Origin of the sequence: Flavobacterium rhamnosi, assembly GCF_048286515.1 — a bacterium.
GTDB lineage: Bacteria > Bacteroidota > Bacteroidia > Flavobacteriales > Flavobacteriaceae > Flavobacterium.
The window spans coordinates 115,344-156,720 of sequence record NZ_JBLVPS010000009.1 but is presented as its reverse complement, the minus strand read 5'-3'; the positions used below and the strand labels follow the sequence as shown (position 1 = coordinate 156,720).

Below are 41,377 nucleotides of genomic sequence, written 5' to 3'. Positions count from 1 at the left end.
AAAAACCAATATTCAAAGAGCATCCAAAGTTAGATCTACAAAAGGCTTGTTAGTACATCTGTTTGGAAAGATAGCAGCTGCATTTATAAACTTAATTTTTTAACCCTTGATTCGCATTATTTATTTAAATATAGAAAATGCTAACAAAATTATTTTTGGGATAAGTAGTTTAACGATAGTGTATTTAATAAAATAATCTTAAATTAAGTAAACAAAAATCAAGAATTTAAAGTTACAAATAATTTTGAATCAACCTCTTTAAGCAGTATTTAAATAATTATTTAAAAGATGTGTTGTCTCATAAAGAAATCTCTGAGCAAATTGAGAATGTAGTACTTATTAATAATGATTAACTACCAATAAACCTGATAAAATCTACTACAAAAAAATGTGTTCTTTCAAATGCTTTTTAGATTAAAAAAATACTAAGATCCAACCATAAATTCTAATTGATGTTTTTTTAACGCATTTTGTGTTTTTTTACACGTGTACCTTAATCTATCTGAAAATCTCCGAACCACTATTAATACCTTCGTTTTAATTTTTGTGTTTTTTGTATTAGAAAGTTTTAAGAAACCCAATCCCTAATTGTTTACCATCGTAAAATGGTGTAATTACTGATATACTCTTGTTCTCTTTTGGTGTAAAAATTTTATTTTGAATAAATGGACTGATCCAATACGCAATTTTGGTGCTTAGAATTCCAATGCCTGTATCTACAGCTACATCTGTCAACCAATGTCTATTATTCACAATTCTAAATATTCCCGTTCCAGTAGCAACAGCATACCCTGTAATTCCATACCAAATGGATTTGTCTTTGTATTCCTGCCATAAAAATTCAGCTCCGGCAAAAGCAGTAGCAGTATATCCTGAAGGAAAAGAATTATTAGAACTTGAGTCTGGTCGCTCAATCTTTGTTAACGATTTTAATCCTAAGACTGACGTTGTCATGATAACATAGGAAGTTGCGAGTAGTATGGTACGTTGTTTTAAATTCTTTTTACCTGTAATTCCCACAGTATTTAGCGCATAAGCCAAAATTGCTGGTGCATATTGAGATAAATCATCGATTGTAATTTTTTTATCGATATGTTCCGAAACTTCTACCTTAATATCAGTGTTAACTCTTTTCAATTGATCATTTTCAATACCTATAAATCCATAACCTATTAATACCACTGGAATTATTAATTGTTTGTATTTGAAATTACTGTTAGGAAGGGAAACTGATTTCGAAATTGTGTCCATTTGTATTTCCTGTGCAGCACTTGTTATAATACTAAAAAATGAAAGCAATATTATTTTAAACATAGAATATGGTTTTAATAAGTATTTAAACTTTTGTTTTAAAAACAATAAGCATTCTAATTAGAGTTTATATTTGTCAAAATTGCTATTTCAGTAATTTTTTAGTAAACAAATAATCGGCAGTCTGGTACCAGGATATTGTTTCGCTTAGAAATTTTTTGTTCATCGATATCGGCTTCAAACTATTGTCGTCCTTGTTCCAAGTATAAAAGGTCTGCTTCTTCTGGTCGGACAAAATCATTACTTTATCTTTTTTCATGAGCACTAATTTTCTATACGTTCCTACTAAAGCACGTTCTTCAAAAGTAGCGTTGAATACATTTTTACCAAAGAAATTACTTTCATACTTCCAGTTTTGTAAAGCAAAGAAAGTCGGGAAAATATCAATTTGCGAGCACTGTTTGCCAATTTTTTGATTTAATGCCTCGGGAAGATTTACTATAAGAGCAGGAATATGATAGGCAACATCAATTTCATCTTTCCCGGCACTACTGGCACAATGGTCAGCTATGATAATGAAAACAGTATTCTTGAACCAAGGTTTGTTTCTATCTTTTTCAAACATTTTTTTTATAGCATAATCGGTGTATTTTACCGCACCATCACGACCCGACCCAGAAGAATATCAATTGCATTATCCGGATAAGTATATGGTCTATGGTTAGAAGTTGTCATTACAAAATTGAAAAACAATTCATTTTTTTTGTAATGTTCATCGGCTACTTTTAGCATTTTGTTATAAATGTCATCATCACAAATTCCCCATGCATTTTCAAAAGTTACTTCATTGTCGTTGATATTATTCCTTGTCGTTTTTATTTTATCACTCAAAACACTGCCACGTCCCCGATCATAAATTGTAAAACCATTTCCATTGGTGGGAGAACCCGTTTTTTGTCTTTCAGACATGATCCAAGAATTCCCGTCAATACCATCTTTGATATCTTTTTTTTTTAATTGATATGCGTCGATATAAGCCAATCCCGTGTAACATTGGAATACAAATACATCTCTGACGACATTAAGTCTTTCTGTGGTAAAATAATGCCTTTCCAATTCATATAGTTCTTGTGTGGAAAGAGGTTTCTTAAGTATTTTGGTTTTTCGGCTTTTAAAGTTTTTAAAAGGGTCTTTTAGGATGACTTCCTTATCGATTGCACGAATGACAATTTTTTTGAAATTAGCAATGTATTTAAGCGTGGTATTGTTGCTGCAATTTCGAACTGTTCTCAGGTAAAACTCAAAGTCCTTAATAAATTCAAGATTTAGATCTGTAAATTCAATATCATCAGCATTAAATTTAAATCGAATAAATGACCTTAAATGATTTATCGTAATGGTAAAACGATCAAGAGTTCCTTTAGCATATCCTTTTCCCAGTAAGGCAGTCATTTCATCATTGTGCTTTTGAAATTCTTCCAGTACTTTAACCCTTGGAGTAACGTTTCCTAATATGTAATCCATGACCTTTTGGGAAGTTATCGGTTTTCCGCTGTACATAATCTCGGTCTTGTATTCATTGATCTTTAAAATCAGTGCAGAAAAAAGTTAAGGGATCTCGCATCTTCTTTAGTGCCGATAGCCCTTTCGGTTTTCTGGTCCCAGCGGGCGCTGTCCCATTTTCGTTTGGTGGATGTTTCCTTTGGGATTCCGTCTACAGTTATTCTAAGATAAACTGTTCTAATTTTACTTTCATTGCGGGGGATTTTCAAAAAGAAAACCATCCCAAAGCTGCTCTCTAACATAATTCAACTTTTTAGATTAATAAATGTAGAATTATAGCATCAAAAAAACAAGTCGTCAATGTTGTTAACCTCTGTATTTACAAGTGTTTAAGCGGTATTCTGTGGCACATTTTGCGAACACGGAAATGTGCCGCAATTACTAGCTAGGAGCCGTAATTTTCTTTATAAGAACAAATCTAAAGGGACACAAAATCAAACAAGCCGTGCTGATTTATTGTTTCAATTATATCCCGATATCCAAAAAGCGTACGATTTAGCTCAAGATTTGAGAAATATCTTCGAGAATGTAACGGATAAAATTATAGGGCTCTCAAGGTTAGCTAAATGGCATGAGAAAGTAAATCAATCCGGTTTCAAGTCCCTTAATACAGTCTCACGATCTATAGAGAATTATTATCAAACCATATTAAACTATTTTGACAACAGAAGTACCAATGCTTCAGCAGAATCTTTCAATGTTAAAATAAAAGCATTCAGATCAAAATTCAGAGGTGTTAGAAACCTTTCATTTTTCCTTTTTAGGCTAACTAATATTTATGCTTAATTTTTGCTTCCCCACAGGTTTTAGGACTGATCCACGATTTTGCCATAGAAACTTTGAGCGTTTTTATAAATATTGAAAAGTGCTTTAAAACAAAAAAAACTGCGAATCCTTGGATTTGCAGGTTTTACCACGTTTTTTGCGGGTTTTTGAAAAGATTGAAAAAGTTGGCTTTTTGCTTCTTTTACCCTTTTGGTGGGGAGAGCAGGATTCGAACCAATAAGCTGGAACCCGTGCCTATACTGCATTTTCAGCTACTTATAAACTAATGTGCCACGATTTTGCAACAAAACTCAACATGACAATTATAAGCCATTTTTTAAGTAAATTATTGAATTAACTTGTTTAAATTGAATGATGTAATCCATGTTTTGAAAATCAAAATTAAGTAATTTTATGATAATCCAAAAAGTTTATTTAATATTTTTCCAGTTTAACGCTAATTTAATATTTTTTACTAGTAGTGTCCTCAAAATTAACCCCATAACTTTTTTCAAGTTTATTGAGGTCACTGTTTATAGGCATCACATTTTGATACCGAATACGTTCGCTTTCCTCTGTAAAAATGTTTGGTGTTTTATAACCCAGTCCGCCACTATTCTTTATGTTAGCTTGGAATTCATTTTAAATGGAGTCGGAATTCTTGGTATGAGAGAAAATCCGGAATCAACAACATAATCACCTCTATGACCCGTTTCGATATCCGGCCATTCTTTAGCTTTTACAATATTTTTGAACAAAAGCTCCATAAGTATATTTAAAACTTTCTAATTAATAGAATAAAACAGATTTAAATCCATAAAAAAAGCGCAAAGTTTGTGACCTTGCGCAGCTTTTAGAGAAATATGTTTTTTGGAAAGTACACCTTTGCAGAGCGCAGGTCAGATTCTCCAGCTAATAAAATTAAAAAGGTAATTCCTTAAATTAAGGACGAATTAAAAATCGTACTGTTGTTTTATCATTAGCTTGATTATAAATATCAACTATTAGATAGGTGTTAGTAGTAACACCTGTAATCAAATACGCAAAATCATAATCGGTTTTATTTTTTGCTGTCGTATCATCCGTTAAAAATGGAGTACTTGATCCCTCTTTTGTAATTATAACCTTAGAAAGCGCAATCTCAGATTGTATATGGCCACTCACTGTATATTCGCCTTGTGAATTAGCTTTACCCTCGGTTTGATTAAAAGTTATTGTTGGAAGTGCAGCATCATCCTTTGAGCATGAATTCAAAAATAATCCGCTCGCTAAAACGAATATTATAGTAATAAAAAAATATCTCATTCTCATAATTATTTGTATTTAAATTGTTGTAAATTAAGTGGCAAGGTAACTTTCTTTTCTTAAACAATGTGTTAAAGTTATAAAGACAATTGCATAAAACGAAAATGGTTTGAAAATATACAGACGAATTTACTACCAATTGCCTAGGACTCGCCTTAAAAAAAGACTACCTTTTTTAAAGATAGCCTCTTTTTTAATAAATCCATTTTAATTTAATTAGTCCATGTCATCTAAGTCTGTTTCATTTTCAAGCAAGTTTCTTATTTGCTCTCCAATATCATGATGTCCATCATCGTTATCAGTACTAATTTCGATAACTCCATCCCCATCTGTATCCACCAATAAATTTTGATTGGCTAATGTTATTAGTCTTGCCATTATGGCATCAAGATGTATTTTTATGTTAAGTGTTATATCGGTACCATTAACTGTAAAATCTTTAGTTGGATCTGCAAAATCCATTTCAAGTTCAGCATCGTGTCCACTCCAGATGATAAAGTTTTTACCGTTTATTGTCCCTTTAATTAAAAAAGTTTTACCTTCCATTTCGCCAGGCAAAATACTTTTTTCAAATTTAAATTTAATTTCCTCATACTGGGCATTCGGAATATTAACAGAAGTAATAAATTGAGTCAAAGTTTTGTTAGGATCTAAAATATCTACTAAAAAAGGACCTACAAGTTTTACATCATCATCATAAAAAGGATTTGAAAGATATTTATCATCTTCCTCATCTAATTCAAATTTTATCTTTCCAATATTTATTTTAAATTCCGTGAACACCACTGTTGATGCAGCAGTACGAGCAGTTGTAGACGTTTTTCCTGTTGCAGAAAAGGATGAAGCTTTTAAGGTAACATTACCGCTTGTAGATGGATCATTCGTGCAAGAACTCATCATAATGACAAGTAGTGCTAAAATCGATGTTTTTTTCATTTTTTTCATTTTTTTTAAGGTTAAATAATATGTAATTAGGGGTTAATAATTAATAGTTGTGCTATACAATTTTAATAATTGTATTAATAAAAAAAAGTTTCTTTAAAATTTGCAGTAAGTAGGTTTGTGTTACGTTTTAATTAATTCTTGGTGAAATAAAGATAATCAGTTGCTGCATCGCTGGTGCTTATATTTTTCAGTCTAACGTTTGTGGTTGTAAATTCTGTAATTTTCCAATCGTCTTCTAATTCCTCTAATTTACTGTCTTCAAATTTTAACAGAAATATATCTTGACCATTGTTTACAGAAGTGGACCAATTTCCGGCGATAGTATTTTTTTCTTTTACAACCATAACAGTTCCATTAGAATTGAAAGTAAAATTATATCCCTTGTAATTTAAAGTTTCATCACTATCATCAAAATAATAAGATACATGCCAAGTTCCATTTGTCAAAATCGAAACAAAATTCTGGTTCCCTCCAGAACCTGAATTAGTATTACAATCTTTAATCCCATCTTCTATACTGCTTTCAAAATTAGAGTTATTTGTAATTGCGACATTTTGACCCTTAAAATTTGTAATAGAAACTGGATAATTGATGGATATAAACACATTACTTTCTAAATCTTTCAAAAAGTTATATAAATCTTTATCGTTTTGAATAGTAGTAGTGTTTGCAATTTGATTATCTGCATTATAAATATTAATCTTTATTGGATAATTTATATGTAGGCAGTCAATCTCATCAAACCCGTCATCATCCTCACAATTATCAATAACATCCTCTAATTTATCCGGATTTGTAATCAGTTCTATCTTGAAATTTTGATATTGAATTGTTATTGGATATACAAAGTTTACTACATCATCATCATTTGAAAATGCATCTAAAGCGTTTTGAACCACCATATAATCATTTTGGCTAGATACAGTAATATGCTTTCCATTTACAATAACATTAACCGGCAGCCGAACATTAAAACAACTTGATTTATCCAAAATATTATCCCTAGACGTAGGGTTTTGTGATACCCTGGAAATCAAACTCGCAAGAGGAGATTTAGCTGTTAAGTTTTGTGTAATGTCTTGAACAACCAATATTTCCTCATCCTGACACGAAATAAATACCACTACAGTTACGCACATTAATAAATATTTAATTGATTTCATATGTAGCTAATATTTAATATATAGAATAACGAACGGATACTTTTTTATATTGTTTTTGTGGCATAGAACTCCATTTTGCGTATTCGCTTCGAGGTTCATAGACCGTTTTCATTTCGCCTATTTCACACAAAAAAAATAGCGGTTCAATAGTAAAACAGTTTACATCTTTATTACCCTACCAAAATTTAAAAATAAATATATCTTTGTAGAGCAAAAAATTACTAAATAAATGACAATATTTTCATTATCAAACACTTGTGATAAAATTATTTTTTCAATGTTTTTCAAAAGTCATGCGAAAGCGCTTCGCAATTTTCTTTTTTATAAATACGGGAACAAAGACCAAGCCGATGATATAACCCAAGAAGCTTTCATTAAACTCTGGCAAAACTGTGCTGCAGTCCCCATTGAAAAAGCGAAATCTTACATATATACCATCGCAAATAATAGCTCTCTTAACGAAATTGCGCACCAAAAAGTAGTTTTGCAATATGAAAAAAATTTTATTGGTCATGATAATACTAATGAAACACCGGAATTTATACTCGAAGAAAAACAATTCAAAAATAAGCTCTTAAAATCAATTGAAAATTTGAAAGAAACACAGCGAGTTGCTTTTTTGATGCATCGAATAGACGGTAAGAAATACAGCGAAATAGCAGCTGAATTAAACATAAGTGTAAAAGCAGTTGAAAAGCGTATACACTTGGCTTTAGTTGAACTACGAAAAGAAATTGATACGATAAAGTAGGGTAAATTTGTTTTTACTTGTTTTAAATATAATACGATTAACGCAATGGAAAAGAATCACATTTTAGCAAAATGGCTAAACAACGAATTAACAGAAGATCAATTAGCTGAATTCAAAGCTAATCCTGATAACGAAAAATACGAACAAATTAAAAATTATACTGCACATTTAGAAGCACCCCCATTTAATGAAGAAAAAGTTTTAGAGAATGTTATTAATCACAAAAAAACAAGAGCTAAAGTTATTCCTTCATACAAAAAATGGTTATTCAAAGTGGCTGCCGTTTTTGTTATTGGATTAGGAATTTTATTTATGATGCAAAATTTTGCGTTACAAACACAATATGCTCTTAATGGTGAAAAAACCACTTTCTTATTACCGGATAATTCTAAAGTAGTTCTGAATGCCGGCTCTGAAATTAAATATAAAAAATGGAATTGGGACAATAATAGAAACCTTGAGTTAGATGGCGAAGCCTATTTTAAAGTAGCAAAAGGTAAAAAATTTGAGGTTACAACTGTTCTTGGAAAAGTGGCTGTTCTTGGAACTCAATTTAATGTAAAAGTACGGAAAGATCGTTTTGATGTAACTTGTTTTGAAGGAAGGGTACTGGTAAAGTACCAAGAAAAAAAAATGATTTTAACTCCCGGACAAAGTGTTTATTTTGAAGGTGGAAAACAAGTAAACACAACCGTTGCTTCTGCTAAACCAGAATGGATGGAAAATACCATTGCTTTTAATAAAGAAAATTTACGCAACATCTTAGATGAAATTCAAAGGCAATACAATGTTTCTATTGAAGTGAAAACAAAATGTTCTAGTGCATTATTTACTGGAAAAATCCCAATTGACAATCTTGATGTTGCCCTTCAAATTATTGCCACAACCTATCATTTAGAACCAAATAAAATTACTGCAAACAAAATACTTTTTGAAGGAAAATAAATATTTTAATGAAATACACTTCTGTTTTATTTTTTTACCTTGTTTTTGTCTTGAGTACGACAGCTCAAAACAGAAGTAAAGCAATTGCATTAAAAGATATCCTACAATCTATTGAAAAACAACATCTTATTTATTTTAGTTATATTGATAATGAGATAGTTGACCTTAAAATTATACCGCCTAAAAAATCGTTGTCTTTGAACAAGAAGATGATTTATCTTGAAAAAAAAACGAATCTGTTCTTTGAAAATATCGATAATAAATTCATTACCATTTATAGCAATAATAGGGTAGACATGAAGAATATTTGTGGATATGTATTTTCTAAAGAAGATAATCTTCCACTGGAAAATGTGAATATTAAGTTTGAAGATGGTTTTAGCACTTCAACCAATAAAAAAGGATATTTTGAACTGAAAAAAGAAAAGTCAACTGATTTAATAATTAGTAACATTGGGTATACTACTGAAAAAATTTCTGGCTATGATTTACAAAATAAAAATTGTTTGAAAATTTACATTGAAGTGGAAGTTTCTGAATTAAATAATATAATAGCGAACCATCTTTTAACATCTGGAATCTCAAAAAAAATTAATGGAACATTTGAAATTAAACCAAAAAAACTTGGAATATTACCAGGCTTAATTGAACCGGATGTTTTACAAACTATGTTGCAAATTCCCGGTATTTATAGTGCCGACGAAAGCATTTCGAGTATTAATGTCAGGGGAGGCACGCATGATCAAAATTTGTTTTTATGGAATGGGATCAAAATGTATCAAACAGGACATTTTTTTGGATTAATTTCGGCGTTCAATCCTAATTTAGCCCATACCGTTTCTATAACTAAAAATGGGACTTCTGCTTTTTATGGAGAAGGCGTCTCAAGCGTTGTAGATATTTCCTCAAACACCAATAAATTTAAAAAAAATAGTCTTAGTGCAGGAATAAACATGATTAATGCCGATGTATATTCAAAGTTCAAAATCTCCGAAAAAAGTTTCATAGAAATTTCAGGAAGAAAATCCATAACCGATTTAGTAAAAACACCTACCTACAAAGAATATTATAATAAAGCCTTCCAAAATACAAGTATTACAAATTTTTCCAGTAATCAAAATATAGATTATTTAGGTGACGAAAAATTTAATTTTTACGATATTACGGCTAAATATTCTCAGCAAATTGGAGAAAAAGACCATTTTATTTTAGATTTTATTACAATTAGCGATCAACTTAAAATTTTTCAAACAACCAACGTCAGTTCTCAAATCCAGTCTGAAAATAATATTTTATATCAAAAAAATTACGGAAGTAATCTTTCATGGATACGAAACTGGAATACTAAAAACAGCTCTCATTTAAATGTGTATACTTCGTCCTATGTGCTTAATGCTGAAAAAAACCAAATACAAGATAATCAAATTGTAAAACAAAAAAATGAAGTGTTAGACAATGGCTTCAAGCTTGAAAATAGTCATGCAATTCATTCGAAATTTACTCTTAAAAATGGATATCAATTCAACGAAATTGGTACCATAAATTCAGATGAAGTAAACAGCCCTATATTTTACAGAAGAATTAAAGAAGTTTTACGAATTCATGCACTCATAGTTGAAGCAAAATATAATGATACTTTATCCAAAATATATTTTAATGCAGGTTTGCGATTAAACTATATCGAACAATTCAAAAAAAAACTTTTAGAGCCACGATTACAGTTTAATTATGCAATTACAAAATATCTTAATTTAGAAGTATTAGGAGAATTTAAAAGTCAAAATTCTTATCAGGTTATTGATCTGCAAAACGATTATTTTGGTATTGAAAAAAGAAGGTGGATATTGGCAAACAACACAACGATCCCTATTCAAAGAAGTAAACAAGCATCAATTAGTTTATTTTACAACAAAAATAATTGGTTATTCACTTTAAATAATTTTTATAAAAAAGTAACCGGAATTAATAGCTCGAGTCAAGAATTTCAAAACCAATTAGAATTTGTAAAAACTAATGGCGATTATGAAGTTTTAGGAATGGAAATGCTGGTTCAAAAAAAGATAAATCATTTTATTACCTGGTTTAGTTATACTTACAATACTAATAATTATCACTTTCCAAATTTCGAACAACCTGTATTTCCAAATAACTTTAAATTAGACCATATTATTTCCTGGGCCGGAATCTATGATAGAAAAAATCTAAAAATAGCACTGGGTTCAAAGTGGTATTCTGGAAAACCCGAGACCACTCCTATGAGTTCAACTATAAATTACAGTAATTTCTCTAATCCAAAGATTGATTACAATACCCCAAACAATAAAATACTCAATGACTTTTTTCAAGTTAATTTTTCGACAACATACAAATGGGAAAGCTTAGATCAAATTCAATATAAATTGGGGTTCTCGCTATTGAATGTATTGAATCGAAAAAATGAAATCAATGAATATTATAGAATAAATACGGTTACTAATTCTATTGAAGATGTAAAAACTTTTTCACTTCGACGCACTCCAAATTTAAGCTTTAGAATAACGTATTAAACTTGACGGTTGTTGTTATTTGATCTTATATACGTATCACAAATGAAATTGATCCATTTCTTCCATTAGATGCCCATATCCCTGGACCCGGATAAAATAAAGGTCGTTTAGTGAAATATTGCTTATTAAAAACAATATTCAAACTTGCTTTAATTTCAAATTTGGAATTTATTCTTATCGTTGAATTGAGATCAAATATTCCATATGAAGGAACTAAACCAACTGCACCGGTTGCTGTTGGTACAGATCAAAGGGATTTTTTTGCCGAAAAAGAAAGCATCTCCATAAAGCTCAACAAATATGCTAAATGTTTTAATAAATAGGCAAGGTTCTAATTGTTACTGTATTTTTATTATATTTAAATTATATATGATTTAATATTTTGAATATGAAAAGAGCAAAGCTGACCTATAACGATTTACTCGACAAAGTAAAAGATCAAGAACTAGAAAATGAACAATCAATAAATAATTTTGATTTCTATCAAATAGAGTCACAAGATTTTGTTTGTATTGTGGGAACAGATGGCTTTTTAAAAAAAATGAATCCTTCATTTATAAAGGTATTAGGTTATACTGAAGAAGAATTATTTGACAATTCTATAATAGCATTTATTCATCCTGATGATATAGAGAAAAGTAATAAGGAAACAGAACAATTATCATCTGAACAAACTTCAAGAACTTTCGAAAATAGATACGTTAAAAAAAATAAAGAAATTGTTGCGATCCAATGGACTTTTACTGTATCAGCTTCCGGAGAATTTATTTATGCGATAGGAAGAAATATTAATCAAATTAATGGAAAGAGTAAAACTGAAATCTACTTAAAGTAATGGAAGATGAAAGTGATGCTAAATTTAGAAATTATATAGAGAATGCCCTTTATGGAGTTTTTGTTGTTGATGAAAACAGGAATTATTAGAAGTAAATTGTGCTTTAACGATTTTTAACGGTTATTCTAAAGAAGAGCTACTTAGAATGAAATTTGGTGATATTTCCTCACCTTAATCAAAAGAAGAAATTATTGATAAATTTAAAATTCTTTTGGAAACAGGTAGTTTGAAATGTGAAATTAAGAATATCAATAATAATGGCGAAACAAAATGGCAAGCAGTTGATATAACAAAATTTTCTGAAAATCGTTTTTTAGGGTTTGCAAAAGATATTACTGAAAATCATTGTTGTGCGATAAAAAAGAAGCCATTAATTTGGCTTCTTTTTTATCGCACAACAATGAAAAAAATGAGGAACGGATCATAAATACTTGGAAATAATTATTTTGGATTGCTTATTTTTGGATGAAGTATAAATTTCAATGGCTCGGTAACATCAATACCATTGTTGCCAATAGTGAATTTTAAAGAATCGGTATCAGAAGTCATCTTCAAATAATCCAATTGCGTCTGGTCTAGTTCTGCCCTGTAATTTCCGGGACGTAACCCAAGAAAACTAAAATGACCATCGGATTTTGAAACTAATGAGGTAATAAAAATAGTGTCATCGTCATAAATATTTATTTTAATTCCTCCAAGTTCGTAAAAATCACCATTCATCTTCAGGGAAACCTCCCCGGTAGCTTCTTGCAAATTCATTCTCACCTCATTATAAAAAGGGACTATAAAAGCATTTTTAATTCCGCGATTCTGAAGATCTCTTTTTATTTTTCTTATTTCTTCGAGCGTATTGGCTTCTCCCCAAGTGTATTTGTACAAACCTTCATGTTGATACATTTCAATTCCTTTTAATGCTTTAAATAACGAATTGGAAAAAGATTGTTCATGTTTTGAAGCCATTATCTGGATTTTGAAAACCAGGCCTTTTTGAGAAATTATTTTATTGACGTTGGATTTTTCATTGGTTGTTTGGTTTTTATTGTCTTTTGCTTCTAGGATGAATTCCAATTTAGCCTCAACATTTCCAATACTATTGGCTATAGTGAATTTTTGTACTACTGCTGTTGGTATCATTTGTGCTTTATCCAATTGTTCACTGTCTAATTGGGCAGTGTAATCTCCCGGCTTTAAGCCCAGTAGGGTAAAGGTCCCGTCGGCCTCTGAAAGGGTGGATGTAATTTTAGTATTATTGGAGTCATGGATAAATACTCTTATGCCGGCAATTCCATCTAAATTTTCACTTTTATAGAACACTACTCCGCTGATTTTACCGGAGTTAATTCTCTCATCGTTATAAAAAGGTACTACAAAAGCATTAGGAAATCCCAGAAAACGCAGCTTGTTTCGTATGTCGTTCGCTTCCGCTATCGATTTACTGGTACCCGTTGTGTATTTATACATTCCTTTATGTCTATACTCTTTAATGCCTTTAAGACCTTTGAAAATCGGATCAGATAATGCCATTTTCTTTTTTGAAGCTAAAAGCTGATTCTTGAAAACCAATCCATCTTCAGGGCTGTTTCCATATTGGTCTTCTGTACTAGCATCAGTAACGGCAGTACTGGGGTTGACGTGGTCTAATTGTGATTTTTGAAAAGCGGCTTCTAACAGATCAGCAGCATTCTTTTTATTGATTGCTTCGGCTTCTTGTATAGTTGTCCTTTTATTGTGATAAAAAGGTACTACAAAAGTCCCGAAGAACCCCTGGGAACGCAGTTTGTTTTTAATTTTGTTCGCTTTCTTTAGCGATTTACTGATCCCCATAGTGTATTTATATAATTTTTTATGCAGGTACTCTTTAATGCCTTTCAAACCTTTAAAAATTGGATCAGTTAATGCTAATTTCTTTTTTGAAGCCAAAAGTTGGGTCTTGAAAATTAATCCTTCTTCTGAACCGCTTGCATACTGTTCTGGTACACTTCCAGTGATAATGGGCGCGTATGGGATGGAAATCTCAGGCTGTAATTCTTGAGGAACAGTTACTAACGGAACAACTATCTTCTTTTTAATAATTAATGTGACTTCTTGGGCATCAATCCTTTTATTGTCATTAAAAGGTACTACAAAAGCGCCAAAGAATCCATTGGAACGCAGCTTATTTTTAATCTTGTTCGCTTCGGCCATCGATTTATTTGTGCCAATAGTATATTTGTACAATCCTTTATGCAAGTATTCTTTAACGTCCTTCAAACCTTTGAAAAAAGAATCGGATAGTGCCACTTTCTTTTTTGAAGCTAAAAGCTGGGTCTTAAAAATTAACCCCTCTTCCAGACTACCTTCATATTGCTCTTCTTTATTTGCATCGATAAAAGAAGTAGGGGAGTTGGAGCTATCGGGTTGTGATTTTCGAGGAGTTGCTGCTAATTGAAAAGCTGCGTCTTTTTTGCCAATTGTTTCGACTTCATGGCCGGTAATCATTTTGCGGTCATAAATAGGTACTACAAAAGCATCGTGATAACCTTCCACACGTAATTTATTTTTAATTTTGCTGGCTTCACTGCGCGAGGCGCTTGAGCCCCATGTATATTTGTAAACACCAAGATTTTCATATTCAACTATTTCTTTCTTATTTTTGAACCAAGGGTGGTTGAGCGGGAGTTGCGTTTCAGATGATAGCAGCTGCACGCTATAAACAACTTGTTCGTCACACTCTATTTGATCAGTTGCTATTTCAGAAACTGCAATAACAGCTGTTTTACTTAGATTATTCAACGGAATAGTTTCAGAATCCGATTTTTCAATTTTTACTTTCTGCAATATAAATTCAATATTGTCCACAATGGCTCCATCTGTTCCGTTGTCAATTTCAAAAGATATGTTAGCTGGTTCTGCCTTCATTTGCAATTTTTGTAATTGCAGCGAATCTATTTTTGCAGAATACCTGCCTGATTTTAAACCCAGAAAGCTAAAATACCCATCGGGTTCCGAGAGAATGGTTGTGTTAAGAACAGTATCAATATCGTAAATATTGATTTTCAAACCACCGGTTCCAATTCGTTTTCCATTTTCATTTGTGTTAACTGTACCGCCTACTTCTCCCACTACAACAACAGGAATTTCAATTATTTTTAATTGATTGGGGTTTAGCGTAATGTTTAAGGTTTTGTTGATTACGCGCCATGCAATGGTGCTGATACTGTTGGTGTTGAGTTCTACATGGTTCCTTATATATGGTTCCAATTCAGTAATTACAGTGGTCCCGTCTTTGGAGATAATCTGTCTTCCTGCACCATTCAATATAATTTGCAGGCCAATTACGGGGGGTTCACCTGAGTCTCGTTTTCCATCGCCATTGGTATCCAAAAAAGGAATGAATTTCATGCTTGCCCTTCCTACACTAGTCTTATTGTTAAAATCGATAAAGTCTGCTTTGGGTTCATAAATGAGGCTGCCACTGGCAGACTGAGAAAACGAAGCCTGATTATTGGTAAAACTGCTTGAAAATCCAGTGCTTACAGTCTCGAAATCATACCTGAACCCCATTTGTAAGAAGCTGCTGCAGGTCTTGAAATTGCGATCAAAAGAAGCCTGAACGGAGCCTTTTTTGAATATTTGTCTTTTCAATTCGGCTCTTAATGAAGTGATACCGTCAGCGTTGTATTCGTACCTTACCTGAGGAATTAAAATAAAGCCTTTTGGAAGCCGGAGTGATGTAGACAGATTGCTGTAGATTAATGGGTTGTAGGTATCGGTACAAAACAGATTGGTAGTGAAATTAAAATTCAGGCCGTATGCCGTTCCCGATAATAAAGATTCAGCGGTAGTGTATTTACTGGTATTATACATATTTTGCTGTAAGGATAATCGGGAATTAGCCGAAAAATGAGCGGTATGTATGGGGAAGGATAGCGATGCCTTACGTATTTCTGAATAATTGAAACGGATGGCCTCTTGGTCTTTGTCATACTTTGTATAATCCAACTCTAATCGGAGGTTGTTGAAAGCGGTATAGTTCAGTATTCCGTTATACATAACCTTATGGTAGTAGCCTCCCGACATAAATAATTGAGACGATAGACGCACGGACGAATTGAAAAAAGGAATGAATTTATTGTTTTTTAGAGACGAAAGGTATTCCATCCCACCACCAATAGTAATATAATTTGAAAGCCCATAGTTTACTTTTGCATTTGCAAACGAACCGTTCTTCCCATCTTCTATGATTCCGGAACTTAGGACGTATTCTAATTTTTTTTCGGGGAGAAAATTAAAGGGTATCATAAATTGTTTTCCTGAAATTTGTTGCTCCCCCCAGGGACCATAGTACCTAAGTGAAATTTCGGTGCGGCCGTACATCAGTGGAATATTAAAAGAAAAAAAACCATTAGTATCCGCTTTTGTGTAGTCTGCCAAAACATTGTTTATGTAGAGTTCCACCATCCATTCCGGTTGGGTATGGTCGCTTAAGGCGTATGTACCGAAAGATTTTTTGATTTGAGTGGGTGCATTGGTGATTTGCACTCCGACAACCGGATATAAAATAGTGGATGTTGACGACGCACCTATTTTTCCCAGTGTGATTTGACTTACATATTTATCGTTGTCTTTTACATACCTCCAACGGTAATACTGATTTCTTATTGAAAAAGGCTGGTTGCTGCCATAGTTGATTGCACCTGTCAATTCGCCTCCGGCAAGCATGCCTCCCAAATTTAAAAGTAGTCTTTCAGAACGGGTTCCATTGGTATGCTGATTAGCATTCACGGCCCAGTTGGCTGTTCCGAAATGAAACAGGGGTTTGTCTCTGATAAGGGTGGTATCGGCATTAAATTCGTTTTTGATTTTGTTGATATTGGCCCGCATCTGTGCGATACGCGCTTCTTTTATGGCTGGCAGTTCCAGCTTCGAAGACATCGAAACCGCCAAACTCCTAAAGCTAAAGCTGTTATCGAGCTCAAAAACCGTGTTAAAATAGGAAGCTTTCAGGAAAAAATTGGTATTGGTTCGAATCAAATCGCCCTGTTTTAGCGGAATTATGTGGCCTTTATAGGTAATTCGGTTGGCGTTGTCATCAATTTTGAAAGAGTTGACCTGTTCGATAAAAAAACCTTCAATACTGTTGGAAGTAGCATCAGTAGTATTTTTAATCTGTAAAAAATCAAAAACATCGGCTACCGAAAGATATACCTCTTCGCCACAGATTATCGAAGGTAGTTCGGTACTTCCAATGTATTTCACCTGAAGGGACACCAATACTTCATCACAGTTAAGTTCTTGTGCGCGGGCAGAAGAATACAAACTTGTGAACAGAATAATAAATAGACATAAAAGGGTGCGGGACTTGTATTTAAACAATCCGAAAATGGAAGTCCACTTGTGAAGTGAAATATTTTTTTTTGGGATACACTTACCCATTATCTATTCTAACATGGCGCACGCGGTCTTCCTTAAGACAAGCAGCGGCAATTAATGAATCTATTCCAATAAAAGCTATCGTGGACAGTAAAATAAATAAACGTACCTTTAAGGAATACATGGGTTATGTATTTTAGGATTTATAAACGTAGGGCGGCTTCAGCATATTTTAGGCCTTTGTCTTGTGCGGAATAAATGACCTGAAGCTGACCTTTGCTCATATTTTGGGGGCTATTGAGTTTTATTTTGGTGCTGCGTAAATTTCCCGGAGCATACACAGCAAAACCTTTTACAGTGGCTGCACTGGTGGTAATTCCTGTAGCAGAAATATGATTAACTTGGATATCTCCATAGCAGGACATATTACCGCTTCGATTAAAATCTAGCGAAAGTGTAATTTCCTCATCGGATTGTTGGACTGCCAAATTCGAAAGTGTCACGACTGTAGTGGATTCTCCAATGGTAATGATATTGGCAATTGAAATTCCAAAAACCGGTGTTATGCTGATGCTTAAGCCTTCCGGCTTCTGAATGGGATACTCTTTCTCTAAAACCTTGTTTTTAGGCACGGCACGGAAATAAAGATGAGAACGGTATTCCCCTTGTTGTAGTTCGTTGGTTTTGATCAGTTGTATTTTTACTGTTTGCGATTCATTGGGAGCAAGAGTAATCATGCGAGGGTAAAAGCGCAAATAAGAAGACGCAAAGCGTTGGTCAGGTTCAGGCTCTTCAATGGAAATAAATTTGCCGTCCTCATCCATTTTAATCTGGTTGTACGACAGTTTGTAGGTGGCGGTATCTTTCCCGACATTGGACAGGTTTATATTCTGTGACCTGTTTTGGATGCCGTCAAAGACGATGCGTTTTGGAAAAATCATCAGGTCCCCTTGCGCCGTTAAGGAAACGGTATAGAATAAAAACAATAGTAGCAGTAGTAAAATTTTCTCTTTCATGGGAGTCCTTGGTTTCATTCAGAATTATAACTTTTAATTTTAGTGTTGCGGCAACGGTTTAAACGAGTAAAAAATAGGTCTGTAAACAGCACTACACTTCTTGTGGTACTAGTTATAATTTACAGTCACTTCAAAACCTGCGGCATTAGTATATGAACCCGCAGCTTGTGAGGCTCCAACATGTAGCGTTGCGCCAACAAGAACAGTCGCGGTACCACCTAGTAAAGTACTTATTCCAGAAGGTGTACTGGTAAAAGCATTAACAACCATGGTTGCAGGACCTGCTCCGGATTCATAAAGGATGAAATTTGTAGCGGGTAACGTAATTGCATAGGTGTAATCAGCTTGGCCAGATACTGTAAATTGGGCTGCAGTAACAGTTCCGGTAAGAGCTGGTAACATTACGCCACCGGAAGGAGTTCTTGATCCTGAAGCAGACAAAAGGACTGTGCCGGCACCGGATGAAACCGCTATAGTGCCGAAATTCATATCTGTGTTTCTCAAAATGGATATTGGAACTTGCGCCGTTAAGGAACCGGTAAAGGGTAAAAAATAGAGTAACAGCAGTAAAATTTTCTCTTTCATGGGGGTCCTTGTTGCATTCATTCCGTTTTGGGGTTTGTTTTTATGGACAGGGACAGTATACATTAATAAAAAAAGGGTGCTGCCAAAACTGGTAACACCCTTTTAGTACTACTAGTTATAATTTACAGTCACTGCAAAACCTGTTGCATTCTCGTATAAACCAGCAACTTGTAAGGAGCTAACGTTTAAGGTTGCACCTACAAGGACAACCTCTGAACCAGCTGTTAAAGTACCGGTTGGAGTAGGCGTGCTGGTGAAAGTATCAACAGTCATGGTTTCGAGAGTTGTAGCTTTAGTAATTGTAAGCGTAGTAGGTAACGTAATCGCATAAGTGTAACCAGCCTGACCGCTTACCGTAAATTGAGCTGCAGTCACAGTACCAGTTGTTACCGGCAATGTTACTCCTCCTGTTTTAGTACGAGTACTAGCAGGTGCTAAAACTACCGTACCGGCAGTAGACGAAACGGCTACGTTTCCAAAACTCATGTTTGTGTTTTTCAAAATGGAAATTGGAGTAACAATAGTTGCAGAAGTAGGCGCTGAAGCTGATACTTGTGCTGTTGCAGTTGTTGAAAAGGCAATCGATAAGGTAATGATTGCAATAATTGTGGAAAGGTTTTTCATGTAAAAAAGATTTGGGGTTAAAATGAATTACTATGCAAATAGAAAGGATTATATCTTAAATACAAAGCGAGAAGTGATAACTGGGCTGCAGTGGTGACAACTGTTATTTGTAATAATACAAAGAAAAATGACAAAGAAGGCTAAAATGTTAAATTGCTATTTTTTTATCCAATTAAATGTGTTAATTTTATATTTAGTGATTAAAATGTAAAAAAAAAATAAATTGTATTTGTAATTATTAGTGATTTCAAGAAATGAATAAATTATATTTTTCATTCTCAAAAACACCCCTGTTTTGTTTCATTTATGTATTAAAGTTGAATTTTTATTAAACCCTAATGTTTTTTCTGAGAAGAAAAAAGGCATCTATAAAGACTTTGTGCAGGCGGCTCTTTTACATTGACTAATAAATATTTAACACAGGGGAAATAAAAAAAATGTTTTTTTTAATATAAAATAAGAAGTACTAATTGATTTTTAATAGGCAATTAGCGTTATTTAAAGTCCTTCGGCAAGGAGAAATAGTAACAATTATATTATGTTAAATTGAAAAAAAATCTAAAAACGTAAGATAAAAATAGATTCTTAAATTTTTAGATTTTAATTCGTAAAAAAGTGACTCACGCTGCAATAATCCGGTCAAGGAATTCTTTGGTAATGGGTTTTAGTTGAAAGGAAACTACATTTTTGTTGTTGCGTACGCTGGCGATGTCAGCACCATTAATCGTGGAGGAAAGAATATACAGTCTGCAATGATTTTTTAAAGCAGGGGGGAGTTTATCATACGCCTCCAAAAAATCAAAGCCTGAAAACAAAGGCATGTATAGGTCTATAAAAATTATCTGCGGCAGTGCCGAAATATTGTTTTGATTTTCCTGTAAATATTGTAGGGCTTTATCTGCAGCCGAATACTCTACTACTTTCTTTCCAAAATGGTTTTTAGTAATTATACGCGATGTGATATAAAGGTCAATGGTAACGTCATCAATAATCATTACCGTTTCAAATTTTGGTTGTAAGTCTGCTATCATGGTTTTAAATTTTGTAGTGTTATTATAAAAGTACTTCCGGTTCCTAACTCAGACTCGACGTGAGCAGCCCCCCCCAGTTTCTCGACGATATCCTTTACGATATATAACCCGATGCCGGAACCATCTGTTTCTCCGGAGAGACGAAAAAACATATCAAATATTTTTTTATGATACGTTGGCGCAATCCCGAGACCATTATCGGATATACTCAGTCTAAGCTTTTCATTATCGGTATATCCGGTTATTTTTATAAATCTGCCCGATTTGTTTTTATTGTGGTGTTTTATGGCATTGGAAATAAGATTTTCAAGTATGGTATTAAAACGCAGGCTGTCGGAATGGAACGGGTGTTGTTCATTAATGTCAATTTCAAAATGAATTCCTGTTGCCATTTTAATATTTCGAAGCGAATCTACCACGGCGGATATTGATTCCCGAATTAAAATTTTTTCTACTTTCATTATAAGCCTACTGTTCCGAGAGTAGCTCAGAATGTTTTTGATGAATTCATCCAGACGGTTGATGCTGATGCGTATCATCTCTGCATGTTGTAAAGTATCGGTCTCCCTGCTTTCATTTTCGATAAAAGAAAGTAGGCCGAGGATGGACGTAAGCGGGGAGCGCAAATCATGAGAGACGCTATATACAAAGCGGTCAAGTTCTGCATTGATTTTAACGAGCTCTTTATTTTGTTTTTCTAAATGGCGTTCTGCTTTTTTTCTTTCGGTAATATCAGTAACCATAGCCAAAGCACCTTTATAGATTCCGTCTGAATTAAAAATAGAGTTTGCAGAAATATGTGTCCAAATTTCCTTTCCCGTTTTAGATATAAATTTGAAGTTCAAATGACCGGAATAATCTGCTTTATTCTTTTTCATTAACTCGAGGGCAATATCTGTCCCCTTCTCGTTCATAAAATAAAAAATCTCATTTTGCATTACTTCTTCCAGGGTATATTCGAGTATCTCGCACATTTTTGTATTCACAAAGGTAGTTTTGTGATTTTCATCAATCATCCATATTCCTTCCTGAGCAGTTTCAACAATCTGCCGGTATTTTTTTTCGCTTTCCCTTATGGTGAGCTGTGCCATCTTACTTTCAGTGATGTCAGCCAACATATAAACCGTTCCTGTTACCTTATTTTGAATATCAACAAATGGTACTGAGTAGGTTAATACATTTCGCTTATCGCCGTTGGAACATCCGATGATTATTTCTTGCCCGACTAACGATTTCCTTTCCTTTAGGGCTATCGCCATTGGATGCAAATCAAAAGTAAGTGGCTTGCCATCCCTATTATAAACAGTTGATGAGCCACACCATGTATCTTTTTCAATTTCAGGTTCTCTGCCCCATAAAGCAGCAGCAGCTTTATTGTATATCATTATGCGTCCTTTAGCATCGCAGGAGTAGGTCGCCACGGGTAAGTTCTGTATGAGTTCGCGATACCGCTTTTCACTTTCTTCTATTTTTTTTCGGGAGATTACTTGTTCTGTTACATCGTTAGCAAAGAGAACAATTCCATCGATAGTACCGTCAACATTTCGATGTGCCTGATAGATAAAATTCAAATAGGTATCCACTAATTTTCCGGCTCCATGATGGTCATATTTTACAAGCATTTCATTCGCTGAAAAAGTCTCACCTGTTTGATATACCCTATCCAAAAGATCAAAAAATCCCTGTGCTTCGAGTTCCGGCAATACTTCTTTTACGGTCTTGCCAATGATGTTTTTTTTACCGATTAACTTTAAATAATGTGGGTTTACCATTTCATAAATATGTTTCGGTCCCTTCAATATTCCCATACTGATAGGCGCCTGTAAACATAAATCGATGAAACGCTTTTTCTCAATTTCAAAAGCTTTCTCTAAGCTTTTTTTTTCAGTTACATTTTTGGCAATGCAATAGCTCAATTTGTAATCGTTATCCCATATTGCGGACCAAAGCATCGAGACTGTAGTTCCGTTTTTATGGATACATCGATTTTCAAACATAATTGCGAGTTCACCGCTTCTCCTATCGCTAATTGTATTTATTGTGGTTTCAGCGTCTTCAGGATAAACCAAATCTATATATCTTTTACCTATTAATTCGAGGGGTTTGTACCCCCAAATGAATTCCGATGCAGTATTTAGTTGAACAAATCTTCCTTTTTCATCAAATGAACAAATTATATCTAAAGGGGAGTCTAGTATTTTATTATTATCATTTAATGCCTTTTGTAAGGTATTAGTTGTTGTGGAAAGTTTTTGTTCCGCCATTTTGCGTTTTGATATATCATGATGTTCAATCAGTACCATCGTTTCGGAGCTTTCCAATTTATTTACCGTCATGTTAAACCATCTTTCTTGTACAAGAGAATGACAAGGATATTCTAAATAAAATCCATTTACGATGCCATTAAGAACGTCTTTTATACCCTTCAAAGCTTTTGATGAAGAGTCATCTCCGCTATCCCTTTGACTATTGCGTAGATCAAAGTAGTTTGCACCCTCACTATATTCTTCTAAAGTAATGCCCCCATTATCCAGGGCAAATGTTTTCCAAGGTTTGTTCACTTTAAGAATGGTTCCTGTTGCATTTATCACAACAATAGGAGAACTTAGTGAATCAAGAATACTAGTACTAAAGGCTTCATTTTCTATAAAAATCACTTTGGTAAGTTTGCGTTCTTTTGCTGTAGGTACAATACTGAAATTTTTTTCTTTTGCATTGGGATCTTTAAACACTGACGAATTTTGTTCATCGGAAAGCAAGGTGTCTTCTTTACGAGCCGGTGCCATTTCTTCTTTAGGGCAGCAGTTAGGTTTATGTTCTTCTAAAAATTTTTCTGCTTGTGGAGCTGTATTGTCAACAATAACAGGCAATTCCGAAAGAACAGTGTTTTGAGGTGTTGTCTGAGGAAATTTAAAATAGGCGGGTTTAGTAGCAGGAATTTGTTCGTTGTTTATTGTAAACGGCGTATCCTTTACTTCTTCAAACTGATTAAGTGGGGCATTTAATTTATTTAATGTATACTCTTGTAATGCTCGGTTTATTTTAGAACCTAGGGTGCTGAGTTTGTCTTTTTGGATAAAATCGCTAACTCCAATTTTAATAAATGCTATGATAGCATCAATGTCAATGATTTTTGTAACAAAAATAAATGGTGCTTGTGGTGCCAGTTTTTGTTTTAATTTAAAAACAGTCAAAGCGTCAAAGCATGGCAAACTATAATTGCAAAGTATAAGGTCAGGTTTGAAATTATGTAGCGCTGTTTCATACTCATTTTCTGATTGTGCAAATGTTGTTAAACAGTTGAGATGGTTTCTCTTCAATTCGTGTTGAATAGACTTAATGTCATTAATATCGTGTTCGACTATTAATATTTTGGTTACCATTGGTATCATTTTATTTTAATGTAGTTTTTCGCAATACTATTTGTGTACTTGTTTTAAATTTGGCTTCAAAATCACCCTCTACTCTTTAACTATAAATAAATATATATTTATCTCGGGTTTATAAGGTCAAGAAATTGTTTCGTAATAGGTTTAACCTGAAAACAAACTACGTTTTTATTTCTGTTGGCACGAGCAATATCTTCACTATCAATGGTTGAGGAAACTATGTATGTCCTGCAATTAATTTTTAGAGTTGGTGAAAGTTTATCATAGGCGTCCAAGAATTCAAAACCCGACATCACGGGCATGTATATGTCTACAAAAATTATCTGCGGCAACACTGAAGTATTGTCTTGGTTCTGCTGTAAATATTGTAGTGCTTCTTGTGCAGACGAGTACTGCAACACTTTTTTTCCAAATTTTTTTGTTGTAATCATGCGTGATGTGATATAAAGGTCAATGGTATTGTCATCAATTATCATTACTGTTTCAAATTTTGGTTGTAAGTCTATTTCCATGGTTTTAATCTTTTTAGTGTAATTATAAAGGTAGTTCCAGTACCTACTTCAGATTCGACCTGTATGGAACCTTTAAGCTTTTCAACGGTTTCTTTAACAATATATAACCCGATACCTGAACCATTCGTTTTTCCCGAGAGACGAAAAAACATGTCAAATATTTTTGTATGATATACCGCTGCGATCCCGGTACCGTTATCGGCTATGCTGAGCTGCAACTTTTCGTGGTCTGACTGCCCTGTTATTTTTATAAATCTACCTGATCCACTTTTTTTATGGTATTTTATGGCATTGGAAATGAGATTTTCCATTATGGTATTAACGCGGAGACTATCGGAATAAAAAGACTTCTTTTCCTTGATGTCAATTTCAAAAATAATTCCTTTTGCCTCTTTCATACTGCGAAGGGAATCCACAATGGCAATTGCAGTTTGCTGAATTGGAATTTTTTTCACTTCCAACCTGATGCGGTTATTTCGAGCGTAGTTGAGAATGTTTTTAATAAATTCATCCAAACGGTTGATACTGGTACGTATCATCTCCGCATGTTCAAGAGTGTCCGCTTCCTGGCTTTCTTCCTCAATAAAAGAAAGTAGTCCGAGAACGGAAGTAAGGGGAGAGCGCAAATCATGCGAGACACTGTATGCAAAACGATCCAATTCTGCATTGATTTTAACAAGTTTTTTATTTTGCTGTTCGAGATTCAGTTCTATTTTTTGTCGATCAGTGATATCATTGGAAAGAATAAATCGTGCCATAGATCCTCCATAAATGATTTCATGTGCAATAATTTCAACCGGAATAATAGTTCCATCTTTCTTCCTATGATTCCATATTCCTCTATTATAATTTGTGGAGTTAATTTCTGAGGCATCAAGGGATTGTATAAAACGTTCTTTATCCGCCTCCGGTCTTATGTCGAGCGCAGTCATCGAAAGAAATTCTTCAAAGGTATATCCATATTGGAGGATGGCCATTTGATTTACATCTAGGAATTTTAAAGTAATTACATCAATAATCCACATTGGTATTGGATTGTTTTCAAAGAGATATCGATATTTTTTCTCACTTATCTTCAGCGCCTGCTGTGCCGTTTTATTTTCTGTGATATCAGTCAGCACATTGACAGCTCCTGTTATGCGGCCGGCGGCATCAATAAAAGGTACGGGATAAGGCACTACATTTCGTTTATCCCCATTAGGACGTTCGATTATTATTTCGTCGCGGACTATCTCCCTGCCTCCTTTTAGTACTATAGCCATTGGGCATAATTCAAGAGGGATCGAATTATTATTTTTGTCATAAAGATTCCAAGAACCACACCAAAGATTCTTTTCAATTTCAGGCTCTCTGCCCCATAATACAGTAGCAGCTTTATTGTATATCATTATACGTCCTTCAGCGTCACAGTAGTAGGTAGCCACCGGTAAATTCTGTATGAGCTCCCAATATCGTTTTTCGCTTTCTTCGATTTTTTTGCGTGATAAAACTTGTTCTGTTACATTATTTGCAAAGAAAAAGATCCCATCAATATTGCCATCCATGTTTCTATGTGCCTGGTACATGAAATTCAGATAGGTGTCAACCAGTATCCCGTTTCCATGCAAATCAAATTTTACAAGCATTTCATTCGCTGAAAAAGTTTCCCCAGTCTTATAAACAATATCTAGAAATTCAAAAATTCCCTGTGCTTCCAGTTCCGGCAATACTTCTTTTACGGTCTTGCCAATGATATCCTTTTTGCCAATTAACTGTAAATAAAGCTGATTGGTTAATTCATAGGTGTGCGCTGGTCCTTTTAAAATTCCCATGCAGGAGGGAGCCTGTGAGTACAAATCATAAAACCGTTGTTTTTCAATCTCGAAAGCTTTTTCAAAACTTTTTTTTTCGGTTGCATCTTTAGCGACGCAATACATCAATTTGTCCGGATCATCATATCTTGCGGACCAAAGTAAAGGCACCAAGCTACCGTTTTTATGTATATACCTATTTTCGTACATGGTTACCGGCACACCATTTCTGATTGCAAGATCCACATCGATACTATTCCTAGCATCTTCATGGAAAATAAAATCCATGTATTTCTTGCCAATTAATTCGTTAGGTTTGTGTCCCCAAATACGTTCTGATGCTGCGCTTACGTTAACAAATCTCCCTTCTTCATCAAATGAACAAATTATATCTAAAGAGGAATTTAATATTTTATTATTATCATTTAAGGACTTCTGTAGCGCTTTAGTTGTTGCGGAAAGTTTTTGTTCTGCTATTTTACGCTCAGATATATCATGATGTTCAATCAACACCATGTTTTCGGAGCTTCCAAATTTATTTACCCTCATGATAAACCATCTTTCATGTGTAGGAGAATGACAAGGGTATTCTAAATGAAATCCATTTATAGTTCCATTAAGAACATCTTTTATTCCTTTCAATGCTTTAGAAGCATGGTCATCTGCACTATTGTTTTGACTTTTGCATGCATCAAAATAGTTTGCTCCTTCACCATATTTTTTTCCAGACGTTCCATGATTATTTTGTGCAAATGTGTCCCAGGCCTTATTTACTTTAAGAATGGTTCCTTCTGAATTTATCACAACGATGTGAGAAGTTAATGAATCAAGGATTCCTGTACTGAAAGCTTCACTGGCTTTCAAAGCTTGCTCAGCCTTTTTTCGTTCAGATACATCCCGAATAATCATGGAGGTTCGTTCTTCTCCAGAGGCATTTTTAAATATTGCCAAAGTAAATTTTCCGGGAAACCTACTGCCGTCTTTACGAACAAATGGAAGCTTTCCTGCTGTCCGGCCTGTAAGTTGAAGTTCATCTAATAGTATTTTTAGTTCTGAATCTGTAGCATCTATAAGGCCAGATCTTCCCGCTCCAATAATTTCCTTTTCAGTCATTTTAAAAATGTTGCAAGCGGCGGGATTGGCCGCTAAAATTTCACCATCTGTTACAGTAAGAAGGACAGCATCGATAGTGTTTTCAAATAAGGATCGGAATTTGGCTTCATTTTGCCCTAATTCTTTCAAGTAATTTTCTTCTGATTGCTTAAATTTAGTAATCAATTTGTTTATTGAAGCTTCTTTTAGTGCACGGTTCACTTTATTGGTTAAAGTGAAAAGCCTCTCTTTTAGCACAAAATCAGTAACCCCGTTTTTAATCAATTCGATAGTATTTTCTTCACCAATAGTTTTAGAAATAAAAATAAATGGTGTTTGCGGTGCCAGTTTTTGTTTTATTTCAAATGCAATACGTCCATCGAAGAATGGAAGAGTGTAATTGGAAAGTATGATATCGGGTTTGAAATTAAGGAGTGAATTTTCAAATTTTTTTTCGGACTGGACTATTTCAACAACGTAACGGATATTGCCTTTTTTCAATTCGTCTTGAATGGAGCTAATTGTAGTGAAGGTGTTTTCGACAATTAATATTTTAGTTTTCATAGTTGCCATTAATATTTAAAATAGTTTTTTCGAAATAACTTAAAAAGCCTAAGTAGCTCACTTTGTACTGAATCCATTACTCTTTAAGTTTTATAAATTTATTAAAATTCTCCTGTCGTCTTTTTGCCACTGGCAAAAGAATTCCATTAGTGAATTCACAGAAATAACCATCTTTTTTTGATATTTTAGCAATATGTCGAAGATTAACAATGTAGGAATGATGTATTCTAAAAAAATAATTGTTGTCTAGGATAGCACTGTATTCTCCTAAGTTTCTACTGGACATTATTTTTTTTCCATTTAAGAGGAAAAAATTAGTATATTTTCCATCTGCTTGACAGTATATAATTTCTGACATAGGAATAATTTCGATTTTATCTAATGAAGAAATTGCCACATAGCCATTAGACTGATGGGTAGCGTTCAAGAACTTGATTTTTTCAATATTTTGATTTTGATAAGAACGTTCCATTTCTGTTCTTTTAATTACTTTGTAAATAGCGAGAATGATAGCATTAAAATCTATTGGTTTTAAGATAAAATCAATTGCATTGTACTTAAATGCTTTTACTGCATAATTTTCATGTGCGGAGATGAATACCAGTTTTGGTATACTAAATTCTAATTGTTCGAGCATTTCAAAAAAGGTATCATTCGTAAATGCAATATCTAAGAAAACAAGTTCCGGTTTTTTTAGCTTTATTATATTTATTCCGTCTATAATAGAAAATGCGTCACCAATTATTTTTATAATCATACCATTTTCTTCTTCAAATTTTTTTAAAATGATCAGAGTACTATTTTCTTCGGTTATGATTATTGTAGTAATAGGCTCCATAGGTTTGAAATGTTGAATAAATTTGTCTTTATATTAAATTAATAAAAAAAATAAATAAAATTAGGGTATTAATTTTGAGCGTCTTAGGTGTTTAAAAACATCAAAAAATGTATATTAATAAGGTAGGAACAATAATTAAGAATAATCTTGTTTTTTTTATTTTTTTAGAATAAAGTAATAAGTGTTGGATATAAAAGCATAAGTGATGGAAATAGGCCTAGGTTGTGCAATGATTGATATAAGCTTTTTTAATTTAAGTTGATGGAACGTAAAATTTGTTTTCGATTGACGAGTACAATATACAAACCTTACAATATAGCGCATTTACTTAGGTCTAGTTCTTAATTTATAAGTTACTGATAATTGTTTAGGTTAGGTTAGTGCTTCGATTATAATTTTCTTTGCATGCTCGGTTACTTTAGGTCTTGTTTTAACTTTAATGTTTAGATTACTAATGGGTTTTGTTTTTTTGTATGTCTTTTTTTCGTCTCGAAAATAATATAGGTACGTAGGGGGAACTATTTATCAATTGTTGTACCGAAAATTTACAAACATGTATTTGCAGGATTCTGCAGATTTTGAGGTCTAAATTAAGTACTAATGTAAAGAAATATATGTATAGAGCAAACAAATATCCAGACCATTATTTATCGATTATGTTTTTTAAGTCTCAGAAGTATTCGAAAGGACAAATTAAATCAATTGAGAATAAGAAATGCGAAGTTGTGAAAGATGAAGTTTCACTATTTGGCGTCCGCCACACATCTGAAGCCGGTATGTTCTAAACTCGTATCAGGGGATGATTTCATGCGTGCTGTAACGCGGTACCCTTTACAATAAGAAGCATTACAAAGATAAGAACCACCTCTCACACTTTTTTAGGAACGATTGGTTCCATTGGATCATAACTTCTTTCCGGACCTGGCAGATTGATTGAAAGATTACTGCTTAGTTCCTTGTAATATTCCGGTGTATACCAATCGCTGCACCATTCCCAAACATTACCCGCCATATCATATAAGCCGAATTTGTTAGCTGCAAAAGATTTTACAGGAGCAGCTCCTTTAAATTTATCAATAGATGTATTTAAGCAGGGAAATTTTCCTTGCCAGATATTTGCTTTTTGTTGTCCTTTTTCCGGAGTATTATCGGCCCATTTTTTTTTGTCTACTGATCTACCTCGGGCAGCAAATTCCCATTCGGTTTCCGTAGGCAATCTTTTACCTGTCCATTTTGCGTAAGCATTAGCATCATCCCATGAAATATGCGCTACGCGATAATTATCCTTCCCTGTGATGCTGCTGGTGGATCCCTGCGGGTGTTTCCAATTGGCATCTTGTGTCCATATCCACCATTGGGAAGTGTCATTTAAATCAACCGCAGCAGCCGGCGGCACAAATACTAAGAAAAACAATATCAATCCATCCTAATGATTGCATCATGTTCTAAATAATATTAACGATACCAAATCATCAGAACTGCATAATCTTCTTCCTCAATACTTCAATCAGAATCTATGAATTGCTGCAATTGTTGGGACGATACCTTCGTTTGGGTGTACAATTTTATATTGATTCCCTAGATTGACACTGGGATTTGTAAGTTCGATAAAACCACCAGCTAAATCATATTGTTTTTTACTTATTCGGACCCAATAGCTAAAAGTACTTAATTTGATTCCGGCTTTATCACAAAATGCATGTTCTCTAATGCCACTTTGTCTCCAAGATTCCACTTGAGATAACATATGTTCTTTTCTTTCCATTTTATTATTATTTTGGACAAAAATACTATCTTAGATCAACCGGTAAAATATGTGCTTGCTCGTTTGGATACCCTATGCTGAACGGAACTGGATATAGTTCTAAAATGAAGAATAAGTTTAATCTCATGTATTTACATTGTTATTAACAGAATTGAGTTTGTTTGAAGGTATTTATACGAACTGACGTTGACGGTAATTGTTTGGATGATCTGTCGGTAACAGATTCTTATTCAAAACATTATATTATTGTAAATATTGAAAGTTTAATCCTGCAAAAAAAACATAATGAGTAATTGACTAAATTTGATCGCTGATCTTGAATCGTTCGCCCAGAAGTCAATGGAACTGTACAACAGAAATCATACAGTTAATAGAAATCGCTATTTTGATTTAATGCTGCACATTGAGGCGCTTACACATGTCGATTTTGAATCTGAAGAAAAGTACAAATACTTTCTAAATTATATTAATCAGATGCAAAGGAAAGCTGACAGACATGTTTTCGAACTCAATTTTACTGAGGCTCGTTTAGAAGTAGCCTTTTTCCTCTGGATGTCCAATTTCATATCTGGAATAGTAAGTTGGCTAAAATAACTTCAATTATAACTACCGCCAAAACACGTCTCTATCCATTTGCAAATTTAGTGGAATTACCGTTTTTAATCGTATTTTCGTTTAGCCGAAAATACTCTGCTATAAAGTCCAAACGCAAAGCGTGGGAAAGTTGTGAGCTAGGTTATCCAAAAAACCGAAACATAAAACCGATAAAAATGAATCAAGAGGAATACAATAAAATATGTCTATTATATCAAGTGTTAACAAAAAGATTTGATTTTAATCAAAACTACAGTTATGACAAATGGTATAGATGCTATAATATTGAATTTTATGGAGTTAAAGGTAATTATCTTGAAGTTTTGAAAAGATTTGAAGATTTAACTCTTAGACATATATATACCTCGGAATATATAAGTTCAGTTCCTTTTTCAGACGAATATTTAGATGATATTCTTGTCAAAATAATTGGTGATAAGGTTGGTGTACATCCTGAATTAGGATTAGTAACTCTGTATTTTTTAATTTATAGATTACAGGAAGGAATAAATAACTTTTTACTATTATTAGAAACTATAAAAAATCAATATGTAGGTTTTATAAAAACAGATTATGATAATAGAATTTATAAAATGAAATTTTACGCATATGATGAATTTATACCACAATTTAAAAACATTAAAGATTTTAAATTAATGTTCCATTTATTCTCAAAAACTAATTCTAACTATATGACATTGAATTGGAATAACGAAGTTGAGATTGATGTATTTAAAATAAATAAGACTTTAGAAAGTTTACAGAATTTTAACTTTAAAAATCTTGATGCGATTTTGGTTAAGTAAAGACCAGCTGAAAATAGAAAGGCTTCGTCGTGTCTGAAAAACTAACGATGAAGCCCCGTTTTTACGGGACTGGTGCTAGTTTTTTTTTTAAAATAGTTGCAGTAGTTTACATCGCATATATTTGTTTGGAGGTTTTTGGATGAACTGGGGTTAATTAGAATTATATGGAAAACAACAACAACAACAACAACAACAACAACACAATTAACGAGCGAATAGACTTTCATCATAATGAAATGATTGGACTATTTAAAATAATGGAGTTTGTTGAGAAAGAAATTATGATTGCTGATTTGCACTATGGTTTATCTCGCGAATTTTTTCTTGCAATTTCTCACTATCGATCTTGGTGTCGGTTTGGTTATCAGTGTGTATCATATCTGATTCGATAGCACTACCTATATCTGCTAAGACAGCATTTATTTTACCTTGAAGTCGATCTTTGTTTTTTTCAACTGCCTTTTTCCAAACAAAGCTATATTTATGTGCATTAGCTTCTATTTTCGTGCCATCTACAAATTGCTTCTCCAAACTAATGAGCTCCAAATCAACCATCATTGTAACCAATTGACTGAAAAGTTTATCAATATTTCCTTTTAGCTTTTTTCCTCTAAAGTCATTGATGGTTCTAAAATCAGGTTGTAACCCACCAGAGAGCCACATAAAGTAAATATTCTCATTAGCAGCCCTTGCGATTTTTCTGCAAGAATAAGTATTGTTTAGATATCCATAAAACAATATTTTAAGTAGCATTTTAGGATGATAACTAGATCTTCCACCTCCTTTATATTGCGATATTATATCTGAAATGTCTAATTGGTCAACAACGCTATCTATTAATCTAGCGGAATGATTCTCTGGGATCAAATCATTTAAATTCAATGGAAAAAGTTCTTGCTGATGAACCGAATGAGGTTTAAAAACTGGCTGCATAATCACTGATTTTGGTTCTTAAAAATACGAAAAATCAAAGTAATAAACAAAAAAAAACTGTCCGAAAAGTAATTTTCGGACAGTCTCTTTAGTTTTATTTAATCCCAAATTGTTCTTTTAGTTTTTGTAATTCTTTTTCCAGTTTCGATATTAGAGACATTGCTTCTTCAGGAATGGTGGAGTTGACTTTACCCAGCTTGCTACGCAAGTTGTTCATTTCCCGGCCAATTGTTTGCTCTGTGGTAATTGCATATGACTCAGTCTGGCGGATTGACTGGTGCCCCAGCATCTCTTTTACTACGTAAATAGGCACATCATTATTAAGAGTGACTGTGCTACCAAAAGTACGTCGGGCTTTATGTGTGTTCAATTCGCAAGTAAACCCACATAGATCGGCTATTTCTTTAAGATATGTATTCATTTTTTGATTAGATGCGACGGGCAAGACAGCATTTCTTGAAAGGCAGAGTGGGTGTTCTTTGTACTTCTCGATTATTTCGAGGGCTTTGGGAAGTAATGGAACATTGGTCACAGAACCTGTCTTTTGTCTTTCGGACATTATCCATTGCGTCCCATCTATGCCTATTTTTATATCTGTTTTCCGAAGTTGGTAAGCGTCAATATAAGCCAGACCAGTATAGCACTGAAAGACAAAGATATCCCGAACTGTTTGGAGTCTTGTGGTTGTAATATCGATCTGTTCGAGCGTGCGTAATTCACTCGCGGTGAGTGGTCTTTTGACGGTTTTTGTCATTTTACGTTTGAAAGCTCTGAATGGATCCTGCGCAATTATATTCTTGTCGAGGGCCCTGTTTACGACCTTTTTCATGCAGGAAATGTATTTCAAGGCGAAGTTATTTACACAATTTCGTACGGTTTTTAGATACAATTCATAGCTAATGATAAAATCATAATCTAAGTCCCTGAACTCAATATCCTCCGTCGCGTATTTGTATTTTACAAATTCTCTCGCATGAAATCTTGCCGTCTCATAGCGTTTGTGTGTCGCTAAAGCATAATCATGAAGAACCAATGCTAACATTTCGTCATTATGTTTTTTAAATTCTTCAAGGAGCATTGCTTTGGAAGTTATTCTTCCTAAGACAAAATCAATAATACGTTGCGAAGAAATCGATTTTTAATTGTAAATTAAATCCATTTTAAACTGGTTAATTCTACTTGCCATAGCATCTAGAAAATGATTTAGCGATCTTGCGTCTTCCTTATTTCCTGTTGCTCTTTCTGTTTTTGGATCCCACCTCTGAATGTCCCATGTCCTTTTAGTAGATGTTTCTTTTGGTTTACCATCTACTGTTACTCTCAGATAAATATATCTGATGCTTGATTTGTTCTTGGGCGTTTTCAAAAAGAAACTAAGCCCAAAGCTGTTTTCTAACATAATTCAATTTTTTAAATTAATAAATATAGAATTATGACGTTCTCCAGTCAAGTCGTTAATCTGTTTTACATGTTATAAATCAGTAGTTTAAGTGCTTTTTTATGGCAAAATCGTGGCACTTTTTGCTCTAGTCGCAAAGTGCCACAATTTTGCCATAAAAATTTGGAGCACTTTTAAAAATTTTGATGATTGCAGGAAAAATAAAAAAGCCTGCAAATTCAAAAATTTGCAGGCTTTTAAAGGGTTTCGAGACATTTTGTGCGTTTTTGACAACTTTGAAAAGTTGGCTTTAAACTGTCCCAGTGGAGTCGCCGAGAATCGAACTCGGGTCCAAACAAGCAACTAAAAAGCTTTCTACACGTTTATTTCCTGATTGGGTTTTCGATATTGTGCTAGGCCAGAAACAGCCACACGATACTTATCTTCTTAATTTCGAAATCCACCCGAAGCTTATGGAAATCTAGGTTTATTTTTACGGTTCCCCTAAATTGACCGCCACAAACCAAGGCTTTCAAGGAGAATCCAGCTTTCCTATCTGATAGGAACGTGGCTTAATCTTACTATAATTCGGATTATGCAGCTAAAGCGTAGTTATTTTCGCCGTGTAAAAGTGTAAGATCTTATATTTACGAGCAAGGTCTCAAGGCTCGACGTGCTTACTTATCAATTCGACTTGCTGTCAAAACCAGTCGACCCCTTTTTATTTCAAAATTCAAATTATGAATTTTAAGTTTGCAAATGTACAATTTTAAACTTGAATTAATACTGCTAAACTCTCAACTCTATTACAAAAATCATTCCTTTTTTTATTCGTCTTTTAATCTGAATGGATAATCACCAAATAATGGAGCTAATTTCTTGACATCGTATGTTTTTCGGGTAAATTTATTGGACAGTGCAATGATTGTGACACCTTCTTTTCTTAAGGTGATGTAGGATGACGTATTGCCATGCCACCACCCGTTATGAAAATAAAAATTTTGACCTGTATCCCAATTGACCATTCGAATACCAAGACCATAATTTTTAGTCCCTTTGCGTTCATTACTATATCCTTTATATACTTGACTTTGTAGTTTTGGTGTTAAAAAAGAAGAACTATTTCGAGCTCTGTCAAACTTCAATAAATCTCGTGGTGTGGAATAAATATTTTTATCACCATAAACCGCGTCTAAATAATCCTTTCCTATCTCTACTCTGTTTCCCTTGTAGGAAGTAACTGCTGAGTCTTTATCTCTTTCATAATCAAATACGTAAGTGTTTTTCATCCCAAGTGGTTCAAAAATGATTTGTTTCATGGCATCTTTGTAAGGGAGTTTTGTTATTTTTTCTATTATTAATGCCAACATGGCATAATTAGTATTACAATAACTAAAACGTGTATCGGTTTTGAATTCTAAACCAATGTCTTTGGTTGCCATGATAGTTAGAATATCTTGATTGGTCAGTATATTGTGTCTGTCCCAAATCGATTTGTCTCGATCTGTAAAATAGGCATAATTACGCATCCCGCTTCTGTGATTCAGTAATGTTTTGATAGTAACATCCGGATAAGGAAATTCTTTTAAAATGGTATTTACTTTTTGATTTAAATCAATTCTCTTAGCATTTACCAATTTTAAAATAGCCGTTGCGGTAATTACTTTACTCACCGATGCAATATGTAGCGGTGTAGATTTTGTAATTAATGTTTTATTTCTAAAATTAGAGTAGCCTTCATATTTTTCATAAATAATTTGGCCGTTTTTTGCTACTAAAAAACTTCCGTTTGCACTGTTATTAGGCCAATTTTTATTGTAAAAAGCATCTATATCCCTTTTTTTAATATTGATATATTCAGCAGTTAGTTTAGGAAGATCATTTCTTAAAGGCTTCATTTTAGGCAATGTACTCTTGGGGAGTTGGGCATCACTTAATTCTGTTTTCTTTTTCTCTTTAGTACAAGAACTCAAAACGATTATCAAGGTGAGTATTTGTAGTATATTTGCTTTTTTTATAAATTTCATTTTCATAGTACTAGAAAGACAAATATATAGAATCAATCCCTGTTGATTCTTCTTTTTTTCGAAACCTTAACACTATTTTATCAACGTTTTACAAATGCTGTTTTGTATCATTTTGGACATCAGCTTTTAATGGCTTGTAACTTGTGAATTTATTTAAAAAATAAAACTAATTTAGTTTAAATTGTTATATTTGTAACAAACAATGTTAAATAAGTTATATTAAATCAATATAAAAAAACAGAAATGAAATTCGGAATAATAAAAGAAAGAAAAAACCCACCAGACAGAAGGGTTGTTTTTTCACCAAATGAATTAGCAAGATTAAAACAACTGTATCAGGGTGTTTCTATAAAAGTAGAAAGTTCAGATATTCGAATTTTTACAGATGAAGAATATAAGAAACTAGGGATTGAAGTTACTAATGACATTAGTGATTGTGACGTTTTATTTGGTGTTAAAGAAGTTCCTGTGGAAGATCTAATTCCTAATAAAGCATATTTCTTTTTTTCACATACCATTAAAAAACAGCCTTACAATAGAAAATTGTTGCAAGCCATACTCGAGAAAAATATTGATTTATACGATCATGAAACCATTGTGGATTCTCATAAGCACAGGTTAATTGGTTTTGGACGCTATGCTGGAATTGTAGGTGCTTATAATAGCATTCGCGCTTTTGGAATAAAATTTGAATTGTTCAAATTGCCAAAAGCAGAAACACTTTCAGGTAAAGAGGCGCTTATTGCTCATTTAAAGAGGCTAATACTGCCGCCTTTGAAATTTGTGATCACGGGAAGCGGGAAAGTGGGTAATGGGGCAAAGGAAGTTCTTGATGCCATAAAAGTAAAGGAAGTTTCTGTTGAAAATTATTTAACAAAGAACTATGCACAAGCCGTTTATACTCAAATCGATGTTTTGGATTATAATAAACGCAAAGATGGACAGGTACTGGATTTCACGGATTTTTATACTAACCCACATGAATACGTATCTGATTTTGAACGATTTACTAAAGTTTCGGATGTATATATTACGGGACATTTTTATGCTAACGAAGCTCCCGTTATCCTAACGCGCGAAATGCTGCAGTCGAGAGATTGCAAAATTAAGGTCGTTGCGGATATTTCTTGTGATGTGGATGGTCCAATAGCCACTACGTTGAGATCGTCAACAATTGCAGAACCTTTGTACGGTTATTTGCCTAGCGAAGATAAAGAAGTAGATATCTTTCATCCTGCTGCAATAGTTGTAATGGCGGTTGATAATTTACCATGTGAATTACCAAAGGATGCAAGTGAAGGTTTTGGGGAAATGTTTATGGAGCACGTTATACCGGCTTTTTTTAACGGAGATGTAGATGGTATTCTTCAAAGAGCCAAGATAACTGAAAATGGAAAATTGACACCAAGATTCAGTTATTTGCAGGATTATGTTGATGGTAAATAAAAATTATAATTTTAAAGAAGAAACCGAGTTAGTGATAGCTCGGTTTTTTTTTACCAAACATGATTAATCTCATAAAATAAATTATTATTTCTGCATATTTTTGTTTTTTAAAAAAAATCTTGTAAGATATTCATTTTTATGAATGCCAAATTCATAAAGTAGTCATTCATTGATAAAAGTTTTTTGTAATATTACTAGATAAATCAGTTGGAATGAGAAAAATTAAATACAAGAAAGGAAGGAAATTGCAACCTTATTCTTTGGAATATACAGGTATTCATAAAAGTAAGGAGTCTGAAATGCAGCTCTTCGTATATGATGATTTGTCGCTAACAGAATATGAAGATTTTAAGGTTTCCGATTTGGATAAATATATCGATAAACAAAAGACCAATTGGATTAATGTGCACGGTTTAAATAATGTGGAGTGGTTGAAGTCTATTGGTGCGTATTTTACAATAGATAATTTCATGTTAGCCGATATTTTGAATACTACGCGTAGAACTAAGCTTGAAGAGTCTCAGGACAGTTTATTCTTTAATATAAAATCGCTGCTGCCTGCAGGGAATTCCGACAATATAAGTGTGGAGCAAATTAGTTTTTTGATAAAAGATGGCATTCTTGTTTCGTTTCAGGAAAAGCGAAGTGATTTTTTTACTCATATTAGAGAACGTATTCGAACACATTCAGGAATTGTAAGAACAAAAAAAGCCGATTATTTATTGTACATCCTTTTGGATGCCATCATGGAAAATTTCTATATAACCATAGAAAATGAGGAAGATAAGGTGGAAGAATTGATCAATCTTACCAAGGAAAGTGCGGATCCTCTAATTCTGGAAAGAATTGAAAAACACAGGGATAATTTTAATTTTCTGAAACGATCCATTATACCACTTCGGGATTCTTTGTATGATATAAAAAGCATTAAAGACGACAATGTGTTTAATGCCATGGAAGCGGATAATTTTAGTTTTTTTACCCGATTGCATCAAAAGTGCTTAGAGCTTTTAGAGCAAATAGAATCTGATATGGGCTCACTGGAGAGTGCTTCCAATTTCTTTTTCTCGGCACAAACCCATAAGATGAATGAGATTATGAAAACGCTGACTATTGTGTCAGCGATATTTATTCCGCTAACTTTTATTGTGGGAGTTTATGGAATGAATTTTGAATATATGCCGGAGCTAAAACGCCACTATGGTTATCATACTGTTGTGGGCGCTATGTTTTTAATAGTAGTTGGGATGATTATCTATTTTAAAAAACGTCGTTGGTTTTAGTAATTAAAAATAGAACTATCTAATTTATTTTGGAATTAAATTAAAAAATAAAAAAATGAATAAGGCCATATATATTGCAACAAGCGAACAGAATAGCGGTAAATCGATTATAACTTTGGGGCTGATGAGTATGCTTATCGGCAAAACGGCCAAAGTCGGTTATTTTAGGCCTATTATAGAAGATTTTGAAGAAGGAGGATTTGATAATCATATCGAAACTGTAATTGGACATTTTGGATTGGATATTCCATTTGATGATGCTTTTGCTATTACAAAAAGCAAGCTAATCAAAAAGAAGAATAAAGGAAAAATAGGGGAGGTTCTTGATTTAATTATTGAAAAGTACAAGAAATTAGAAGAACGTTTCGATTTTGTTTTAGTTGAAGGGACCAGTTTTACTGGAGAAGGGACCGTTATCGAATTAGATATGAACGTTTTGATTGCCAAAAATCTGGGGATTCCAACTATTATTGTGGGATCAGGAGTAGGTAAGACTTTAGAAGAACTAATCGATAGTTTGTACCTCGTATATGATTCATTCAAAGTAAAAGAAGTAGAGGTTTTGGCAGTCATTGCCAATAAAGTCCAACCAGAAAATATTGAATTGGTTGCAACTGGTTTAAGAAAAAGTTTACCGGAAGGTGTTTTAGTGAATTCAATTCCTTTAATTTTAAATTTAAACAACCCTACTATTCAAGAAATTGTAAACAAATTAGATGCTAAAGTTTTATTTGGTTCCGCTTATTTAAACAATCAGACAGGTAATTTCAGTGTGGGCGCCATGCAACTTTGTAATTACTTGTTGCATTTGAAAGAAAATAGCCTTGTGATTACCCCGGGAGACCGTGCTGATATTATTCTCGGTGCGCTTCAAGCAAATGAATCGGTGAATTATCCAACAATTTCGGGAATACTGCTTACCGGAAATATATTACCCGAAGTTAGTATTTTAAAATTGATAGAAGGACTCTCTCCAATTGTTCCTATTTTTGCTGTCGAGGAGGGGACGTATTACATTACCAATAAAATTGGCTCCATTAAATCCAAAATATACGCTAACAATAAGCAAAAAATTGAAACCTCCATAAACACTTTCGAAAAGTACGTAGACTTAGATAATTTGGCACAAAAGCTAATTACTTTTGAAGCGGAGGGAATGACACCAAAAATGTTCCAATACAACTTAGTAAAAAGAGCGAGAAAGTATAGAAAACATATTGTTTTACCGGAAGGAAATGACGAAAGAATCATTATTGCGGCATCACGATTATTAGCAATGGACGTGGTTGATATTTCAATCATTGGAAACAAAAAACAAATAGAAAATAAAGTTTCGGAACTGGGCTTGGCTTTCGATTTTTCTAAAGTACATATCATTAATCCAATAGAATCATTGTATTATGATGACTACGTAAATACATATTATGAGTTGCGAAAAGGAAAGAATGTCACAATAGGAATGGCCAAAGATTTAATGGAAGACGTTTCTTATTTTGGAACGATGATGGTTTATAAAGGCCATGCAGATGGAATGGTTTCCGGCGCGGCACATACAACGCAGCATACTATTTTACCGGCGTTACAATTTATAAAAACAAAACCCAATTCATCGGTTGTTTCGTCGATATTTTTCATGTGTTTAGAAGATCGTGTTTCCGTATTTGGAGATTGTGCCATCAATCCAAATCCGACTGCCGAGCAACTAGCTGAAATTGCGATTTCGTCTGCTGAGTCGAGTTTGGCTTTTGGGATTGAACCAAAAATCGCTATGCTTTCCTATTCCTCAGGCTCTTCTGGAAAAGGAGATGAAGTGGATAAAGTTAGAACTGCAACCGAAATAGTAAGAAAAAAACGGCCCGACTTAAAAATTGAAGGCCCTATTCAATACGATGCAGCTGTAGATATGGAGGTCGGGAAAAGTAAAATGCCAAATTCAGAAGTGGCGGGACAGGCGAGTGTTCTAATTTTTCCGGATTTAAACACCGGTAACAACACCTATAAAGCAGTTCAAAGAGAAACTGGCGCATTGGCAATAGGGCCTATGTTACAAGGTTTGAATAAACCCGTAAATGATTTAAGCCGTGGTTGCACGGTCGATGATATTATAAATACAGTCGTTATTACAGCGATTCAAGCACAAGGATTATGAAAATAGTAATTATAAACTCAGGAAGTTCGTCTATAAAATACCAATTAATCGACATGCCAGCTAATGAAGTCATTTGTTCAGGTATGATTGACAGAATAGGATTGGAGACTTCAAATCTAACTTACGCAACCAAT

36 protein-coding genes and 1 other RNA gene (1 of these 37 running past the window's edge) are annotated in these 41,377 nt (G+C 33.5%); 12 read left to right on the top strand and 25 right to left on the bottom strand.

Translation table 11 applies throughout. The features are described from left to right. Window positions 1–558: 558 nt before the first annotated feature. The 4 genes from ACNQGN_RS09675 to ACNQGN_RS09660 all read right to left on the bottom strand — a co-directional run bounded on the left by ACNQGN_RS09675 (window position 559) and on the right by ACNQGN_RS09660 (window position 3,056). Window positions 559–1,314 carry a phosphatase PAP2 family protein gene (locus ACNQGN_RS09675; RefSeq protein ID WP_417987620.1) on the bottom strand — a complete coding sequence of 252 codons (756 nt, stop codon included), beginning with the start codon at window positions 1,312–1,314 and terminating at the stop codon, window positions 559–561. An 82-nt stretch (window positions 1,315–1,396) separates the two neighbouring features. Continuing rightward, entirely contained in the window at window positions 1,397–1,876 is a 480-nt protein-coding gene (locus tag ACNQGN_RS09670) for an LTA synthase family protein (RefSeq protein WP_417987619.1), read from the bottom strand. A 26-nt stretch (window positions 1,877–1,902) separates the two neighbouring features. Next, window positions 1,903–2,775, bottom strand: coding sequence for a site-specific integrase (locus ACNQGN_RS09665; RefSeq protein ID WP_417987618.1), 873 nt, complete (start codon window positions 2,773–2,775; stop codon window positions 1,903–1,905). A 68-nt stretch (window positions 2,776–2,843) separates the two neighbouring features. After that, window positions 2,844–3,056: an Arm DNA-binding domain-containing protein gene (locus tag ACNQGN_RS09660; protein ID WP_417987617.1), complete on the bottom strand. Its 213-nt coding sequence runs from the start codon at window positions 3,054–3,056 to the stop codon at window positions 2,844–2,846. 127 nt (window positions 3,057–3,183) lie between these two features. Here ACNQGN_RS09660 and ACNQGN_RS09655 point away from each other — a divergent pair, with 127 nt between their 5' ends. Continuing rightward, on the top strand, window positions 3,184–3,600 hold the full coding sequence (locus tag ACNQGN_RS09655; protein WP_417987616.1) for an ISL3 family transposase: 417 nt from the start codon (window positions 3,184–3,186) through the stop codon (window positions 3,598–3,600). A gap of 599 nt (window positions 3,601–4,199) precedes the next feature. Here ACNQGN_RS09655 and ACNQGN_RS09650 read toward each other — a convergent pair. The 4 genes from ACNQGN_RS09650 to ACNQGN_RS09635 form a co-directional block, all read right to left on the bottom strand. Then, on the bottom strand, window positions 4,200–4,346 hold the full coding sequence (locus ACNQGN_RS09650; RefSeq protein WP_417987615.1) for a hypothetical protein: 147 nt from the start codon (window positions 4,344–4,346) through the stop codon (window positions 4,200–4,202). A 175-nt stretch (window positions 4,347–4,521) separates the two neighbouring features. Next, window positions 4,522–4,890, bottom strand: a complete 369-nt coding sequence (locus ACNQGN_RS09645) for a hypothetical protein (RefSeq protein WP_417987614.1) — start codon at window positions 4,888–4,890, stop codon at window positions 4,522–4,524. A 210-nt stretch (window positions 4,891–5,100) separates the two neighbouring features. Further along, on the bottom strand, window positions 5,101–5,820 hold the full coding sequence (locus tag ACNQGN_RS09640; protein ID WP_417987613.1) for a hypothetical protein: 720 nt from the start codon (window positions 5,818–5,820) through the stop codon (window positions 5,101–5,103). Window positions 5,821–5,960: 140 nt separating this feature from the next. Beyond that, window positions 5,961–6,992 (bottom strand): hypothetical protein, encoded by a 1,032-nt coding sequence (locus ACNQGN_RS09635; RefSeq protein WP_417987612.1) that lies wholly within the window; start codon window positions 6,990–6,992, stop codon window positions 5,961–5,963. Window positions 6,993–7,221: 229 nt separating this feature from the next. On the opposite strand from ACNQGN_RS09635, the gene ACNQGN_RS09630 reads away from it, so the two are divergent. The 6 genes from ACNQGN_RS09630 to ACNQGN_RS09605 all read left to right on the top strand — a co-directional run bounded on the left by ACNQGN_RS09630 (window position 7,222) and on the right by ACNQGN_RS09605 (window position 12,496). Next, the gene (locus ACNQGN_RS09630; protein ID WP_417987611.1) at window positions 7,222–7,743 is read left to right on the top strand and encodes an RNA polymerase sigma factor; all 522 of its coding nucleotides are present in this window, start codon (window positions 7,222–7,224) and stop codon (window positions 7,741–7,743) included. A 45-nt stretch (window positions 7,744–7,788) separates the two neighbouring features. After that, a complete protein-coding gene (locus tag ACNQGN_RS09625; RefSeq protein WP_417987610.1) occupies window positions 7,789–8,688 on the top strand; it encodes a FecR family protein in 900 nt (299 codons plus the stop codon). Between the two features lie 8 nt (window positions 8,689–8,696). After that, window positions 8,697–11,234: a TonB-dependent receptor gene (locus ACNQGN_RS09620; RefSeq protein WP_417987609.1), complete on the top strand. Its 2,538-nt coding sequence runs from the start codon at window positions 8,697–8,699 to the stop codon at window positions 11,232–11,234. A gap of 161 nt (window positions 11,235–11,395) precedes the next feature. Then, a complete protein-coding gene (locus ACNQGN_RS09615) occupies window positions 11,396–11,557 on the top strand; it encodes a hypothetical protein (protein ID WP_417987608.1) in 162 nt (53 codons plus the stop codon). A gap of 65 nt (window positions 11,558–11,622) precedes the next feature. Then, window positions 11,623–12,069: a PAS domain-containing protein gene (locus ACNQGN_RS09610; RefSeq protein ID WP_417987607.1), complete on the top strand. Its 447-nt coding sequence runs from the start codon at window positions 11,623–11,625 to the stop codon at window positions 12,067–12,069. Between the two features lie 211 nt (window positions 12,070–12,280). After that, window positions 12,281–12,496: a hypothetical protein gene (locus ACNQGN_RS09605; RefSeq protein ID WP_417987606.1), complete on the top strand. Its 216-nt coding sequence runs from the start codon at window positions 12,281–12,283 to the stop codon at window positions 12,494–12,496. Window positions 12,497–12,510: 14 nt separating this feature from the next. On the opposite strand, the gene ACNQGN_RS09600 is transcribed toward ACNQGN_RS09605, so the two are convergent. From ACNQGN_RS09600 to tnpA, 12 genes are all read right to left on the bottom strand, one after another. Then, complete coding sequence (locus tag ACNQGN_RS09600; protein WP_417987605.1) at window positions 12,511–17,367, bottom strand: hypothetical protein; 4,857 nt, start codon at window positions 17,365–17,367, stop codon at window positions 12,511–12,513. A gap of 257 nt (window positions 17,368–17,624) precedes the next feature. Beyond that, window positions 17,625–18,455 (bottom strand): fimbrial biogenesis chaperone, encoded by an 831-nt coding sequence (locus ACNQGN_RS09595; RefSeq protein ID WP_417987604.1) that lies wholly within the window; start codon window positions 18,453–18,455, stop codon window positions 17,625–17,627. Window positions 18,456–18,545: 90 nt separating this feature from the next. Then, window positions 18,546–19,022, bottom strand: coding sequence for a DUF4402 domain-containing protein (locus ACNQGN_RS09590; RefSeq protein WP_417987603.1), 477 nt, complete (start codon window positions 19,020–19,022; stop codon window positions 18,546–18,548). 111 nt (window positions 19,023–19,133) lie between these two features. Next, window positions 19,134–19,646 (bottom strand): DUF4402 domain-containing protein, encoded by a 513-nt coding sequence (locus ACNQGN_RS09585; RefSeq protein ID WP_417987602.1) that lies wholly within the window; start codon window positions 19,644–19,646, stop codon window positions 19,134–19,136. Between the two features lie 620 nt (window positions 19,647–20,266). After that, entirely contained in the window at window positions 20,267–20,677 is a 411-nt protein-coding gene (locus ACNQGN_RS09580; protein WP_417987601.1) for a response regulator, read from the bottom strand. Then, a complete protein-coding gene (locus ACNQGN_RS09575) occupies window positions 20,674–24,069 on the bottom strand; it encodes a PAS domain S-box protein (RefSeq protein ID WP_417987600.1) in 3,396 nt (1,131 codons plus the stop codon). The genes ACNQGN_RS09580 and ACNQGN_RS09575 overlap by 4 nt, the downstream gene beginning before the upstream one ends. A 98-nt stretch (window positions 24,070–24,167) precedes the next feature. Continuing rightward, window positions 24,168–24,578 (bottom strand): response regulator, encoded by a 411-nt coding sequence (locus tag ACNQGN_RS09570; protein ID WP_417987599.1) that lies wholly within the window; start codon window positions 24,576–24,578, stop codon window positions 24,168–24,170. After that, complete coding sequence (locus tag ACNQGN_RS09565) at window positions 24,569–28,024, bottom strand: PAS domain S-box protein (protein ID WP_417987598.1); 3,456 nt, start codon at window positions 28,022–28,024, stop codon at window positions 24,569–24,571. The genes ACNQGN_RS09570 and ACNQGN_RS09565 overlap by 10 nt, the downstream gene beginning before the upstream one ends. A gap of 76 nt (window positions 28,025–28,100) precedes the next feature. Then, window positions 28,101–28,862 (bottom strand): LytR/AlgR family response regulator transcription factor, encoded by a 762-nt coding sequence (locus ACNQGN_RS09560; protein ID WP_417987597.1) that lies wholly within the window; start codon window positions 28,860–28,862, stop codon window positions 28,101–28,103. 743 nt (window positions 28,863–29,605) lie between these two features. Beyond that, window positions 29,606–29,734, bottom strand: a complete 129-nt coding sequence (locus ACNQGN_RS09555; RefSeq protein ID WP_417987596.1) for an SUMF1/EgtB/PvdO family nonheme iron enzyme — start codon at window positions 29,732–29,734, stop codon at window positions 29,606–29,608. Further along, the gene (locus tag ACNQGN_RS09550) at window positions 29,731–30,276 is read right to left on the bottom strand and encodes an SUMF1/EgtB/PvdO family nonheme iron enzyme (protein ID WP_417987595.1); all 546 of its coding nucleotides are present in this window, start codon (window positions 30,274–30,276) and stop codon (window positions 29,731–29,733) included. Before ACNQGN_RS09550 ends, ACNQGN_RS09555 begins: the two co-directional genes overlap by 4 nt. 93 nt (window positions 30,277–30,369) lie before the next feature. Next, entirely contained in the window at window positions 30,370–30,627 is a 258-nt protein-coding gene (gene tnpA, locus ACNQGN_RS09545; RefSeq protein ID WP_417987594.1) for an IS66 family insertion sequence element accessory protein TnpA, read from the bottom strand. 581 nt (window positions 30,628–31,208) lie between these two features. Here tnpA and ACNQGN_RS09540 point away from each other — a divergent pair. Further along, a complete protein-coding gene (locus ACNQGN_RS09540; RefSeq protein WP_417987593.1) occupies window positions 31,209–32,027 on the top strand; it encodes a hypothetical protein in 819 nt (272 codons plus the stop codon). Window positions 32,028–32,306: 279 nt separating this feature from the next. Here the strand turns inward: ACNQGN_RS09540 and ACNQGN_RS09535 are convergent, their stop codons facing one another. The 5 genes from ACNQGN_RS09535 to ACNQGN_RS09515 form a co-directional block, all read right to left on the bottom strand. Continuing rightward, window positions 32,307–32,960, bottom strand: coding sequence for a transposase (locus ACNQGN_RS09535; RefSeq protein ID WP_417987592.1), 654 nt, complete (start codon window positions 32,958–32,960; stop codon window positions 32,307–32,309). Window positions 32,961–33,054: 94 nt separating this feature from the next. Beyond that, a complete protein-coding gene (locus ACNQGN_RS09530; protein ID WP_417987591.1) occupies window positions 33,055–34,038 on the bottom strand; it encodes a site-specific integrase in 984 nt (327 codons plus the stop codon). A gap of 60 nt (window positions 34,039–34,098) precedes the next feature. Further along, a complete protein-coding gene (locus ACNQGN_RS09525) occupies window positions 34,099–34,359 on the bottom strand; it encodes an Arm DNA-binding domain-containing protein (RefSeq protein WP_417987590.1) in 261 nt (86 codons plus the stop codon). A 300-nt stretch (window positions 34,360–34,659) separates the two neighbouring features. After that, window positions 34,660–35,056: a transfer-messenger RNA gene (gene ssrA / locus ACNQGN_RS09520) on the bottom strand. A 109-nt stretch (window positions 35,057–35,165) separates the two neighbouring features. Further along, window positions 35,166–36,371: a serine hydrolase domain-containing protein gene (locus tag ACNQGN_RS09515; RefSeq protein ID WP_417987589.1), complete on the bottom strand. Its 1,206-nt coding sequence runs from the start codon at window positions 36,369–36,371 to the stop codon at window positions 35,166–35,168. Between the two features lie 237 nt (window positions 36,372–36,608). Here ACNQGN_RS09515 and ACNQGN_RS09510 point away from each other — a divergent pair, with 237 nt between their 5' ends. The 4 genes from ACNQGN_RS09510 to ACNQGN_RS09495 form a co-directional block, all read left to right on the top strand. After that, window positions 36,609–37,811 carry an NAD(P)-dependent oxidoreductase gene (locus ACNQGN_RS09510; protein ID WP_417987588.1) on the top strand — a complete coding sequence of 401 codons (1,203 nt, stop codon included), beginning with the start codon at window positions 36,609–36,611 and terminating at the stop codon, window positions 37,809–37,811. 212 nt (window positions 37,812–38,023) lie between these two features. Next, complete coding sequence (gene corA, locus ACNQGN_RS09505; protein WP_417987587.1) at window positions 38,024–39,094, top strand: magnesium/cobalt transporter CorA; 1,071 nt, start codon at window positions 38,024–38,026, stop codon at window positions 39,092–39,094. Between the two features lie 55 nt (window positions 39,095–39,149). Then, on the top strand, window positions 39,150–41,243 hold the full coding sequence (gene pta / locus ACNQGN_RS09500; RefSeq protein WP_417987586.1) for a phosphate acetyltransferase: 2,094 nt from the start codon (window positions 39,150–39,152) through the stop codon (window positions 41,241–41,243). After that, window positions 41,240–41,377, top strand: the 5' end (the start) of a protein-coding gene (locus tag ACNQGN_RS09495) for an acetate/propionate family kinase (protein WP_417987585.1). It continues 1,062 nt past the right edge of the window; 138 of the gene's 1,200 nt are visible here — the first part of the coding sequence; its start codon is at window positions 41,240–41,242; its stop codon lies beyond the right edge, outside the window. Before pta ends, ACNQGN_RS09495 begins: the two co-directional genes overlap by 4 nt.

Bases quoted from the DNA above. Each gene is read 5' to 3' on its own strand.
- ACNQGN_RS09675 (WP_417987620.1), bottom strand. From the start codon at position 1,314: ATGTTTAAAATAATATTGCTTTCATTTTTTAGTATTATAACAAGTGCT.
- ACNQGN_RS09610 (WP_417987607.1), top strand. From the start codon at position 11,623: ATGAAAAGAGCAAAGCTGACCTATAACGATTTACTCGACAAAGTAAAA.
- ACNQGN_RS09570 (WP_417987599.1), bottom strand. From the start codon at position 24,578: ATGGAAATAGACTTACAACCAAAATTTGAAACAGTAATGATAATTGAT.
- ACNQGN_RS09525 (WP_417987590.1), bottom strand. From the start codon at position 34,359: ATGTTAGAAAACAGCTTTGGGCTTAGTTTCTTTTTGAAAACGCCCAAG.
- ACNQGN_RS09595 (WP_417987604.1), bottom strand. From the start codon at position 18,455: ATGAAACCAAGGACTCCCATGAAAGAGAAAATTTTACTACTGCTACTA.
- ACNQGN_RS09660 (WP_417987617.1), bottom strand. From the start codon at position 3,056: ATGTTAGAGAGCAGCTTTGGGATGGTTTTCTTTTTGAAAATCCCCCGC.
- ACNQGN_RS09620 (WP_417987609.1), top strand. From the start codon at position 8,697: ATGAAATACACTTCTGTTTTATTTTTTTACCTTGTTTTTGTCTTGAGT.
- ACNQGN_RS09635 (WP_417987612.1), bottom strand. From the start codon at position 6,992: ATGAAATCAATTAAATATTTATTAATGTGCGTAACTGTAGTGGTATTT.
- ACNQGN_RS09590 (WP_417987603.1), bottom strand. From the start codon at position 19,022: ATGAAAGAGAAAATTTTACTGCTGTTACTCTATTTTTTACCCTTTACC.
- ACNQGN_RS09565 (WP_417987598.1), bottom strand. From the start codon at position 28,024: ATGAAAACTAAAATATTAATTGTCGAAAACACCTTCACTACAATTAGC.
- pta (WP_417987586.1), top strand. From the start codon at position 39,150: ATGAATAAGGCCATATATATTGCAACAAGCGAACAGAATAGCGGTAAA.
- ACNQGN_RS09560 (WP_417987597.1), bottom strand. From the start codon at position 28,862: ATGGAGCCTATTACTACAATAATCATAACCGAAGAAAATAGTACTCTG.
- ACNQGN_RS09665 (WP_417987618.1), bottom strand. From the start codon at position 2,775: ATGGATTACATATTAGGAAACGTTACTCCAAGGGTTAAAGTACTGGAA.
- ACNQGN_RS09530 (WP_417987591.1), bottom strand. From the start codon at position 34,038: ATGCTCCTTGAAGAATTTAAAAAACATAATGACGAAATGTTAGCATTG.
- ACNQGN_RS09645 (WP_417987614.1), bottom strand. From the start codon at position 4,890: ATGAGAATGAGATATTTTTTTATTACTATAATATTCGTTTTAGCGAGC.
- ACNQGN_RS09640 (WP_417987613.1), bottom strand. From the start codon at position 5,820: ATGAAAAAAACATCGATTTTAGCACTACTTGTCATTATGATGAGTTCT.
- ACNQGN_RS09575 (WP_417987600.1), bottom strand. From the start codon at position 24,069: ATGATACCAATGGTAACCAAAATATTAATAGTCGAACACGATATTAAT.
- ACNQGN_RS09580 (WP_417987601.1), bottom strand. From the start codon at position 20,677: ATGATAGCAGACTTACAACCAAAATTTGAAACGGTAATGATTATTGAT.
- ACNQGN_RS09670 (WP_417987619.1), bottom strand. From the start codon at position 1,876: ATGTTTGAAAAAGATAGAAACAAACCTTGGTTCAAGAATACTGTTTTC.
- tnpA (WP_417987594.1), bottom strand. From the start codon at position 30,627: ATGGAAAGAAAAGAACATATGTTATCTCAAGTGGAATCTTGGAGACAA.
- ACNQGN_RS09515 (WP_417987589.1), bottom strand. From the start codon at position 36,371: ATGAAAATGAAATTTATAAAAAAAGCAAATATACTACAAATACTCACC.
- ACNQGN_RS09510 (WP_417987588.1), top strand. From the start codon at position 36,609: ATGAAATTCGGAATAATAAAAGAAAGAAAAAACCCACCAGACAGAAGG.
- ACNQGN_RS09625 (WP_417987610.1), top strand. From the start codon at position 7,789: ATGGAAAAGAATCACATTTTAGCAAAATGGCTAAACAACGAATTAACA.
- ACNQGN_RS09650 (WP_417987615.1), bottom strand. From the start codon at position 4,346: ATGGAGCTTTTGTTCAAAAATATTGTAAAAGCTAAAGAATGGCCGGAT.
- ACNQGN_RS09630 (WP_417987611.1), top strand. From the start codon at position 7,222: ATGACAATATTTTCATTATCAAACACTTGTGATAAAATTATTTTTTCA.
- corA (WP_417987587.1), top strand. From the start codon at position 38,024: ATGAGAAAAATTAAATACAAGAAAGGAAGGAAATTGCAACCTTATTCT.
- ACNQGN_RS09585 (WP_417987602.1), bottom strand. From the start codon at position 19,646: ATGAAAAACCTTTCCACAATTATTGCAATCATTACCTTATCGATTGCC.
- ACNQGN_RS09535 (WP_417987592.1), bottom strand. From the start codon at position 32,960: ATGCAGCCAGTTTTTAAACCTCATTCGGTTCATCAGCAAGAACTTTTT.